This window comes from Paraburkholderia sp. GAS348 (assembly GCF_050434205.1).
Lineage (GTDB): Bacteria > Pseudomonadota > Gammaproteobacteria > Burkholderiales > Burkholderiaceae > Paraburkholderia.
In genome coordinates, this window is record NZ_JBNPVT010000004.1 from 457065 (window position 1) to 514735 (window position 57671).

The 57671-nt window shown below is 61.8% G+C and carries 46 protein-coding genes and 1 pseudogene (2 of these 47 cut by a window edge); 32 read left to right on the top strand and 15 right to left on the bottom strand.

Annotated features, from left to right (window positions below):
* Both P3T22_RS10145 and purN read right to left on the bottom strand, forming a co-directional pair.
* Nucleotides 1-689, bottom strand: partial view of an RsmB/NOP family class I SAM-dependent RNA methyltransferase gene (locus P3T22_RS10145; protein WP_063497124.1) — the 5' portion only. The gene continues 571 nt to the left of window position 1, outside the view; the window shows 689 of its 1260 coding nt (coding positions 1-689); it begins with the start codon at nucleotides 687-689; the stop codon falls past the left edge of the window.
* Entirely contained in the window at nucleotides 686-1339 is a 654-nt protein-coding gene (purN, locus tag P3T22_RS10150; RefSeq protein ID WP_063497125.1) for a phosphoribosylglycinamide formyltransferase, read from the bottom strand. Before purN ends, P3T22_RS10145 begins: the two co-directional genes overlap by 4 nt.
* Nucleotides 1340-1457: 118 nt before the next feature.
* Between purN and P3T22_RS10155 the strand changes: the two genes are divergently transcribed.
* The 7 genes from P3T22_RS10155 (at nucleotide 1458) to P3T22_RS10185 (ending at nucleotide 12070) form a co-directional block, all read left to right on the top strand.
* On the top strand, nucleotides 1458-2453 hold the full coding sequence (locus P3T22_RS10155) for a bifunctional riboflavin kinase/FAD synthetase (protein WP_063497126.1): 996 nt from the start codon (nucleotides 1458-1460) through the stop codon (nucleotides 2451-2453).
* Between the two features lie 169 nt (nucleotides 2454-2622).
* On the top strand, nucleotides 2623-5463 hold the full coding sequence (gene ileS, locus P3T22_RS10160) for an isoleucine--tRNA ligase (protein ID WP_429324874.1): 2841 nt from the start codon (nucleotides 2623-2625) through the stop codon (nucleotides 5461-5463).
* Nucleotides 5463-5969, top strand: coding sequence for a signal peptidase II (gene lspA, locus P3T22_RS10165; protein ID WP_429324875.1), 507 nt, complete (start codon nucleotides 5463-5465; stop codon nucleotides 5967-5969). Before ileS ends, lspA begins: the two co-directional genes overlap by 1 nt.
* A 202-nt stretch (nucleotides 5970-6171) precedes the next feature.
* Entirely contained in the window at nucleotides 6172-7386 is a 1215-nt protein-coding gene (gene coaBC / locus P3T22_RS10170) for a bifunctional phosphopantothenoylcysteine decarboxylase/phosphopantothenate--cysteine ligase CoaBC (protein ID WP_429324876.1), read from the top strand.
* Between the two features lie 75 nt (nucleotides 7387-7461).
* On the top strand, nucleotides 7462-8481 hold the full coding sequence (locus P3T22_RS10175) for an LLM class flavin-dependent oxidoreductase (RefSeq protein WP_429324877.1): 1020 nt from the start codon (nucleotides 7462-7464) through the stop codon (nucleotides 8479-8481).
* Between the two features lie 14 nt (nucleotides 8482-8495).
* Nucleotides 8496-8942 (top strand): dUTP diphosphatase, encoded by a 447-nt coding sequence (gene dut / locus P3T22_RS10180; protein WP_063497129.1) that lies wholly within the window; start codon nucleotides 8496-8498, stop codon nucleotides 8940-8942.
* A 569-nt stretch (nucleotides 8943-9511) separates the two neighbouring features.
* A complete protein-coding gene (locus P3T22_RS10185; protein ID WP_429324878.1) occupies nucleotides 9512-12070 on the top strand; it encodes a hypothetical protein in 2559 nt (852 codons plus the stop codon).
* 105 nt (nucleotides 12071-12175) lie between these two features.
* Here P3T22_RS10185 and clpA read toward each other — a convergent pair whose 3' ends face one another.
* Both clpA and clpS read right to left on the bottom strand, forming a co-directional pair.
* Nucleotides 12176-14473: an ATP-dependent Clp protease ATP-binding subunit ClpA gene (gene clpA, locus P3T22_RS10190; RefSeq protein WP_063497131.1), complete on the bottom strand. Its 2298-nt coding sequence runs from the start codon at nucleotides 14471-14473 to the stop codon at nucleotides 12176-12178.
* Nucleotides 14470-14784 carry an ATP-dependent Clp protease adapter ClpS gene (gene clpS, locus P3T22_RS10195; RefSeq protein WP_006050100.1) on the bottom strand — a complete coding sequence of 105 codons (315 nt, stop codon included), beginning with the start codon at nucleotides 14782-14784 and terminating at the stop codon, nucleotides 14470-14472. The genes clpA and clpS overlap by 4 nt, the downstream gene beginning before the upstream one ends.
* A gap of 554 nt (nucleotides 14785-15338) precedes the next feature.
* Between clpS and P3T22_RS10200 the strand changes: the two genes are divergently transcribed.
* A complete protein-coding gene (locus tag P3T22_RS10200; RefSeq protein WP_007180614.1) occupies nucleotides 15339-15545 on the top strand; it encodes a cold-shock protein in 207 nt (68 codons plus the stop codon).
* 609 nt (nucleotides 15546-16154) lie between these two features.
* Here the strand turns inward: P3T22_RS10200 and icd are convergent.
* On the bottom strand, nucleotides 16155-17411 hold the full coding sequence (gene icd, locus P3T22_RS10205) for an NADP-dependent isocitrate dehydrogenase (protein ID WP_063497142.1): 1257 nt from the start codon (nucleotides 17409-17411) through the stop codon (nucleotides 16155-16157).
* A 338-nt stretch (nucleotides 17412-17749) separates the two neighbouring features.
* On the opposite strand from icd, the gene P3T22_RS10210 reads away from it, so the two are divergent.
* From P3T22_RS10210 to P3T22_RS10255, 10 genes are all read left to right on the top strand, one after another.
* Nucleotides 17750-18319: a pseudouridine synthase gene (locus P3T22_RS10210; RefSeq protein ID WP_063497143.1), complete on the top strand. Its 570-nt coding sequence runs from the start codon at nucleotides 17750-17752 to the stop codon at nucleotides 18317-18319.
* 455 nt (nucleotides 18320-18774) lie between these two features.
* Nucleotides 18775-18969: a hypothetical protein gene (locus tag P3T22_RS10215; protein ID WP_063497144.1), complete on the top strand. Its 195-nt coding sequence runs from the start codon at nucleotides 18775-18777 to the stop codon at nucleotides 18967-18969.
* A 145-nt stretch (nucleotides 18970-19114) separates the two neighbouring features.
* Nucleotides 19115-19621 carry a DUF192 domain-containing protein gene (locus tag P3T22_RS10220; RefSeq protein ID WP_429324879.1) on the top strand — a complete coding sequence of 169 codons (507 nt, stop codon included), beginning with the start codon at nucleotides 19115-19117 and terminating at the stop codon, nucleotides 19619-19621.
* Between the two features lie 314 nt (nucleotides 19622-19935).
* Entirely contained in the window at nucleotides 19936-22041 is a 2106-nt protein-coding gene (fusA, locus tag P3T22_RS10225; RefSeq protein WP_063497146.1) for an elongation factor G, read from the top strand.
* A 205-nt stretch (nucleotides 22042-22246) separates the two neighbouring features.
* Nucleotides 22247-22762, top strand: coding sequence for a cupin domain-containing protein (locus tag P3T22_RS10230; RefSeq protein ID WP_429324880.1), 516 nt, complete (start codon nucleotides 22247-22249; stop codon nucleotides 22760-22762).
* A 406-nt stretch (nucleotides 22763-23168) separates the two neighbouring features.
* Nucleotides 23169-24833, top strand: a complete 1665-nt coding sequence (locus P3T22_RS10235; protein ID WP_429324881.1) for an ABC transporter substrate-binding protein — start codon at nucleotides 23169-23171, stop codon at nucleotides 24831-24833.
* A gap of 109 nt (nucleotides 24834-24942) precedes the next feature.
* The gene (locus P3T22_RS10240) at nucleotides 24943-25953 is read left to right on the top strand and encodes an ABC transporter permease (RefSeq protein WP_063497149.1); all 1011 of its coding nucleotides are present in this window, start codon (nucleotides 24943-24945) and stop codon (nucleotides 25951-25953) included.
* Nucleotides 25950-26828, top strand: coding sequence for an ABC transporter permease (locus tag P3T22_RS10245; RefSeq protein WP_429324882.1), 879 nt, complete (start codon nucleotides 25950-25952; stop codon nucleotides 26826-26828). The genes P3T22_RS10240 and P3T22_RS10245 overlap by 4 nt, the downstream gene beginning before the upstream one ends.
* Nucleotides 26825-28996, top strand: a complete 2172-nt coding sequence (locus P3T22_RS10250; protein ID WP_429324883.1) for an ABC transporter ATP-binding protein — start codon at nucleotides 26825-26827, stop codon at nucleotides 28994-28996. The genes P3T22_RS10245 and P3T22_RS10250 overlap by 4 nt, the downstream gene beginning before the upstream one ends.
* Before the next feature lie 458 nt (nucleotides 28997-29454).
* On the top strand, nucleotides 29455-29949 hold the full coding sequence (locus tag P3T22_RS10255) for a hypothetical protein (RefSeq protein WP_063497152.1): 495 nt from the start codon (nucleotides 29455-29457) through the stop codon (nucleotides 29947-29949).
* An 82-nt stretch (nucleotides 29950-30031) separates the two neighbouring features.
* On the opposite strand, the gene P3T22_RS10260 is transcribed toward P3T22_RS10255, so the two are convergent.
* Nucleotides 30032-30877, bottom strand: coding sequence for an aldo/keto reductase (locus P3T22_RS10260; RefSeq protein ID WP_063497153.1), 846 nt, complete (start codon nucleotides 30875-30877; stop codon nucleotides 30032-30034).
* A 217-nt stretch (nucleotides 30878-31094) separates the two neighbouring features.
* Between P3T22_RS10260 and P3T22_RS10265 the strand changes: the two genes are divergently transcribed.
* Nucleotides 31095-31841 (top strand): GntR family transcriptional regulator, encoded by a 747-nt coding sequence (locus tag P3T22_RS10265; RefSeq protein ID WP_429324884.1) that lies wholly within the window; start codon nucleotides 31095-31097, stop codon nucleotides 31839-31841.
* Nucleotides 31842-32084: 243 nt separating this feature from the next.
* Here the strand turns inward: P3T22_RS10265 and P3T22_RS10270 are convergent.
* Nucleotides 32085-32942 (bottom strand): annotated as a pseudogene (locus P3T22_RS10270) (CoA transferase); the annotation flags it as partial.
* Here P3T22_RS10270 and P3T22_RS10275 point away from each other — a divergent pair.
* Nucleotides 32911-34002, top strand: coding sequence for a citrate synthase (locus P3T22_RS10275; RefSeq protein ID WP_429324885.1), 1092 nt, complete (start codon nucleotides 32911-32913; stop codon nucleotides 34000-34002). The pseudogene P3T22_RS10270 and the gene P3T22_RS10275 overlap by 32 nt on opposite strands.
* Nucleotides 34003-34124: 122 nt before the next feature.
* On the opposite strand, the gene P3T22_RS10280 is transcribed toward P3T22_RS10275, so the two are convergent.
* Nucleotides 34125-34430, bottom strand: a complete 306-nt coding sequence (locus tag P3T22_RS10280) for a DUF2917 domain-containing protein (RefSeq protein WP_063497156.1) — start codon at nucleotides 34428-34430, stop codon at nucleotides 34125-34127.
* A 207-nt stretch (nucleotides 34431-34637) separates the two neighbouring features.
* Here P3T22_RS10280 and P3T22_RS10285 point away from each other — a divergent pair, with 207 nt between their 5' ends.
* The 3 genes from P3T22_RS10285 (at nucleotide 34638) to P3T22_RS10295 (ending at nucleotide 39166) form a co-directional block, all read left to right on the top strand.
* Complete coding sequence (locus tag P3T22_RS10285) at nucleotides 34638-36056, top strand: PLP-dependent aminotransferase family protein (RefSeq protein WP_063498071.1); 1419 nt, start codon at nucleotides 34638-34640, stop codon at nucleotides 36054-36056.
* A gap of 301 nt (nucleotides 36057-36357) precedes the next feature.
* Nucleotides 36358-37632: an EAL domain-containing protein gene (locus tag P3T22_RS10290; protein ID WP_063498072.1), complete on the top strand. Its 1275-nt coding sequence runs from the start codon at nucleotides 36358-36360 to the stop codon at nucleotides 37630-37632.
* Between the two features lie 103 nt (nucleotides 37633-37735).
* On the top strand, nucleotides 37736-39166 hold the full coding sequence (locus tag P3T22_RS10295; RefSeq protein WP_429324886.1) for an NYN domain-containing protein: 1431 nt from the start codon (nucleotides 37736-37738) through the stop codon (nucleotides 39164-39166).
* A 411-nt stretch (nucleotides 39167-39577) separates the two neighbouring features.
* Here the strand turns inward: P3T22_RS10295 and P3T22_RS10300 are convergent, their stop codons facing one another.
* The 3 genes from P3T22_RS10300 to P3T22_RS10310 form a co-directional block, all read right to left on the bottom strand.
* Nucleotides 39578-40156 (bottom strand): glycine zipper family protein, encoded by a 579-nt coding sequence (locus P3T22_RS10300; RefSeq protein WP_429324900.1) that lies wholly within the window; start codon nucleotides 40154-40156, stop codon nucleotides 39578-39580.
* Nucleotides 40157-40765: 609 nt separating this feature from the next.
* Nucleotides 40766-40933 carry a hypothetical protein gene (locus P3T22_RS10305; protein ID WP_420488452.1) on the bottom strand — a complete coding sequence of 56 codons (168 nt, stop codon included), beginning with the start codon at nucleotides 40931-40933 and terminating at the stop codon, nucleotides 40766-40768.
* 279 nt (nucleotides 40934-41212) lie between these two features.
* Nucleotides 41213-43447 (bottom strand): N,N-dimethylformamidase beta subunit family domain-containing protein, encoded by a 2235-nt coding sequence (locus P3T22_RS10310; protein WP_236720857.1) that lies wholly within the window; start codon nucleotides 43445-43447, stop codon nucleotides 41213-41215.
* A gap of 143 nt (nucleotides 43448-43590) precedes the next feature.
* On the opposite strand from P3T22_RS10310, the gene P3T22_RS10315 reads away from it, so the two are divergent.
* The 4 genes from P3T22_RS10315 to P3T22_RS10330 all read left to right on the top strand — a co-directional run bounded on the left by P3T22_RS10315 (nucleotide 43591) and on the right by P3T22_RS10330 (nucleotide 47944).
* Nucleotides 43591-44712 carry a branched-chain amino acid ABC transporter substrate-binding protein gene (locus tag P3T22_RS10315; protein WP_063497157.1) on the top strand — a complete coding sequence of 374 codons (1122 nt, stop codon included), beginning with the start codon at nucleotides 43591-43593 and terminating at the stop codon, nucleotides 44710-44712.
* A gap of 36 nt (nucleotides 44713-44748) precedes the next feature.
* Nucleotides 44749-45756: a trans-3-hydroxy-L-proline dehydratase gene (gene lhpH, locus P3T22_RS10320; protein ID WP_063497158.1), complete on the top strand. Its 1008-nt coding sequence runs from the start codon at nucleotides 44749-44751 to the stop codon at nucleotides 45754-45756.
* A 282-nt stretch (nucleotides 45757-46038) separates the two neighbouring features.
* Nucleotides 46039-46779 (top strand): FadR/GntR family transcriptional regulator, encoded by a 741-nt coding sequence (locus P3T22_RS10325; RefSeq protein ID WP_063497159.1) that lies wholly within the window; start codon nucleotides 46039-46041, stop codon nucleotides 46777-46779.
* A gap of 154 nt (nucleotides 46780-46933) precedes the next feature.
* Nucleotides 46934-47944, top strand: coding sequence for an Ldh family oxidoreductase (locus P3T22_RS10330; protein WP_063497160.1), 1011 nt, complete (start codon nucleotides 46934-46936; stop codon nucleotides 47942-47944).
* 622 nt (nucleotides 47945-48566) lie between these two features.
* Here P3T22_RS10330 and sodB read toward each other — a convergent pair.
* Together sodB and xseA are read right to left on the bottom strand one after the other, a co-directional pair.
* The gene (gene sodB, locus P3T22_RS10335) at nucleotides 48567-49145 is read right to left on the bottom strand and encodes a superoxide dismutase [Fe] (protein ID WP_063497161.1); all 579 of its coding nucleotides are present in this window, start codon (nucleotides 49143-49145) and stop codon (nucleotides 48567-48569) included.
* A gap of 220 nt (nucleotides 49146-49365) precedes the next feature.
* On the bottom strand, nucleotides 49366-50745 hold the full coding sequence (xseA, locus tag P3T22_RS10340) for an exodeoxyribonuclease VII large subunit (RefSeq protein WP_063497162.1): 1380 nt from the start codon (nucleotides 50743-50745) through the stop codon (nucleotides 49366-49368).
* A 580-nt stretch (nucleotides 50746-51325) separates the two neighbouring features.
* Between xseA and lpxK the strand changes: the two genes are divergently transcribed.
* The 5 genes from lpxK to P3T22_RS10365 all read left to right on the top strand — a co-directional run bounded on the left by lpxK (nucleotide 51326) and on the right by P3T22_RS10365 (nucleotide 55422).
* Complete coding sequence (gene lpxK, locus P3T22_RS10345; protein ID WP_429324887.1) at nucleotides 51326-52342, top strand: tetraacyldisaccharide 4'-kinase; 1017 nt, start codon at nucleotides 51326-51328, stop codon at nucleotides 52340-52342.
* Nucleotides 52323-52526 (top strand): Trm112 family protein, encoded by a 204-nt coding sequence (locus tag P3T22_RS10350; protein ID WP_063497163.1) that lies wholly within the window; start codon nucleotides 52323-52325, stop codon nucleotides 52524-52526. The genes lpxK and P3T22_RS10350 overlap by 20 nt, the downstream gene beginning before the upstream one ends.
* A 169-nt stretch (nucleotides 52527-52695) precedes the next feature.
* The gene (gene kdsB / locus P3T22_RS10355; RefSeq protein WP_429324888.1) at nucleotides 52696-53496 is read left to right on the top strand and encodes a 3-deoxy-manno-octulosonate cytidylyltransferase; all 801 of its coding nucleotides are present in this window, start codon (nucleotides 52696-52698) and stop codon (nucleotides 53494-53496) included.
* A 214-nt stretch (nucleotides 53497-53710) separates the two neighbouring features.
* Entirely contained in the window at nucleotides 53711-54376 is a 666-nt protein-coding gene (gene adk / locus P3T22_RS10360) for an adenylate kinase (RefSeq protein WP_429324889.1), read from the top strand.
* A gap of 287 nt (nucleotides 54377-54663) precedes the next feature.
* Nucleotides 54664-55422, top strand: a complete 759-nt coding sequence (locus P3T22_RS10365; protein WP_063497166.1) for a 3-hydroxyacyl-CoA dehydrogenase — start codon at nucleotides 54664-54666, stop codon at nucleotides 55420-55422.
* A gap of 113 nt (nucleotides 55423-55535) precedes the next feature.
* Here P3T22_RS10365 and P3T22_RS10370 read toward each other — a convergent pair whose 3' ends face one another.
* Nucleotides 55536-56378 (bottom strand): SirB1 family protein, encoded by an 843-nt coding sequence (locus P3T22_RS10370; RefSeq protein WP_429324901.1) that lies wholly within the window; start codon nucleotides 56376-56378, stop codon nucleotides 55536-55538.
* A gap of 5 nt (nucleotides 56379-56383) precedes the next feature.
* Nucleotides 56384-57671 carry the 3' portion of a murein biosynthesis integral membrane protein MurJ gene (gene murJ / locus P3T22_RS10375; RefSeq protein ID WP_429324890.1) on the bottom strand. Its footprint extends 263 nt past the window's final position, so the window shows 1288 of its 1551 coding nt (coding positions 264-1551); its start codon lies off the right edge, out of view — the gene reads right to left on this strand; the stop codon is at nucleotides 56384-56386.

The following is a 57671-nucleotide window of genomic DNA, read 5'->3' on the forward strand; positions in this document are numbered from 1 at the left end:
AAGTCCACGATCATTTCGCCGCGCTTGGGCGCAACCAGCGAACACAGCAGCTGGCTGCCCTCGTCCTGGACTTCGACCCAGCCATGCTGGAACGCGTCCAGCTTGGTGAGCGGCGGCTTGCCGACCACCCGCACGCCGAACGGTGCGAAAGGCGTTGCACCACCTTCGATACCAGCCTTCGACAGCGCGTTCAGCACGTCGTCGCGACTTGCCTTGATCGGGTTCGCGCGCAGATCCAGCGGCGCCGGATAGTTCAGCGCGGCGGCCAGTTGCGCCAGTTCAGCGGGTTCAAAGCGCTTGGAGAGCGCCTGATAGATCCAGTCGGGCAAATTCAGGCGAATTCGCAGCGGCAGGCTTTCCGGGTCGATCATGGCGACGTGTTCGAGCCAGCGCGACTCGGCTTCCGACACGAATGGCTTGAGCGCGGTACGCCCGGCCGTCTGCATCAGTCCCAGCAAGGCCATGCGGCGGGCCGGGCTGCCCGCTCCGCCTTCGGCCAGGTGGGCGAATTCCATCCGGCGGCGCAGCACCGCGAAGACCGCCTCGGCGATCACGCCGCGCTCGCCGTGCCCGAGCTTCGGATGCGCGCGGAAAAAGCGGCTCGTCGTGGCGTCGGCCGGGCCGTTCAGTCTCAGGACTTCAGCCAGCAAAGTCTCAGTTTGTCCAATCAAAAAACCATGTAATCTCATGCGCCCTCTCCGGCGGTGTGACCGGCAAAGAGCCATTGCGGCTCCGGCGGCGTAAGCGTGACGCGCAAGCCGTCAAGGGCAAGACGCCCTTCGACGAACCAGCGCACTGCGCGTGGATAGATAATGTGTTCGGTTGCCAGCACGCGTTCCGCGAGCGTGGCGGGGGTGTCGCCAGCCTCAACGGGGACGGCCGCCTGCGCGACGATCGGCCCGTGGTCCAGCTGCGACGTGACAAAATGCACCGACGCGCCGTGCAAACGCACGCCAGCGTCAAGGGCCTGTTGATGGGTTTTCAGGCCCGGAAAGCTCGGCAGCAGCGAGGGGTGCACGTTCAGCATGCGCCCAGCGTAATGGTCGACGAAACCGGCCGTAAGCACCCGCATGAAGCCGGCGAGCACGACCAGATCGGGCGCGAAGCTGTCGATTTCTTGTGCCAGCGCGGCGTCGAAGCTGTCGCGATCGGGAAACTGGCGGTGGTCGACCACCGCGGTGGCGATGCCGTGCGACGCTGCGAACGCAAGGCCCGCGGCGTCAGAACGGTTGGCAATCACGGCGGCGACTTGCGCCGCCCAGCCCTCGTCCGCGCAGGCGCGAATGATAGCTTCCATGTTGCTTCCCCGTCCGGAAATCAGGATGACGAGTTTTTTCATCCGTGGATTTTATCATTCGGAGGACACTGAAACGGCGACGCGCCGCCGTCTCGTGCGCTGAGCGTTTATAATCGTTTGTTTTGCGGCACCTCGGCCGCCCTACCTCAAACCCGCTATCGTGAGAGTCTTCCGCGGTCTTCCCAATGCTGAGAGCCGTGCGCCCTGCGCACTGACCATCGGCAATTTCGACGGTGTCCACCGCGGCCATCAGGCTTTGCTCGCCCACGTCCGGGCCGCAGCCGATGCACGCGGCCTGCCCGTCTGCGTGATGACCTTCGAGCCGCACCCGCGCGAGTTCTTCAACCCGGCTGGCGCGCCGCCGCGAATCGCGATGCTGCGCGACAAGCTCGAGGCGCTGCGCACCAACGGCGTCGACCGGGTCGTGGTCGAGCATTTCAATCACACCTTCGCGAGCCAGTCGCCGGATACGTTTGTCGAACGGATCATCGTCAACGGGCTGCATGCGCGCTGGGTGATGATCGGCGACGACTTCCGCTACGGCGCCAAGCGTGTGGGCGATTTCGCGTCGCTCAAGACCGCGGGTCAACAGTACGGTTTCGAAGTCGAGCAGATGGCCACCGTGGCCGATCCGTCCGGCGCGCGCATTTCCAGCTCGGGCGTGCGCACGGCGCTGGTGGCGGGCGATCTCGACTCGGCGCGCGCCGCGCTGGGCCGCGATTACCTGATCAGCGGCCATGTCGTGCATGGCATGAAGCTCGGCCGCGATCTCGGTTTCCCCACCCTAAATCTGCCGATCGCGCACAAGCGTCCGGCGCTTGCCGGCATTTTCGTGGTGCGCGTGCACGGCGTAACGGACCAACCGTTGCCGGGCGTCGCCAGCCTCGGCTTGCGCCCCACTGTGGACGATTCCGGCCGCGTGCTGCTCGAAGTGCACTTGCTCGACTGGCACGGCGATGCGTATGGCAAACTCGTGCGCGTCGAATTCCTGAAAAAGCTGCGCGACGAGGAAAAATACGTCGACCTCGAAACGCTGACCGCCGCCATCGCGCGCGACGTCGCCAATGCGCGCGCGTGGTTCGCAGCCGTCGGCGCCGGCACGCCGGGCAGCCGTTCCACCGGTTTCGCCACCTCGGCCACCGACCGAATTAGATAGCCGCCGCGGTACATGCGAGTGCACTGTGTGCTGCATGTACCCACCGCTGCGCGCATCGAAGGGCGTCCGTGAATCACGCGACATGCCTGCCGGGCGCGCCCAACGCCCTGCGCTTCATGCGCATACCGCAGCCTCGCTGCGCTTAGAAAGAATTCACCGCGACCTCATCATGAGCAACAAGAAAGCCGATTCGAAACCGCAGTCACGCTACCCGGTCAACCTGCTCGACACGCCGTTCCCGATGCGTGGCGACCTGCCCAAGCGCGAGCCGCAATGGGTCAAGGAATGGCAGGAACGCAAGGTCTACGAGACGATCCGCTCTGCTTCCAAAGGCCGCAGGAAGTTCATCCTGCACGACGGCCCGCCGTATGCGAACGGCGACATCCACCTCGGCCACGCGGTGAACAAGATCCTCAAGGACATGATCGTCAAGGCGCGCAATCTGGCGGGCTTCGACGCGGTCTACGTGCCGGGCTGGGATTGCCACGGCATGCCGATCGAAATCCAGATCGAAAAGCAGTTCGGCAAGTCGCTGCCTGCCGCCGAAGTGATGCAGAAGGCGCGCGCCTACGCGACCGAACAGATCGAGAAGCAGAAGGTCGGCTTCCGCCGTCTGGGCGTGCTCGGCGACTGGGACAATCCGTACAAGACCATGAACTTCACGAACGAAGCCGGCGAAATCCGCGCGCTCGCGAAAATCATGGAAAAAGGCTATGTGTATCGCGGCCTGAAGCCGGTCAACTGGTGTTTTGACTGCGGCTCGGCGTTGGCCGAAGCGGAAGTTGAATACGCGGACAAGACCGATCCGACCATCGACGTACTGTTCAGCTTTGCCGAACCGGAAAAGACTGCGCAGGCATTCGGCCTGACTGCACTGCCGCGCAACGAAGGCGGCATCGTGATCTGGACCACCACGCCGTGGACCATCCCCGCCAACCAGGCGCTGAACCTGCATCCGGAAATCGTCTACGCGCTGGTCGACACGCCGCGCGGCTTGCTGATCCTGGCCGAAGAGCGTGTTGAAGCGTGCCTGAAACAGTACGAACTGGAAGGCTCGATCATCGCGACCACGCCGGGTGCGAAGCTCGTCAACCTGCGCTTCAATCATCCGCTCGCAGTCGCGCATCCGGCCTACAAGCGTACGGCGCCGGTTTATCTCGGCGACTACGTCACGACCGAAACGGGTACGGGTGTGGTCCACTCGTCACCGGCGTACGGCGTGGAAGACTTCGTGTCCTGCAAAGCGCACGGCATGGCCGATTCGGACATCATCAATCCGGTGATGGGCGACGGCCGTTACATCGAATCGCTCGCGTTGTTCGGCGGCCTGTCGATCTGGGCGGCCAATCCGCAGATCGTCGAAGCCCTGCAGGCAGCCGGCTCGCTGCTGCGCACCGAGAACTATCGGCACAGCTACATGCACTGCTGGCGCCACAAGACGCCGATCATCTACCGCGCGACCTCGCAGTGGTTCGCCGGTATGGACGTGAAGCCGAACGACTCCGACAAAACGCTGCGCGAAACCGCGCTTGAAGGCATCGAGAACACCGCCTTCTATCCGTCGTGGGGCAAGCAGCGCCTTTTCAGCATGATCGCGAACCGCCCGGACTGGACGCTGTCGCGTCAGCGTCAATGGGGCGTGCCGATGGCGTTCTTCGTGCACAAGGAAACCGGCGAACTGCATCCGCGCACGCTGGAGCTGCTCGAAGAAGTCGCGCAACGCGTCGAGAAGGCCGGCATCGAAGCATGGCAAACGCTCGACCCGCGCGAACTGCTCGGCGACGACGCCAATATGTACGAGAAGAACCGTGACACACTGGACGTCTGGTTCGATTCGGGCACCACGCACTGGCACGTGCTGCGCGGCTCGCATAAAGACGAACTGCAATTCCCGGCTGACCTGTATCTGGAAGGCTCGGACCAGCACCGCGGCTGGTTCCACTCGTCACTGCTGACCGCTTCGATGCTCGACGGCCGCCCGCCCTACAACGCGCTGCTCACGCACGGCTTCACCGTGGACGGCGAAGGCCGCAAGATGAGCAAGTCGCTCGGCAACGGTATCGATCCGCATGAAGTGTCGAACCGCCTCGGCGCGGAAATCATCCGTTTGTGGATCGCCTCGACCGATTACTCGGGCGAACTGGCGATCTCCGAAGAGATCCTGAAGCGCGTGACGGAAGGCTATCGCCGCATCCGCAACACGCTGCGCTTCCTGCTCGCGAACCTGTCGGACTTCGACTTCGCGCAACACGCGCGTCCGCTCGAAGACTGGCTCGAGATCGATCGTTACGCGGTGGCGCTGTCGGCGAACCTGCAGAACGACATCCTCTCGCACTACGACAAGTACGAGTTCCACCCGGTGGTCGCCAAGCTGCAGACGTTCTGCTCGGAAGACCTGGGCGGCTTCTATCTGGATGTGCTGAAAGACCGCCTGTACACCACGGCGGCCGACTCCGTTGCACGCCGTTCGGCTCAGACCGCGCTGTATCACATCGCACACGGCCTGCTGCGCCTGATGGCGCCGTTCCTGTCGTTCACCGCCGAAGAAGCGTGGAAGATCTTCTCGCCGAACAGCGAAACGATCTTCACCGAGACGTATCACGCGTTCCCGGCAGTGCCGCAAGCTGGCGAGCTGCTGCTCGACAAATGGACACTGCTGCGCGCCGCGCGTAGCGACGTAACCAAGGCGCTGGAAGAAGCACGCGTGGCGAACCTGATCGGTTCGTCGCTGCAGGCGGAAGTCGAAATCCGCGCGAGCGGCGCGCGATACGACGCGCTCGCGAGCCTCGACGACGACCTGAAGTTCGTGCTGATCACGTCAGCAGCGAACGTCGTGAAGGTTGATAGCGAAGCGGAAGAAGGCGTCGAAGTGATCGCCTCGAAGTATCTGAAGTGCGAACGCTGCTGGCACTACCGCCCGGACGTCGGCGCCAACGCCGAACACCCCAACCTGTGCGGCCGCTGCTTCAGCAATCTGTTCGGCAACGGAGAAACGAGGAGCGCGGCATAATGGCGAGAACCATGTCGAAAGCGTCGTCTGGAAACCGTTCGCTGGCGCCCTGGCTCGGCGTCGCGCTGATCGTGATTCTGTTCGATCAGCTCACCAAGATCGCGATCCAGAAAGTGTTCGCCTACGGTGTTCCGCATGAGGTCACGCCGTTTTTCAACCTGATCCTCGTGTACAACCGTGGCGCTGCCTTCAGCTTCCTCGCGATGGCGGGCGGCTGGCAGCGCTGGGCGTTCACCGCGCTCGGCGTGGTCGCGGCACTCGTGATCTGCTATCTGCTCAAGCGTCATGGCGGACAGAAGATGTTCTGCACCGCGCTCTCGCTGATTCTCGGCGGTGCGCTCGGCAACGTGATCGACCGGCTCGCGTACGGCCATGTAATCGACTTTCTCGATTTCCACGTGCGCATGTGGCACTGGCCGGCGTTCAATCTCGCCGACAGCGCGATCACGATCGGCGCGATCCTGCTTGTGCTCGACGAGTTGCGGCGCGTGCGCGGTTCGCAGTAACGCGAGTTACTGCCCGCTTTGGCCTGATATATGGGCCGAACCTGGGTCGTGCTCGGTGACTATGCTCCGGGGCCACGCATAGGGGCCATGTTTAAAGACCATGCCGGACCGTCACGAACACGGCCGAGCACATGTCCGGTTTGAAGACCGGTGGCGGTGGCCAGTGCCACCACCGGCCACCACGCTTTGTCGGAGGCTTTCGTTGGCAACCGCAGAACTCGCAGGAAAACACCTCGTCCTCGGTATGACGGGCGGCATTGCCTGCTACAAGATCGCCGAACTCACGCGCCTGTTGACCAAGGCCGGCGCAACCGTGCAGGTCGTGATGACCGAAGCGGCCACGCAATTCATCACCCCAGTCACGATGCAGGCGCTGTCCGGCCGGCCGGTCTATACGAGCCAGTGGGACACGCGCGTGCCGAATAACATGGCGCACATCGATCTATCGCGTGAAGCTGACGCGATCGTCATTGCACCGGCGTCTACCGACTTCCTCGCCAAACTCGCGCACGGCATGGCCGACGATCTGCTCTCGACGCTGTGTGTCGCGCGCGATTGTCCGCTGCTCGTCGTGCCGGCGATGAACCGGCAGATGTGGCAAAACCCCGCTACCCAACGCAACGTCACGCAGCTGCGCGCGGACGGCATTGAAGTGCTCGGCCCCGATTCGGGTCCGCAAGCGTGCGGCGAAACCGGCGACGGGCGCATGTTGGAAGCGGCCGCCACGTTTGAGGCGATCGCGTCGTTCTTCTCGCCCAAGATCCTGTCCGGCCGCCGCGTGCTGATGACCGCCGGCCCGACCTTCGAGCCGCTCGATCCAGTGCGCGGCATCACCAATCGTTCGAGCGGCAAGATGGGTTTTGCGTTGGCACGCGCCGCCCAACAAGCGGGCGCCGAGGTGCATCTGGTCGCCGGCCCTGTCGCGCTGGAAACGCCGTGGGGCGTGTTCCGCGAAGACGTGCAAACCGCCCAGCAAATGCACGACGCGGTGATGCGCTCGGTCGCGGACGCCGACATCTTTATCGGTGTGGCCGCGGTGGCCGACTGGCGCGTCGATCACGCCAGCGAACAGAAGATCAAGAAGACCGCCGACCGTGCGCTGCCCAGCTTCACGTTCGTCGAGAATCCGGACATCCTGGCAGCGGTAGCCAGGTTGCCGCATCCGCCTTTCGCAGTCGGCTTTGCAGCGGAAAGCGGCGATCTTGAAGTGCATGGCGAAGAAAAGCGCGTGCGCAAGAACGTACCGCTCCTGATCGGCAATCTCGGCCCGCAGACTTTCGGTCTCGACGACAACGAGGTCATCCTGTTCGAAGCAGGTGGTGCAACGAAGCTCCCGCGCGCCGACAAGCAGACGCTCGCGCGCGCATTGATCGTAGAAATTGCCAGGCGTCTGCCCGACACAAGTCTGGTCCGCTAAAGCCGCTCGCGGCGGCGCATGCTGCGTTCGCCGCGAGCGCCTCTGGCGCACCGCATCATCTGGAGCAGTACTGACATGACGCTACTTTCCGTGCTCGATCAAACGCCCGTGATCGACGGGCACTCGGTGGCGGACGCAATCGCCGCCACCGTCGAACTTGCGCAGCTTGCTGACGACCTCGGCTACACGCGCTACTGGTGCGCCGAGCATCACGGCTTGCGCGGCGTGTCGAATCCCTGCCCTGAGGTGATGCTGGCGCGCCTCGGCAGCGTGACCAAACGCATTCGACTCGGCTCAGGTGGCGTAATGCTGCCGTACTACAGCCCGTTCAAGGTCGCCGAGCAATTCATGATGCTCGAGGCGCTGTTTCCCAATCGTATCGACCTCGGCGTAGGACGCGCCCCAGGCGGCGACATGCGCACGGCGCAAGCAGTCGCAGCCGGTGCCTACAATCGCGGCGAAATTTTTCCGCAGCAGGTCGCCGATCTGGTCGGCCTGATGCACGGCACACTGCCCGAGGATCACCTTGGGCACGGCGTACTGCTGCAGCCGCAAATCGCCACGCGCCCCCAATTGTGGGTACTCGGGTCGAGTGAATTCGGCGGCCTGCTGGCGGCGCAACTCGGCATCCGCTTTGCATTCGCGCATTTCATCAACGCGCATTTCGGGCATCAGGTGGCGCTGGCTTATCGTGAACGCTTCAAGGCTAGCCTGGAAACAGAACAGCCCTATCTGGCCGCCTCGGTGTTCGTGATTTGCGCCGACACCGAACAGGAAGCCGCCGACCTGGAAAAAGCAGTCGACCTGCGCCGCGTGCAGATGGCCCTTGGCCTGAATGCACCGATTCCGACGATCGAGCAAGGCGCTGCGCAAGAATACGGCGTACGCGAGCAACTGGTGATCGACCGCGAGAAGCCCCGCAGTATCATCGGCACGCCGGAAACCGTCACCGAACGGCTTCATGCTTTGCAGGAGCAGTTCAAGGCCGACGAACTGATCGTGCTCACCGTCGCGGGCAGCTACCGCGCCCGGCTGCGCTCCTATGAACTTCTCGCCGACGCGTTTCAACTCGGACGCCCGGCCTCCACGACCTAACCCTTCGAACCTGCATGAAACTCGACCTGAAGATTCTCGATGCGCGCATGCGCGACCAACTGCCGGCCTACGCGACCACCGGCAGCGCGGGCCTCGACCTGCGCGCCTGCCTCGACGAACCGTTGACGCTGAAACCCGGCGAAACCGCTCTGGTGCCAACGGGTCTGGCGATTCACGTCGCCGATCCCGGCTATGCGGCGCTGATTCTGCCGCGTTCGGGCCTGGGCCATAAGCATGGGATCGTGCTGGGGAACCTGGTCGGCCTGATCGATTCGGATTACCAAGGTCAGCTGATGATCTCGACGTGGAACCGCGGCGAGACCGCGTTCGTGCTGAATCCGATGGAGCGCCTCGCGCAACTCGTGATCGTGCCGGTCGTGCAAGCCGAGTTCAATATCGTCGATGATTTCGAAACCAGCGAGCGTGGCGCTAGCGGGTTCGGCAGTACAGGGAAGCATTGAAGCGAGCATCGGCGCGCCATGTCCGCCCGTGGCGACGGCGCGCCTGGTCGACACATTTCGCGCCGGCTCCCGTTCCGCCGGCCTGGGCGCGGTCCCTTGTTCCGCACATGATTCGTCGCAGGCGTCGCGCAGCGGCCACGACTCTCGACGACACTCAACAGCACCCAATCTTCCGCATCGACACCGGCTTGCCGTTCGCAGGCATGCCCTGTCTTCGCACGCTCGAAATGCGACACATCCAGGCGCATCCTGCGACGCTAAGCTCTTTTGAAGTGCACCCACAAAAAACTACAATCGATCAATAGTTCGTCGTGTGGCGGCTGTCGTGACGTCGGGCGAGACTCAAGGCGATAGTGCATCAAATGTCTTCGCCACGGACATCGAACCCGCTGCCCAACCAACTAACCCGCAGGAGTCAAATCAAGCAAATCACGTCTCGTCGTGATTATTTCGGATGACGAATCAGATCGAATTCACGCAGAAATCCTTTCACCCATTGAGGCGGATAGATTGCTCCCGACTGTCATGAGCCGAAACGTCTCGTTGGTCAGCTTTTGCCTGGAGATAGTATGAAAGTCCTGTATGACGCAGTCGTAGGCGCAGGTGCCGGTCAGTATTACGGCACCATCGTTGTTTCCGGCCTCAAGTACGAAGACGGAACCCCCGTCAACGTCCGTCAGTTCCTTTCGATGAATTTCACGTCGCCGGCCGCCGTGGCCGACACAGACATCAACGGGACGTTTATGTCGTGGGTCCAGGTGACGCCCCATGTTGGTTCGACGCAGATCGATACAACCACCTTTTCAGTCTCGGCTCAACTCGATTTTGCTGAAGCGCACACGATGGATCCGCGCGATCAGTTCACGATCGGGATAAACGGCGATCTGACCCACAATCCGGATGCTTACCTCAACTCATTTGTCATCGCGGCCGACGCGGCGCCCGACGTGAACGGCAGCGTGTCTGTCGATTGTGCAGCCCCTCCCGACTCGGCCTTAGCCGGCTTTCCGCCAGTGCTTACCTTCAGCCTCGGCAGTCAGCGATCCGATCTCACGCTCAGTTATGGCAAGACGACCAGCGTCGCACTGATGCAGGGCGCCTATTCGGTCAGCGGCAATGACATCTGCACCGACGACGAGACCGTCAGCGCACCACTGATCATTGCGCCGACGCAGGTCACCGTAGCGCCCAATCAGACCGCGCCGGTTTCCGTCACTTTCGGCCCCGTACAGCGATACTCCGCCCTGGATATCGCCATCGGCGCGCTGAGCGGCCTTGCGACAGAGACACTTGACGTCGTCGTCATCGACCAGGCAAGCGGCCAAACCCTGGCTTCGTTTGCTGCCGGCATCAACAGTTCTACGCAGTTACGCAAACTTCCGGCATCAGGCACTGCACTGATTCAGATCGGCAACATTGCGCTGAACAATACTAAGTATTCCTTTTCAACACCGGCTGTCGAGTTGAAAAATATGCTTCACGAGGTTCTTATCGACGATTCAATGGTGCAAACCGCGCCTGTCGATACGACCGGCTACGTCAGGGTTCCCGTCAATATCACGGCTGAAAAAACCGTGACCCGGCAAATTACGCTGCGCCTGTCCAGCGAGAGCATGAGCTACACGCAAACGGTGTCTGTCAGTACCCAGAAAACCGCCTTCAGCGCGCCGGTGAAACCGGGCACGTACTCGGTTCGCGCGGACGATTTCGTCTCCGGCGGTACGGTCTTTGCAGTGAGCGTAGCCAATACGCTCGTCGTTGCTGTTGACGGCAGCACGGCACTCGACCTGTCCATCGATGCGTCCGCAAGTCTCAACGTGCCGGGCTTTCCTGCTTTCCTGTCGTTCGGAGGATGCGCCGATCTCACACCGGGTAATCAGGCCGATTTCGTCGCGGCACGTGCGTCGTCTCTGTTCAACTACGCGGGCTTCGACGGCGCCGGCGACGACAACACCTACCTCACCGACGATCAATCCACCAGGCAGGCGATCCAACTCGCGAGGAATGTCGAAGCAGCGCTAGACAACGGACAGACCGTGCTTCCGGTGATGATTTCGTACACGTGCAATCTGTCGCTCGGCAATACGCCGGGGATGCTCGCCAATGCCGATCAGCACGCCCACAGTTTCGCGAATTTCATCCTAGCGCTGAATCTCGCCAACGGTACGATCGATGCCGCCCATCCGGTGCCGGCCGGCTTTATCGTCAACCCCGACTTCCTCGGCGCCTGCCAGCAAGCGGGCTTTGGCGCGAGTTACGGAATGCCGGTGCGCGCGCCGCTGCAAACGGCACTCGACCACTGGTCGGTCAAAGCCGTCATTCCCGCGACCGTGACCGAAGACATACGCGGTTACGTCGAGGCGGTGAACTGGCTGGTCCGTACCGTTGCCCCGAAAGTTGTGTTCGGCTGGCAAATCAACCTTTGGGGCGTCGGCTATTCGGAGTGGATCTATCAAGATAACGATCCGGCCACCTTCGCCCAACAGACGGCAGCGTACGTGCAGGCGCTGGAGGTCTACAGCGGTCCGAACCCGCCCGACTTCCTCGCCATCGACCGCTATGAAGCGGACGACTTCACGCAACGCGCTTATGTGAACGGCTACTGCTACAGTCCGCGTGAATGGGATCGGTTCTTCGACTTTTGCAAGACCGTCAGCCGCGCGCTCAAGGTGCCGGTGATGCCCTGGCAGATTCCCGCGAGCCGCACGCCAGCCACCACGGACGAGGTCTACGCGGATTTCGACAGCCAGCATTGGGGAAGCGGTGGCAGCTATATGCTAGGCGACCCCGCGATCGGATCGGATTATCACAACATCAATCCGACTATCCTCGCGCTCGAATTCCCGACGCCTTTCCAGACCTACATGGGTAAGACCGTCGAAGATCTGTTCGCGCATGCGGAACCGTTCGACATCTCCGGGCCGGCGTATGGCGATTTACCAGTACGCGGCATCTTTGCCGTGCTGCTTGGCGGCGGTTCCACCACCGGCATCATCGCCACAGTCGGCAATCCGGAGCCGTGGGTGCGCGACAAGCTGAACGCGTACATGGCGGCGCCGATTGGCTTCGATAGCGCGTCATCCCGTCCGCGCATCCATACGAAACCGCGCCAGCCGATTAAGAGTTGAGCAAACGTTCCGGGCACGCGGCCGGAACGCAAAAAGCAGAACGGCGCGGGGTTTAACCCGCGCCGTTCTGCTTTCAGAGCAACGACTGAAATTTACCCGCCTGACTTACTCGACCTCAACCGCTTCCGGATTCGGATTGCGCGGCGCCGGATGTTCGTCGAAGGTCAACTGCACCTTGTCTTCCGCATCCACGTCGACCGTCACGCGACCGCCGTTCATCAGCTTGCCGAACAGCAGTTCGTCGGCCAGCGCGCGACGGATCGTGTCCTGGATCAGACGCTGCATCGGCCGCGCACCCATCAACGGATCGAAACCGTGCTTGGCGAGATGCTTGCGCAGCGCGTCGGTGAAGAGCGCATCGACCTTCTTCTCGTGCAACTGATCTTCCAGTTGCATCAGGAACTTGTCGACCACGCGCATGATGATTTCTTCATCCAGCGAGCGGAAGCTGATCGTTGCGTCCAGACGGTTACGGAACTCCGGCGTGAACATGCGCTTGATGTCGACCATTTCGTCGCCGGTTTCCCGACGATTTGTGAAGCCAATCACCGCCTTGCCCATTGCCTCGGCGCCCGCGTTCGTCGTCATGATGATGATGACGTTGCGGAAATCCGCCTTGCGGCCGTTGTTGTCCGTCAGCGTGCCATGGTCCATCACCTGCAGCAGCACGTTGTAGATGTCCGGATGCGCCTTCTCGATTTCGTCGAGCAGCAGCACGCAATGCGGCTTCTTCGTGACGGCTTCAGTCAGCAAACCACCCTGATCGAAACCGACATAGCCCGGTGGCGCGCCGATCAAACGGCTCACCGCATGGCGCTCCATGTATTCCGACATGTCGAAGCGGATCAGCTCGATCCCCAGCGTGAACGCCAGTTGCTTCGCCACTTCCGTCTTGCCGACGCCCGTGGGGCCGGAGAACAGGAACGCACCGATCGGCTTGTCCAGCTTGCCCAAGCCCGCACGCGCCATCTTGATCGCGGCCGACAGTGCGTCGATGGCCGGGTCTTGCCCGAACACCACGCTTTTCAGATCGCGATCCAGCGTTTGCAGCTTGCTGCGATCGTCTTGCGACACGCTTTGCGGCGGGACGCGAGCAATCTTCGAGATGATTTCTTCGATCTCGTTCTTGCCAATGGTTTTCTTCTGCTTCGACTTCGGCAGGATGCGTTGCGCCGCGCCAGCTTCGTCGATCACGTCGATCGCCTTGTCCGGCAGATGACGATCCGTGATGAAGCGTGCCGACAATTCAGCCGCCGCCGACAATGCACCCGACGAATACTTCACGCCGTGATGCTCCTCGAAGCGGGACTTCAGCCCGCGCAGGATCGCCACCGTCTGTTCGACGGTCGGTTCGGTCACGTCGACCTTCTGGAAACGGCGCGACAAAGCCGCGTCTTTTTCGAAGATGCCGCGATATTCCGTGAACGTGGTCGCTCCGATGCACTTCAGCGTGCCCGACGACAACGCCGGTTTCAGCAGATTCGACGCGTCCAGCGTGCCGCCCGACGCGGCGCCCGCGCCGATCAGCGTATGAATTTCGTCGATGAACAGAATCGCGTGCGGACGTTCCTTCAATTCCTTGAGGACCGTTTTCAGGCGTTGCTCGAAGTCGCCACGATACTTGGTGCCGGCGAGCAGCGCGCCCATGTCGAGCGAATACACCTGCGCATCCGCCAGAATGTCCGGCACTTCGCCGCGCGTAATACGCCAGGCGAGCCCTTCGGCGATCGCGGTCTTGCCGACACCGGCCTCACCGACCAGCAGCGGATTGTTTTTGCGCCTGCGGCACAGCACCTGCACCACGCGCTCGACTTCCGACTCGCGCCCGATCAGCGGGTCGATGCGGCCGTCTTTCGCCATCTGGTTCAGGTTCTGCGTGAACTGGGCGAGCGGCGTTTCCTTCTGCGCGGCGGCTTCGTCGGACTCGGCATTCGCGTCGCTCGCTTTCGCGGCGTCCGTGCTGCTCGTCTTGGCGATGCCGTGCGAGATGAAATTCACCACATCCAGACGCGTCACGCCCTGCTGCTGCAGGTAGTACACCGCATGCGAGTCCTTCTCGCCGAAGATCGCCACCAGCACATTCGCGCCGGTCACTTCCTTCTTGCCGTTCGAGGTGGATTGCACATGCATGATCGCGCGCTGGATCACACGCTGGAAACCCAGCGTGGGCTGCGTGTCGACGTCATCCGTGCCAGGCACGGTAGGCGTGTTGTCATGAATGAAGTTGCGCAGGTTCTGGCGCAGATCCTCGATATTGGCCGCGCATGCACGCAACACTTCCGCGGCCGTTGGATTGTCCAACAGTGCCAACAAAAGATGTTCGACCGTGATGAACTCGTGCCGCGCCTGGCGTGCTTCCATGAACGCCATGTGCAGGCTGACTTCCAGTTCCTGGGCAATCATGCTTCCTCCATCACACACTGCAGCGGATGCCCGGCCTGCCGTGCGTGGGTAACGACTTGCTCGACTTTGGTCGACGCGATGTCCCGCGTATAGACCCCACAAACTCCCCTGCCCTCGCGATGCACCTTCAACATGACCTGAGTTGCGGTTTCGCGATCTTTATTGAAATATTCCTGCACGATCATCACGACAAATTCCATTGGCGTGAAGTCGTCATTCAGCAGCACCACTTTGTACATGGAAGGCGGCTTCAGCTTCTTTTCCTGCCGCTCCAGTACGGTGCCGTCCTGCTTGTCCGGGATAATCGCCATACACCCATTCTAAACAACTAGGACAGGCCCGCAATCCTGTCAAAACCCGGCCAACCGGCCGGTAAGCCCGTTCGCTACCGTCTGATGGGTGATTACCCCCAAAAGCGTTGCGTCATTCGACGAGCCGATTGCGGAGCCGGCCCCTATCCAGTGATGCGTCGCAGCCGTGCTGCGCCGCAGTCGGATCGAGTATCGCACAACCTGCCAATGCTGGCTGGGGCACCGGCCCGGCCAGCTGACGGTGCGCGACCCGCAGAACAGCATGTGAGTCGATTATGCGACTTTTCAAGACGGCTCGCTTGGGCAACCGCACATAACAAAACAAAAGCCGGAAAAACCCTGGAAAACGCCTGTTTGCAACGCGACAACGGCATCTCAAAATCTTCTTGACACTCGAATAAAGAGCCCCAACAATCAAGCTGGCACTTTTTTCACTGAGCCATAATTCGAAAAAATGCCGATGGTGAGCTTGTGAGGAGGGAGCGGCTGCATCGCGCGGTCGTCGAGCTTTTCGAGGGCTCGTGGTAGTGACATGAGTTACAGGGGAAGTTGGAATGGCAACTGGTACGGTCAAATGGTTCAATGACGCAAAAGGTTTCGGATTCATCACGCCTGACGAAGGTGGTGAGGATCTGTTTGCACACTTCTCGGCCATCCAGATGAATGGGTTCAAGACCCTCAAGGAAGGTCAAAAAGTAACCTTCGAGGTCGTGCAAGGCCCGAAAGGCAAACAGGCATCGAACATCCAGGCACCTGCCTGAAACAGTTCGTTACCCGTCCTTTGAAACCCGGCTTCATGCCGGGTTTCTTTTTTGGGCGTGTGCCGCTAATTTGCCGCGCGAACGTCGTCGCGCAGTTCACATTGTCCGTGGCCTGAAAGGCCATGATCGACGCACGCCCGCCACGCGATCGACCCACCAGCGATGCCTGACATTCGTCCGGGATCGCACTGGCCAACTCCCCGGGTATTAGCCTCGTTTTTGCCGACCGCGAGTTAGTTCAGAACCGTCGTTTATACATCCGCCTGCCAGTTGATTCAACATAAGTAGCGATCCCCAATTTCGAGTCTCCTTTACTGGAGCCCCTCTACGGCTTGGGAGAATCGGAAGCCAATCTTGAAAAGGCGATGGTATGGATCAACTGCCTTCCATCGGATCGACGGAGCACGCAGCGCGCAATGCTCAGGGCGGCACAATCAGACGGCGCGAGTGCGGTGCGAGGCAGCGCGCCGGTGACAAGAGCGGGGATGGAACGTCAGGCTGCGGCCATGCGCTCCGCGGCGTCGCGGTACGAGGTGAAACAAAAATAACCTCGGCAGGTCGTTGATCTACCGAGGTTATTGATTCGGGCCGAGACGCCCGGAGATTCGCCTACATATTTTCGATCAGCACCTGACCAAACCCTGAACAGGACACTTGCGTCGCGCCTTCCATCAAGCGCGCGAAGTCGTACGTCACCCGCTTTTGCAGAATCGACTTTTCCATCGACTTGATGATCAGGTCGGCCGCTTCAGTCCAGCCCATGTGACGCAGCATCATCTCAGCCGAGAGAATTTCCGAACCCGGGTTCACGTAGTCTTTGCCAGCGTACTTCGGCGCAGTGCCGTGCGTGGCTTCGAACATGGCGACCGAGTCCGACATGTTCGCGCCCGGCGCAATCCCGATGCCGCCGACTTGCGCGGCCAGCGCGTCCGACACATAGTCGCCGTTCAGGTTCAGCGTGGCGATCACGTCATATTCGGCCGGACGCAGCAGGATCTGCTGGAGGAATGCATCGGCGATCACGTCTTTCACCACGATGTCGCCACCCGTTTTCGGGTTCTTGATCTTCATCCACGGACCGCCGTCGATCAGCTCCGCGGCGAATTCCTTCTGCGCCAGCCCATAACCGTAATCGCGGAATGCGCCTTCCGTGAACTTCATGATGTTGCCCTTGTGCACCAGCGTGACCGAGCGGCGCTCGTTGTCGATCGCATACTGGATCGCCTTGCGCACGAGGCGCTCCGTGCCTTCGCGCGACACCGGCTTGATACCGATCCCCGAGGTTTCCGGGAAGCGGATCTTCTTCACACCCATTTCTTCGCGCAGGAACTTGATGACCTTCTTTGCCTGTTCCGACTCGGCTGGCCATTCGATGCCGGCATAGATATCCTCCGAATTCTCGCGGAAGATCACCATGTTGGTCTTCTCAGGCTCACGCACCGGCGAAGGCACGCCCTTGAAGTACTGCACCGGCCGCAGGCAAACATACAGATCGAGTTCCTGGCGGAGCGCGACGTTCAGCGAACGGATGCCGCCGCCAACCGGCGTGGTGAGCGGACCCTTGATCGAGACGACGTATTCCTTCAGCACCTGCAGCGTTTCTTCCGGCAGCCACACGTCCGGGCCGTACACCTTGGTCGACTTCTCGCCGGCGTAGATTTCCATCCAGTGGATTTTCCTCTTGCCGGCATAGGCCTTTTCTACTGCGGCATCCACCACCTTCAACATCACCGGTGTGATGTCGAGGCCCGTACCGTCGCCTTCGATATATGGAATGATCGGCTGGTCGGAAACGTTGAGCGAGAAATCTGCGTTGACAGTGATCTTGTCACCGCCGGTAGGAACCTTGATGTGCTGATACGGCATGATCGGACTCCAGTGAAGACTGTGCTGAAAGCTGATGGGAGACTGCGGAAACTGGGTGCTCCTCGCTACGCGCAATGCCGGACGCCCGCGAGCGGCCTGGTCGCCTATTCTAGCCCACGCCGGCGCAGCAACGAGGCCGTAACGGCTCGGGGTTTTCCAACATTGTCTAAAATCAACAACCAGCAAGCCGCTTATTCTTATGTCTTATACAAGACATAAGAATTGCAGCGACTCGTTATGCCTTATTATTTCGCCATTTACTATCGGGCCAACGCCTCCCCGCCCTGCGTGCCACGTCCCCGCCGCAACGGCGCCGCTCGACCTTCATCGATTCCCTTATGCGACTTCTCGCCCTGAACAAACCGTTCGGCACCATCTGTCAGTTCTCGCCGCACGAAACGCGGGCGTCGCTGGCCGACTGGGTGAAAGTGCCCGGCGTCTATCCGGCGGGCCGGCTCGATTCCGATAGCGAAGGGCTGCTACTCCTCACTGACGACGGTGCCCTGCAAGCGCGCATCGCGGAACCGCGCCACAAACTTGTCAAACGTTACTGGGCGCAAGTGGAAGGCGCGGTCGATGATGCCACGCTGAAGAAGCTCGCGCGCGGCGTCGATCTCGGCGATTACGTGACGCGCCCCTGCCGCGCTGACTACGTCGAGCCGAGCGACTCGCTATGGGCCCGCACACCGCCGATCCGCTATCGCGCCGCGATTCCGACCACGTGGATCGAATTGTCGATCACCGAAGGCAAGAACCGTCAGGTGCGACGCATGACCGCTGCGGTCGGTTTTCCGACGTTGCGCCTCGTGCGCGCCGGCATCGGCGCACTCGATATTTTTTCTCTCGGACTTCAACCGGGAGAGTGGGTTGAATTGCCGCTGAAGGCGCCATGGGAAGGCATCATCTGAACCTGTTAGCCTGCGCGCCATGCCCGAACTGAACCTGCATCAAAACAGTATTCTGAACCGTGGCAAAAAAGCTAACTCGTTGTATCCGCAAACAAATTAGCGCGTGAAACCAATATAAAAAACGCGTGAAACAATTACGCCCGCGATCGCCGCACAGCCACTCATTTGCATCAGCACCCCGGCATATAAATTTTCCGCAAAAATCACGTCAACCGGTGCGCGAGCTCACGCGTTATTCGACGCAGATGCCGCCCGAAGCTATCCGGCATTCAGCCTTAAGGGCCTTTGCACAAGCCGCATGCGCGGTAAGTACGGGGAGTCTGAGCGCTAAGCAGACGCGTCGAAAAATTTGTTCGATGCGGCTGTCAACCGAAAGGTGGATGGCACGTTTACCGACATGACTCTACATATAACCGGGTCATTTGGTTAATTAACTCAAGCTGAGGATTCACAAAATGAACAAACTGATCGCCGCTCTGGTCGCTGGCCTCTTCGCAACGGCAGCATTCGCACAAGCTTCGGCTCCGGCAGCAGCTTCGGCAGCTCCGGCAGCAGCAGCTTCGTCGGCAAAGAAGACCACGAAGCACGCTCACAAGAAGGCGCACAAGAAGGCAGCAGCAGCTGCTGCAGCTTCGGGCGCTTCGGAGTAAGTTTGTTGTAAAAACGCAGTCAAGAACTAGCTTCATTGCCGTTCTTACGGCGTTGAAAGGCAGATCACCGCAAGGCGATCTGCCTTTTTGTTTTTGACGCGCTCGCGTAACATTCGCGGGTTAATTTCCAGCAAGGAGTCATGCCGTGCGATTTCCCATGCGCTCGTTGGTTGCGCGTTTCGCTGTTGCCGTTGTATTGCCGCTCGCCGCGATGTCGTTCGCCGCGACCACCGCCGCCCCCGCTCATGCACAACAGATGCCGGCCGGCGCAAAGCAGCCCGGCGACTTTCCGCGCGCGAAGCTGACGGCGGGCATGTTCGTGATCGACGCAGCCGTCGCCGGTAACGACGCCGACCGCGAACAAGGTCTGATGTATCGCACGACTCTCGCGCCGAATGAGGGCATGTTGTTCGTCTTCAACGAAAACGCCGTGCATTGCTTCTGGATGAAGAACACGTTGATCCCGCTGTCGATCGCTTTCATGCGCGCCGACGGCACAGTCACCGACATCGACGAAATGCAGGCCGAGACCACCAACAATCACTGCCCGAAGAACAACGGCGTGTATGCATTGGAAATGAGCAAGGGTTGGTTCTCGTCGAAAGGCATCAAACCGGGGATGAAAATCCAGGGGTTGCCGGCCGCGCAATAAAAGCACGCCGACCACCGCAACGCCCGCCGCTCCTTCAGCGGCCGCTTTTCAGAAAAGCCGGCGCCCATCACCAGGGCACCGGCTTTTTTTTGTGTTCCGCGTGGTGCGGGCCATCCACGGAACCGCGCAGCAGAGGTCCGCGCCGCGCCGTGAGCCCATACCAGCAGGCCGTCACGCGCGGCTGGCAAGATTCCTGCAAAAGACAGGCCGACGCGCTATCCTAGTATTCTTAGCACAGCAGCACCCAGGCTCCCCGGGCAGCACAGGCTGCCGCCCGGCAAGCGTTTCAGGCGCGCCATTTCAAGGAGGTTCACGTGCCCCGCAAGACTCCCATCGAGCGCTACCGGAATATCGGCATTAGCGCCCACATCGACGCCGGCAAAACCACCACCACCGAACGCATCCTGTTCTACACAGGCGTGACCCACAAGATCGGCGAGGTTCACGACGGTGCTGCGACGATGGACTGGATGGAACAGGAGCAGGAGCGCGGCATTACCATCACGTCGGCGGCGACCACCGCCTTCTGGAAGGGCATGGCCGGCAACTATCCTGAACACCGGATCAACATCATCGACACCCCGGGCCACGTCGACTTCACGATTGAAGTGGAACGCTCGATGCGCGTGCTCGACGGCGCATGCATGGTGTACGACTCGGTCGGCGGCGTGCAGCCGCAGTCCGAAACCGTGTGGCGCCAGGCGAACAAGTACAAGGTGCCGCGCATTGCGTTCGTCAACAAGATGGACCGTGTCGGCGCGGACTTTTTCCGCGTGCAGCGGCAGATCGGCGATCGCCTGAAGGGCGTCGCGGTACCGATCCAGATTCCGGTCGGCGCGGAAGATCATTTCCAGGGCGTGGTCGACCTCGTCAAGATGAAGGCGATCTACTGGGACGAAGAGAACCAGGGGATCAAATTCGAGTACCGCGACGTCCCGGCGGAACTCGCGGCTACCGCGAAGGAATGGCACGACAAGATGGTCGAGGCCGCCGCTGAAGCCAGCGAAGAGCTACTCGACAAGTACCTGCATGGCGGTACGCTGACCGAAGAGGAAATCAAGCACGGCATTCGTGTGCGCACCATCGCCAACGAGATCGTGCCGATGCTGTGCGGCAGCGCGTTCAAGAACAAGGGCGTGCAGGCCATGCTCGACGCGGTGATCGACTATCTGCCGTCGCCGGTCGACATTCCCGCCATCACGGGCCACGACGAACACGACAAGGAAATCGAGCGTCATCCGCGCGACGACGATCCGTTCTCGGCACTCGCCTTCAAGATCATGACCGACCCGTTCGTCGGCCAGCTGATCTTCTTCCGCGTGTATTCGGGCGTGGTGAATTCGGGCGACACCGTCTACAACGCGGTCAAGGAAAAGAAGGAACGCCTCGGCCGGATTCTGCAGATGCATGCGAACGAGCGCAAGGAAATCAAGGAAGTCTACGCGGGCGACATCGCCGCGGCAGTCGGCCTGAAGGAAGCGACCACCGGCGACACGCTGTGCGATCCGCAGCACGTGATCATTCTCGAACGGATGATCTTCCCGGAACCGGTGATTTCGCAGGCCGTCGAGCCGAAAACCAAGGTCGACCAGGAGAAGATGGGTATCGCGCTCAATCGTCTGGCGCAGGAAGACCCGTCGTTCCGCGTGCAGACGGACGAAGAATCTGGCCAGACCATCATCTCCGGAATGGGCGAGTTGCACCTGGAAATTCTGGTCGACCGGATGAAGCGCGAGTTCGGCGTCGAGGCGACCGTCGGCAAGCCGCAGGTTGCTTACCGCGAAACGGTGCGCAACAAGATCGAAGATGTCGAAGGCAAGTTCGTCAAACAGTCGGGCGGCCGCGGCCAGTACGGCCACGCGGTGATCACGCTCGAGCCGGCGCCGCAAGGCAAAGGCTACGAGTTCGTCGACGCAATCAAAGGCGGCGTGATTCCGCGCGAATACATTCCGGCCGTCGACAAGGGCATTCAGGAAACGCTGAAGGCTGGCGTGCTGGCGGGCTATCCGGTGGTCGACGTGAAAGTGACGCTGACCTTCGGTTCGTACCACGACGTCGACTCGAACGAAAACGCATTCCGCATGGCCGGTTCGATGGCGTTCAAGGACGCGATGCGCAAGGCCAAGCCGGTGCTGCTCGAACCGATGATGGCCGTCGAAGTGGAAACGCCCGAAGACTTCATGGGCAACGTGATGGGCGACCTGTCGAGCCGTCGCGGCATGGTGCAAGGCATGGAGGACATCGCCGGCGGCGGCGGCAAGCTGGTGCGCGCCGAAGTGCCGCTCGCGGAGATGTTCGGCTATTCGACGTCATTGCGCTCGGCAACACAAGGCCGCGCGACGTACACGATGGAGTTCAAGCACTACGCTGAAACGCCGAACAACGTCGCGGAAGCCGTGATCAACGCAAAGCATAAGTAAGCACCACGGGTTGCAACAGCCCATCTGCTGCGACCCGCACTGCAACGAAGGCAGACAGCAAAAGGCCCGTCCCCTGTGTGATGGGCCTTTTTTTCGTGCGTGACGCGGCTTACGGCGGCAGGCAACACGCGCGCTTTTGAACGTGCAAAAATGCCAGACGGCGCCGTGCCCAGCACCCGGACGGCCGCCCACGAGGAGACACATCATGAGCCAGGATCACGAACACCCGCATTACAAGGATGAGCATCCCTCAGCGCCGATCGACTGGCGCGAGCACGGCGTCAAGGTGATCAAGGGCGACCAGCTCGACAGCAATACCGCGCAAACGCCGGGCATGAACCGTGCAGCGGCGATCAACGCGGCGCGCGTCGGCGCGCAGAAAATCTGGGCCGGCACTGTGACGATTCATCCGAATGCAAAGACCGGCGCGCATCATCACGGCGCGCTCGAAAGCGTGATCTACGTCGTGCGTGGCCAGGCACGCATGCGCTGGGGCGAGCGTCTGGAGTTCACGGCCGAAGCCGGCCCGGGCGACTTCATCTTCGTGCCACCCTACGTGCCGCATCAGGAGATCAACGCGAGCACCGACGATCCGCTCGAATGCGTGCTGGTGCGCAGCGACAATGAAGCGGTGGTGGTGAATCTGAACATCGACGCGGTGGAAGCACCGGAAACGGTGTTCTGGGTCGATCCGATTCACAAGCATCCGCACGATCACTAAATCCCGCTTTGCCGTGCCCTCGCCAGCCGGCTACGGTTGCCAGGTCAATCCAACTTGCCTGGCTAGGCGAATCGATAAGGTTTCCGCGGCTTCAGCGGCGCATCGGCTTCAGCAGCGCATCGGCGCACCGGCGATTCCCGCGCTGCGGCATCGTGCACATTGCGTGGACCATGCGAGACAAGCCGCCGGCCGTTGTCGTGACGACACACACCGGCCCTTTTATGCACCAAACCGGAACCGGACCGCGCCGCAGGCGCTCCGAACCGGCAGGCAATCGCTTACACTGAAACCGCTTTTCAGCACCGCAGCTCACTGCAGCTTTTCGTCATTGCAATAAGCCGCCCTGTCGCGCACATCCGGCGCGGCCCTTCAGAACCGACAGCAGAACGGACTGGACACTCCATCAATGAAGACTCCCGCGGACCGATCTCCCGAACTCGACCTAGCCCGCCATACCGCCGACGCCTACGGCAACCACGCCATCGACGAATTCATCGCCGGCCGCGTCACGCGCCGCGATCTGCTGCGCTATGCGAGCGTGATCGGTTTGTCGCTGGTTGGCGGCGGCGTGCTGAATGCGCCGCGAGTCCGCGCGCAAGGCGCACCGGGCCCGTCTAACCAGACAATCCGCGTGGCCCATCTGACGCCGGCCGGCGCGGTCGATCCGCTCACCGTGACCGATGCCGCGAGTCTCGCGCTGCTGAATCAGACCGGCGAATTCCTGATCGACGACGACGGCGAAAAGCTCCTGCTGAAGCCGGCGCTTGCCTTGTCGTGGAAGCCGAACGACAAGGGCGACGTGTGGACCTTCACGCTGCGCCCGAACGTCAAATTCCACGACGGCCAGACCTTTACCGCCAAAGACGTCGTCGCCACCTTTGATCGTCTCGCCGATCCGGCGAGCGGTTCGGCTGCGCTCTCGGTACTCAAGGGCGTGCTGTCGAAAGGCGGTGCGAGGGCGGTCGACGAGCACACGGTCGCCTTCCATCTCGATGCACCGAACGGCAACTTCCCGTACTACGTTTCTTCGGACAATTACAACGCCGTGATCCTGCCCGCGAACTATGCGGGTGGTTATGAAAAGAGCTTCATTGGCACCGGTCCGTTCAAGCTCGAAAAGTATCAGGCCAAGGTCGGCGCATCGTTCGTGCGCAATCCCGACTACTGGGGCGACAAAGCGTTACCGCAACGCGTACAGTTCTCGTTCTATGCCGACGAACAGGCGCAGATGCTCGCGCTGCAGGGCCATCAAGCCGACGTGATGGGCACCTTCACCGTGCAGGGCGGCGCCGGCATTCTGAACAATCCGGACTACAAGGCAATCGGCGTGAAGTCGAGCGCGCATCGCCAGATTCATATGCGCAACGACAATCCATTGTTCAAGGACAAGCGCGTGCGCCAGGCGCTAGCGTTATCGCTCGATCGCGACGTGCTGGTGCGTGGGCTGTTCAAAGGCCGCGCGCAACTCGGCAACGACAGCCCGTTCGCACCGGTATTTCCGTCTTCCGATGCGGGTGTCCCGCAACGCAAGATCGGCATCGCGAAGGCGAAGCAACTGCTTGCGCAAGCGGGCATGCCGAACGGTTTCGACGTCACGCTGACCACCGAAAAGTACATGGAGATCCCCGATCTCGCGGTGGTCGTGCAGAACGCGGCGAAGGCGATCGGCGTGCGGATCAACCTGAAGGTGGAAAGCCAGTCGCTGTACTACGGCGCGGGTACGCCGGGCAAATCGGATTGGCTCGACTCGCCGCTCGGCATCACCGATTACGGTCATCGCGGCGTGCCGAACGTGTTCCTGAACGCGCCGCTCACCAGCACCGGCACGTGGAACGCCGCGCACTTCAGGAACCCGCAATACGATCAACTGGTCGCGCAGTTCGTCGCGGCGGTCGACCTGGGCACGCAGAGGAAAATCGCCGGACAGATCCAGACGCTGCTGCTCGACGAAACGCCCGTGATCATCCCGTTCTTCTACGATCAACTGATCGCCATGCGCAAAGGCGTGAACGGCGTGCGCTTCACGGCGCTCGCGCAACTCTATTTCGACCGCGCAGTGTTGAGCGCGTAATGTTGAACGCAAAAGCCGTTGAACGAAAATGCCGTTGAACGCCAAAGCCGGCGAATGCAAAGGCCATTGAACGCATGAGCGCACGGCGCTTCTTCGGCAGGAGCTCACGATGTCGACCACGGTGAACCCTTCCACGTCCCCGGTCTCGAGCGGCAACGCGGGCCGCATCGCGCGATTTCTGGCGACGCGGGTCGGTTTGTCGTTGATTACACTGTGGCTGCTGTCAGTGATCGTGTTCGCGGGCGGCCAGTTGCTGCCTGGCGATATCGGCCGCGCGGTGCTCGGGCCGCTCGCCGATGCGCGCGCGGTCGCCGCGCTCAATCATCAGCTCGGCGCGGACCGGCCGCTCATGACGCAATACGTCGAGTGGATCTCGCATTTCGTGCGCGGCGATATGGGGCTTTCCTATGCGTACCGTGAACCGGTCGGGCCGTTTATCGCCGACGCACTGGTGCATTCGGCCAAGCTCGGTCTGCTCGCGTTTGTCGTCGTTGTGCCGCTCGGCATTGCGGGCGGTGTGTGGTCGGCCATGCACGCGGGACGCTGGCTCGATCGCACCATCAGCATCGCCGGCTTGTCGGCGACCGTGGTGCCGGAGTTCGTCTCGTCGATCGTGCTGATTCTGGTGTTCGGCGTGTGGCTTCGTTGGCTGCCGACCGAAGCCTCGTATCCGCCCGAAGCAGGCGCGCTCGAACAACTGCGGCATCTGATTTTGCCGGTGCTGCCGCTGGTGCTGGTGTTCTTCGGCTATATCGCGAGGATGGCACGCGCGGGCACCGTCGAAGCGCTCGATGCGGACTACACCCGCACGGCGATCCTCAAAGGCTTGCCGCGCCGTACCGTGATCTGTCGGCACGTATTGCGCAATGCGCTGCTGCCGACCATCACCGTCGCCGCGACGCAGCTCGGCTATATGATCGGCGGTCTCGTGGTGGTCGAGACACTGTTCCACTATCAAGGTATCGGTTCGTTGATCTACAACGCCGCCAAGGCGAAGGATTTTCCGATGCTCGAAGCGGGCGTGCTGACGATCGGCGTGGTCTACACCGTCGCCAATCTCCTCGCCGATGCGCTGCATGTCCTGCTCAATCCACGGTTGCGAGTGAGGAGCGCCGAATGAACACCATCGTTCCGCCCGCCGCGCCGCCTACGCCACGTCCGGCTACCGAGCCGCGCTTCGGCCCGTTGCGCATGCTGCTGCGCTCGCCCACATTTTTGGTCGGCGCGTTGATCGTGGGATGGTGGATCGTCTGCGCGATCGCCGGGCAATGGATCGTGCGGATCGACCCGTATGCATCCGATCCGCTCAACTCGCTGATGCCGCCCGACAGCACGCATTGGTTCGGCACCGATCAGCTCGGCCGTGACGTGTTCTCTCGGGTAATCGTCGGCGCGCGCGACATCCTGACCATCGCGCCTTTGGCGACCCTGCTCGGCACGGTCGCGGGAACGGCCCTTGGGTTGATCGTCGGCTACTTCGAAGGCTGGGTCGACAACGTCGTGGGCCGCGCGATCGACGCCGTACTCGCGCTGCCGCTCGTGATTGTCGCGTTGCTCGCGCTGGCCGCGGTCGGCGCATCGAACTTCACCGTGATCTTCGTGATCGGCATCACCTTCACGCCGATCACCGCACGTACGGTACGCGCCGCCGTATTCGCCGAACGGCATCTGGACTACGTCGCCGCTGCGCAACTGCGCGGCGAACGCGCGCCGTACATCATGTTCGCGGAGATCCTGCCGAATGTGCTGCCGCCGATCATCGTCGAGGCGACCGTGCGGCTCGGGTATGCGATTTTCGCGGTCGCGACGCTGTCGTTTCTCGGCTTCGGTATTCAGCCGCCTTCCGCCGACTGGGGGCTCGCGCTGTCCGAGTCGTACACGCTGATGGCGGGCGGTGCGTGGTGGACGGTCGTATTCGCGGCCGGCGCGATCGCCTCGCTTGTGGTCGGCGTGAATTTGATCGCCGATAGCGTGCAAGGAGTGCTCGACCGATGAACGGCCCGCCGCCCGCCTCGTTCCCTGCCTTCGACGTCTCGAAGAGCGATCGCATGGATGCGCTGTCTGTGGTGGGTCTGACGGTCACGTACCGGATGCGCGGACGCGATCGTGAAGTGCTGCAGGACGTATCGTTTCGCGTGCGGCGCGGCGAAGCGTACGGCCTCGTCGGCGAATCGGGCTGCGGTAAATCGACGGTCGCGATGGCCGCGCTGCGTTATCTGCCGCGCAACGGCAAGGTAAAGGCAGGCAAGATCATCATTGCCGGCCAGGACGTGCAGAAGCTCGACGCCGACGCGTTGCGCACGATGCGTGCGAACGCGATTTCGATGGTCTATCAGGACCCTGGGCGGGCGTTGAATCCTTCATTGACGATCGCGCGGCAAGTCACGGAAGCATTCGAAGCGGCCGGTGTCCCACGTGACGAAGCAGTGCGGCGCACGGTCGAAATACTGCAGCGTGTGCGCATCGCTTCACCCGAGCGCGTGATGGGCAGCTATCCACATCAGTTGTCGGGCGGCATGCAGCAGCGCGTGGTCATCGCGATGGCGCTTGCCTCGAACCCGGCCTTGCTGATTCTCGACGAACCGACCACCGGGCTCGACGCCACCGTCGAAGCCGAAGTGCTCGACCTTGTGGCGCAACTGCGCAAAGAACTCGGCACGGCCGTGCTGTTCATCAGCCACAACCTCGCGGTGATCGGGCGGATGTGCGAGCGCGTCGGCGTGCTGTATGCCGGCAAGCTGGTCGAGGAAGGCGCAACCCAGGACGTGTTCGCGCGGCCGCGTCATCCCTATACGGTTGGACTGCTGCGCTGCTTGCCGAGCGCGGGGCGCAGCAAGGACACCGAGCGGCTCGACACCATCGCGGGTCATCTGCCCTTGCCGGGCTCGGTCACCCAGGGCTGCATTTACGCTGACCGTTGCCGTCTCGCCGATGACCGCTGCCGCCGTGAAGCGCCGCCGCCTTATCGCGTGAGCGCCGCGCATGGCGATCAGATGTCGCGCTGCCATTATCACGAACGCGCAATCGAACTGCCGCGTGCGGCTGCTGACGCATTGCCCCAGGACGACGATGGGTTGCGTGACAGCGAGCGCCCTGCTCTCGTGCTGCGTGCGGAAAAACTCTCGAAGACATTCCACGTATCCGGCGCCCCGCTGCGCGCAGTCGACGACGTATCGATCGAACTCGCCAGTGGCGAAACGCTTGGCCTCGTCGGCGAATCCGGCAGCGGCAAAACGACGCTCGCGAAACTGATGCTAGGCCTGCTCACGCCGGACGCGGGCAGCGTGCTCGAACTCGACGGCACGCCGCTCGCCGCGCGCGTCACGCGACGCAACGACGAGCAGGTCAAGTCGCTGCAGATCGTGTTCCAGAATCCGGACTCGGCGCTCAATCGCGCGCATTCGGTGAGGCGGCTGATCGGTCGTGCGTTGTTGCGCCTCACCGCGCTGCGAGGCGCCGCAATCGACGAACGGCTCGCCACACTGACGGCGGCGGTGCGTTTGCCCGAGCGCTATCTCGGCTCGCGCACACGTCAATTGTCCGGCGGACTCAAGCAGCGCGTGGCGATCGCGCGCGCGTTTGCCGGTGAGCCGCGCGTGGTGGTCTGCGACGAACCCACTTCCGCGCTCGACGTCTCCGTGCAGGCCGCGATTCTCAACCTGCTCGCCGATCTGCAGCGCGAGCGCGGCGTGAGCTACGTGTTCATCTCGCACGATCTGCACGTGGTGCGCTATCTGTCGGATCGCATCGCGGTGCTGTACCTCGGCCGGCTGCTGGAGATCGGACCGGCAGCTGCAGTCTTTGGCGGACCGCACCATCCCTACACCGAAGCGCTTTTGTCTTCAGTGCCGACGCTGGGCGCCCACGACAGCCGTGCCCGCATACGCCTGTCCGGCGATCTGCCGAGCGCCGCATCGCCGCCGTCCGGGTGCGTGTTCCATACGCGCTGCCCGCGCAAACTGGGAGCGATCTGCGAACAGCAAGACCCGCCCTTCCTCGAAGCCAACATCGGCAGCGCTGGCCAGCCGTCGGTACATCGTATCCGCTGCCATATCCCCTTCGACGAACTGCGCGCGCTGCAATCGGCCTCGCGCGACAACACCGGCGAGGCCTCCGGCAACGGTTCTGAAAACACACCGGAAAACGCTGCGCGCAACGAATAACGCGCAATAACGCGGCTTTCCGGCCATGCGTTTCATCGTCGAAACGTTTTCATGCGTTTTTCGCTCGCGGGCATTGCAACCCTCTACTCGACACCGCCGCCGCAAGGTTTTGCGGGCAATGGCATGGATATCGCTGGCTAGCAGTTGCCTGCTTCCCGGGTAGGGGGCCCCCGAACCCTACCCGTCACTAACGACATCATTCTGTATCCCGTCCGCAGTCCCCCGGCAACGGCGGTGATGTCTCGATCCCCCGGTCGAGCGTCACCGCCCGAGGCCGGTCGAAGTCGGCAGCACTCGCAGGCGGTCCGGCAAAACGGCACGCACCGCCGCGAACCGCTGACGAACGGTTCTTGCGCACGTTTAAAACCAGAACAATCGATCGCGTCGCGCGTGACCGGAACCAAACCGAAGCGATTGCCTCATATCAGATTCAACGTTCGATATGAGGGCATCACAACATGCAACGAAACGTCCCCCACGCCATGGCGCGCACGGCCACCGGCCTGTTGATGGTCACCGCTCTGGGCCTCGCATCGCTCGCTCATGCGCAAACCCCGGCGCAAACCCCGGCGCAAACATCGGCTACGTCGGCCCAGCCGCAGCCGCCAACCCTGTCGCAAGCCGCCCCGCCGGTCGATCCCACCTTCTCTGCCTATTCACTCGCGCAAACCTGCAAACAGAAAAACGACAACGTCGCGCAAGGTCAATGCGTCGGCGCGATCCGAGGCATCATCCACGGCTATCAGTACGGTGTGCTGTTCCTCGGTCAGCGCGCGTCGTTGCCGCCCAACGAAACGCAGCGGGTGTCGCTGTGTTTGCGCAATACGCAGGTCTCGTCGATCGTCGACGAATTCGTCACCGACGCCGCCCAGGTCAACGAAGATTCGCTCAGGCACACGCCCGCTGAAGTCGCCGTCCTGGGATCTGTGCACATGCACCACGGTTGTAACTAATGACGCTGGCGCAGCGAGCCGCAGCGGCGCAGGTGCGCCGCCGCCACCGCCGGCTGCAATTCGCTAACGGCCGCCACCGCGCTTACAGCATTTCGAGTGGCCGCTTGCTGCGTGGCGGTTTGAAATAAGTGTCGATGGCAGCGAGTTCATGAGCGCCGAGTTGCAGTTGCAACGCCCCATGGTTGTCGCGCACATGCTCGACGCGGCCCGCTTTCGGAATCGCAAACACGCCGGGCTTTTGCAACACCCACGCTAGCGCCACCTGAAACACCGAAACGCCGTGTGCGTCGGCGATGTCATCGAGCGGTGAGCGCTTCGGCAGGCGCGCGTGATCGACCGGGCTGTATGCCATCGCCGGCATCTTGCGCGCGGCGAGCCATGGCAACAGGTCGAATTCCGGTCCGCGGCGCGCGACGTTGTAGAGAATCTGATTGGTCGCGCATGCCTCGCCGCCGGGCGTGGCGACGAGTTCGTCCATATCGTCCGTATCGAAGTTGCTGACGCCCCAGTGGCGAAGCTTGCCTGCCGTGCGCAATGCCTCGAACGCCGCGACGGTTTCCGCAAGCGGCACCGAGCCGCGCCAGTGCAGCAAGTACAGATCGAGCCGATCCGTTTTCAGGCGCTTGAGGCTCTGCTCGCAGGCAGCGATGACACCGCGCCGGCTTGCGTTATGCGGGTACACCTTGCTGACGAGAAATACCTGATCGCGCAGCCCCGCCAGCGCTTCACCCACGAGCGATTCGGTGGTGCCGTCGCCGTACATTTCCGCCGTGTCGATCAGTGTCATGCCCAGTTCGATGCCGGAACGCAGCGCGGCGATTTCCGAGGCGCGGCGCGCCGGCTGCTCGCCCATCTCCCAAGTACCCTGCCCCAGTTTCGGAATGCGCTCGCCGTCGGGCAGACTTACGCTTGCGATATCGGTCGTCATGCTTTCTCCTCGAAGTGGCTAAACGGATGGCCGCGCGCATGAGGCAACGCGTGCATGTCGATGCGCGGCGCGGGCGGATGCGCGGCGCAGGCGACGGAAATCATAGCGGCGAGTTTAGCGGTTGCGCGGGCAACCGATCGGGCTCCAGACAAAAGCCCGCTATAACGGAGCGCGCCAATGTCTTAGAATTGCCGCTTGCCCTTCTCGCGTGAGCCCCATGACCTCAGCCTCGGAAGACCGCTGGCGCGACCTGCGCCCGGACCCGGAAAACGACACGCCGTTGTACCTGCAACTCGCACGCAAGCTCGGCACCGCGATTCACGAAAACCGCTGGAACGCGGGCGAGGCGCTGCCCTCCGAGCGCGTGCTGTCCGAAGCGCTCGGCGTATCGCGGATCACCTCGCGCAAGGCGATTGCCCTACTGGTCGAACAGGGATTGATCCGCCGCACCCAAGGCGCAGGCAGCTTCATCACGCCGCGCTATGAAGATCCGCTGTCGCGTCTTTCGAGTTTCAGCGAAATGCTGCGGCGACGCGGTTTTACGCCGAGTTCGAAGTGGTTGTCGCGAGAAATTTCGCCGGCCAACCGCGATGAGGTGATTCAACTGGGTTTGTCGCCGGCGGCGGCCGTGACCCGGCTGCGCCGCTTGCGCCTCGCCGACGGCATCGTGATGGCCGTGGAGAATTCCACCTTTCCTGCCGCGGTGATTCCCGATCCACAGGCAATTGGCGATTCGTTGTACACCTACCTGGAAAATCGCGGACTGACGATTGTGCGCGCGCTGCAGCATTTTCGCGCGGTCAATGCGAGCGACGAAATCGCGCTGCAGATGAGCATCGCACCGAACGAGGCGCTGCTGTTGATCACCCGCGTGGGCTACACCGCCGACCAGCGGGCGATCGAGTTGACGGACACGTACTGCCGCAACGACTACTACGACTTCGTGGCGGAGTTGCGGAAGTAACGGGCGGATTGGCCCGCGCCCGCGAAGCGGGCCGCGAGCTATCGCGTACGGCTCGCACGCTGCTGGCCGCCGCTGCCAGGCGGGGCTCCGATGCCGGGACATAGCCTCCATTTGAGCCACCCGTCCCGGTTCCCCTGCTTCCGTAGCCGGCAAACCAGACGATGTTGCAGCGCTCCCCGTTTCCCTCGTACAACTCGAAAAGGGAACGGAGATGCAGCCACGCCACTCACAGTGGCAAACGCATCACTTCCAGCTAGCGCTGTCAGCGCCCACTTCCACAGGCGGCAACGCATAAAAAGCCGGCGTCAGATCAAGCATCTCGGCGGGCAACACGCCACGCACGCGGCCGAATGTCGAATCGACGGTGCCGAGGCAATCCGACACATCGTCGCTCGACACATCCGGCGCACGCCAGCCATCCTGCACAAGTCCGAAAGACTGCAGCCACCGGCCCGTTTGCGCCAGCGAGAGGCGCACGTGCCAGCTTCCGCCTTCGGTGGCGCGCCGTGCCAACGCGACCATCGCGCCGAACGCGGCGAGATAGCCGGTCGCGTGATCCAGCGCCTGACAAGGCAGATGCTTAGGCTCGTCCCAGCCCGCCGCCTGCCGTTCGGTCCACGCGATGCCACTCGCCGACTGCACCAGACTATCGAAGCCGCGCCGCTGAGCCCAAGGCCCCTCGTGTCCATAAGCGGACACCGACACGTACACGATCCCAGGCCGCACGCGCGCCAGTTCTTCGGGACCGAACCCACGCGCCGCCAGCGCGCCGGGGCGATAGGCCTGCAGAAACACATCGGCGCCACCGGCAAGGCCGCGCAAGGTCTCACGTCCGGGCGCATCGCGCAGATCGACCACGGCCGAGCGCTTGCCACGCCCGTTGTCGATCACCAGCGGCGCGATATTCGGCAAATGCGGACCGTTGATCATCAGCACGTCCGCGCCGTGGTGCGCGAGCGCTCGCCCGGCCACCGGCCCCGCGATGATGCGCGACAGATCCAGCACCCGCACGCCCGCCAGCGGCCGGTTCGCGTCGCCGCGGCGCGGCGGCTCAACCGGCGCGTCGCCGATGCGCTCGATCTCGAACAACGGCAAGCGCGCCGGCAAGGTCGCGCAAAAGGTGTTGGACTGGGGCGTGCCGGTGCTCGAATCGTCGATCACGCTGGTGGCCGGCGGCCGCCTGTTGTATCGCGGGCATGACGCCATGGAACTGGCGCGCACGGCATCACTGGAGGGTGTCGCGGCGTTGTTGTGGGAATGCAGCGCGAGGCGCATCGCCGAGGCACCGGCAGTCCCTTTCGCCGCCGCCCAGTGGGCGGCGTGGCTCAAGCTCTGGAGCGACAGCACGCCACTCGACCGCGCGCTCGTGCTGCTGCCGGCCGCCGCGGCGCAAATGCCGCGGGTATGGGCGCTCGGGCGCGATGCGCAGCTGGATACCGCCTGCGCGGTCATGCGCTTGCTGGCCGCCGCGATGGTCTCGGCGGCGCCGTCGAACGAACCGCTGCACAAGCAGTTGGCTTCGGCGTGGAACGTGCGCAACCGTCAGCAAGCAGGGCTGCTGCGCGCGGCGCTGGTGGCATGCGCAGATCATGAACTGAACGCGTCGACCTTCACGGTTCGTTGCATCACGTCAACGGGGACGCATCTGTTTGGCGCAGTAGCGGGCGGTCTGGCTGCGTTGGCCGGCCCGCGGCATGGTGGCGAGACGGTACGGATTGCCGCGCTCCTCGATGAAGCGTCGCGCGCACCCGATCTCGATCGCTATCTGGCAAACCGGCTCGCGCGCCACGAACACGGCGCGCATGGGCCAGTGCTGTCGGGCTTCGGCCATCCGCTTTATCCGGACGGCGACCCGCGCGCGCGTCTGCTGCTCAGGATGCTCGCCGACTGTGCGCCGGCCCGCTCGCCACTAGGCGAAGTGCAGGCGCTCGCGCGCACAGTGCGCGATACGACCGGGGCGGAGCCGACCGTCGACTTTGCGCTCGTGGCCATCGAACGGGTACTCGCCCTGCCGGCCGGCGCCGCATTCACGCTATTCGCGGTCGGCCGGGTGGTTGGCTGGATCGCCCATGCAATGGAACAGACGCGCGACGGCCGGTTGATCCGGCCACGCGCGCGCTATATCGGGGAGGTTGAGGTGGCCGCTGAGGTGGCCCGTTAAGGTGGCCCGATGAGGTGGCCCGTTGAGGCGCGGCCTTGACCGGCTGCGAAGCAAACGCGGTACGCATCGGTGCCTGCATCAGCCGCATCAGTTACGGCGGTTGCAGCAGCCGCAACTCCCCGTCACGCCACGCCTAACCAGCGCGGCAGCCAGTTCAGTACCGGCAAGCTGCGCAGTGGCCGCATTGCAGCGTGTTCTGACCCGCTGGCCAGCGCGAAACGCGCACCGGCCCGCCCCGCGCTGACCCACGCCATCGCACCGCGCGGCAACTCGATCGATTGCCCCGTTGCCAGCCAATGATCGCCATTCTCGCCTTCGACGGTCAGCCAGATCTCGCCCGAGATCACCTTGAAGACCGACGGACGCGCGACACGCCAGGCCGCCGCGGGCTCGTCATGTTCCATTTCGAAAATACGGACTTCACGCATCGCTCTCTCCTTCGAAGAACTTTCCTGTTGTACTGATTATTGACGTGCGATCATCGAATACCCATGCACAGTTCCGAACACTTCCATCGGAACTGTTCAGTCGAAAAAACGGACAGTTGGCAGCAATCGCGCTCGATGAGTGCGTGTGCAGCACACGCCGCACCGACAGTTCGGCGCTCCGGCTGCCCGGCGAAGGAAATGATCCGCATGAAACTCGACATCCAACTCGATCGGGATAACGGCGTCCCACTCACCGAACAGATCGTCACGGGCATCACCGCCTGGATTCGTTCGCGCATCGCTCACCCCGGCTCAAAGCTGCCGTCGATCCGCCAGTTCGCCGCCGACTACGGCGTGAGCCGTTTTCCCGTGATCGAGGCTTACGACCGGCTGGTGTCGCTCGGCTATGTGAACTCGCGCCACGGTTCGGGTTTCTACGTCGCCGACCGCCAGCCCACAGGCACCCATTGCGCGGGCTCCTCGGACCCGCGCCGCGCCGAGGACGAATCGGGGCACATCCTCCAGCAGTTCAACCACCAAGGTGAGACGCTCAAGCTCGGCAGCGGCTTCATTCCCGATGCGTGGCGCGACACGGAGAGCCTCGCGCAGGCGATCCGCCACGTGTCGCGCACCGACATCGCGAGCATGGTCGATTACGCGACTCCGCTCGGCAATCTGACCTTGCGCGAACATCTGCAAAGCCGCATCGGTCAACTGGGGATTCAAGCGGACGCCTCGCAGATTCTGATCACCAACGGCGCGAGTCAGGCGCTCGATCTGCTGATGCGCTACATGCTCAAAGCCGGCGACACGATGTTCGTGGAGGACCCCGGCTACTACAACCTGTATGGCCTGCTGAAGCTGCACGGCGTGAAGCTGATCGGCATTCCGCGCACCCGCAACGGCCCCGATCTCGACGTGCTGCAGGCGCAGTTGCAAGTGCATCGGCCGAAGCTGATGTTCATCAACACGGTGTTCCACAATCCGACCGGCACCACGGTCGCGCCGCCGGTCGCGTTCCGGTTGCTGCAACTGGCGCGCGAACACGGTTTCACGATCATCGAAGACGACATCTACGCCGACTTCCAGACCGACGTCACCGACCGTCTCGCGACCCTCGACCAGCTCGACCATGTGATCTATGTGGGCGGCTTGTCGAAGACGCTGTCGTCCTCGCTGCGAATCGGCTGTGTGGTGGCGAGCCACGCGATCATCAAGGATCTGGTCGACATCAAGATGCTGACCAGCATCGGCGGTTCGCGCTTTGCCGAGGCGGTCGCCGTGTCGCTGCTGGAGCGCGGCGCGTACCGCAAATATCTGGAGCGCCTGCGCCGCCGCATGCGCGACGCGCTCGGCTCGACCATCCTGACACTCGAAGATGCCGGCTGGGAGGTGTTCGAAAAACCCGTCGGCGGCAAGTTCGTATGGGCGCGCGTACCGCACGTCGACAACGCCGAACGGCTGGTTGCATGCGGCGCGCCGCTCGGTGTGACGGTGGTGCCCGGCAGCTATTTCCGGCCCAACATGGAAGTCAGCCCGTGGATCAGGATTCACGCGGCGTTCGGCAACGAGCCGCGCGCGCAGGCATTTTTCCATGCTGCCGCGGCGTTGCCTGCTTCGGTCTGAGCGGCTCATTCTGCGTTCGGGCTGATCGTCAACACGGTGCTGGCGGGGCTGACCATGGCGAGCTTCGCGCTCACCAGCGCCGACCCGCAACGGGGCGCGGGTCGCACCACTGAAGTGCGAATCATCGTATTCGCGCCCGCGCTGGCGCACAATCGCCGTACTAACCGTGGTCACCGAGCGCGCACAGTGTGTTTCCAATCGCGCACAGTTCTTGCTCACCTATCCTGTAAACTCACAATTTACGTGTGCTTGACTCATGTCGAGCATGCGCGCGCACCGCCACCTCCACACGACTGACATGATGAGCATGATCGAACTCGATCCTCCCGGCTTCCAGCCGCCGCGCCCGATGGCCGGCGACGAAGGCTCCCGGCGCACCGTTCTGTACGGCGGCTACACCGTTTTCAGCGTGTTCCAGCCGGTTTTCTCGGTGTCGCACCGGCGCGCGATCGGTTATCACGCTTCACTGCGCGCACACGACGAGCATGCGCTGCAAGTGCCGTCGCACGAGGTTTTCAACCAGGCGGCGCGGCGCGGCGACCTGCTGGAACTCGGGCGGCTCGCCGAATCGCTGCATCTGGGCAATTTCAATGCATTCGACAGCCATGACGAATGGCTTTTCCTGAGCCTGCACCCGGCGGCACTGATGGACACCAGTTACGGCGACGCACTGCTCGCCGGCCTCAAGGCGCTGGGCCTGCCGCCGCAGCGGGTGGTGCTGGAAGTGTCCGAGCAGGCAGGCGGTGAAACCACGCGCTTCGCCGCCATCATCGACGCGTTGCGCAAATCCGGCTTCCTGATCGCGCTAGACGGCTTCGGCGCGAAGCATTCGAACATCGATCGCGTGTGGAATCTGCGTCCGGACATCGTCACGCTCGACCGCTGCATCCTCGCTCAAGCGAGCGAGCACTCGCATATCGAACGCGTGCTGCCGGGCCTTGTCTCGCTGCTGCACGAATCCGGCCAACTCGTGCTGATGGGCGGCCTGAGCACCGAACGCGATGCGCTGATCGCGCTCGAATGCAACGTCGACTTCGTGCAGGGCGCGTTCTTCGCGGGCCCGAGCGTCGAGCCGGTGAAACCGCAAGCGGCGGCCGGCTTGATGGACTCGCTCTCCGCGGCGCTGCGCGAACGGGTCGCTGCGCGCCAACGCGCACAGTCCGCGCGGCTTGCTCCCTATGTCACGGCGCTGGAAACGGCGGCTGCCCAACTCGTGGCCGGGGAGTCGGTGACCCAGGCGACCGCGCCACTCCTTGCGCTCGGCGAAACGGCACGCTGCTTCGTGCTCGACGGTTCGGGCCGGCAGATCGGCGACAACGTGCTGCCACCGGGTCGTACTTCGCAACGCGCCAAGCGCTTCCGGCCGTTGCTGCACTCGCAAGGCGCGAGTTGGGAACGCCGGCCGTACTTCATTCAGGCAATGCGCGTGCCCGGCCAGGTGCACCTCACGCCGCCCTACCTGTCGATCAACGAAGCGCACTTGTGCGTGACGGCCTCGATCGCCGCGCATACGCCGCACGGCACGCAGGTGCTATGCGTCGATATCAACTGGGAAGTCGCTGCGCATCGTAATTGAGGCAAGCGTGTTCTGCTGGAACACAAAAGCTGATCACCTCCGCTGGAATCGCTATCATGGTCGCGATTCGTCGAATTTGACGATCGCTTCAATGGAGATATTCATGGCGTCATCCAACGAAACCGTCAGCATGGCGCTATTCTGCGACTTCGAAAACGTTGCGCTCGGCGTGCGCGACGCGAAGTACGACAAGTTCGACATCAAGCTGGTACTCGAACGTCTGCTGCTCAAGGGCAGCATTGTCGTGAAGAAAGCGTATTGCGACTGGGATCGCTACAAGAGTTTCAAAGGCGCGATGCACGAGGCCAATTTCGAGTTGATCGAGATTCCCCATGTGCGCCAATCGGGCAAGAATTCGGCCGACATCCGGCTCGTGGTCGACGCGCTCGACCTCTGCTACACGAAATCGCACGTCAATACCTTCGTCATTATCAGTGGCGACTCTGACTTCTCGCCGCTGGTGTCGAAGCTGCGCGAGAACGCCAAGCAGGTGATCGGCGTCGGTGTGCAGCAATCCACCTCCGATCTGCTGATCGCAAACTGCGACGAATTCTTCTTCTACGATGACCTCGTGCGCGAAAGTCAGCGCACGGTCGCCAAACGCGAATCGTCGCGTCCGCAACAGGCCGCGCAGCAGACGGCCAAACGTGCGCCCGACGAAGAAAAGTCGCGCAACAAGGAAGACCTCGAAAAACGCCGCACCAAAGCGGTCGAGATCGCCGTGCAGACGTTCGACGCGCTTGCGTCCGAACGTGGCGACAGCGGCAAGATCTGGGCATCGGTACTAAAGAACGCGATCAAGCGCCGCAAGCCGGATTTCAACGAGACGTACTACGGCTTTCGCGCATTCGGGAACCTGCTTGAAGAGGCGCAGGCGCGCGGGCTGCTCGAATTCGGCCGCGACGAGAAGTCAGGCGCATACGTTTACCGGGGCACGGCTGCGAATGTGGGCGTCGAAAACGTGAACGAGCCGGCCGAACCTGGTGAGTCGACAGAACAGATAGTTGAGGCACAGGTTGCCGAAACAGTGGCAGCCGAGTCGGGCGGCAAGCACGAGTCGCGCCGCAGAAGCCGTGGCAATCGCAAACCCGGCCGGGGCCAGCAGGAAGCCGCGCAGGAAGAGCGCGCGGCAATCGAGTCCGGCCGCCACGCGCAAGCTCAAGTGGAAGCAGTGCACACCCATGCGCCATCAGCTAGCGAGCCTGTTTTCGAACAGCCGGAAGCGGCTTGGGAGGAACCGGAGGCTTTTGCGGCTGAACCGGTCGCGGCAGCGGGCGAAGAAGCAGAGGAAGCGAGCGACACTCAACCTAAGCGCCGCAAGGAACGCGCACCTCGCAAGACAGCCGCGAAGAAAACGAAAAAAGCAACACCGCGAAAGATCGATGAGGTACCGGAGATCGCGGCACCTGCTGAAGCACTGGCAGCGCCTGCCAGCGAAGACAACGCGCCTGTGGCCGCCAGGAAAGCGGCGCGCAAAGCCGCCCCACGGAGTCGCCGTCCGCGTAAGACTGCGGCAACGAGCGAGGTGGAATGAGCGTCTCACATCGCGTGACGCGCACCGATGTCCTCCGGTACCGCGCGTAGCAATGTAAGTGCAGCAGTATCCGCAAAGCTGAAACCTAAAAAGCCCCTGTTCGCTGCATGGTCGCCTCGTTTGCCCGATGTCCGGGCAACTCAGTACGTCGGGCTACGTCGAACGACGGGGTCAAAAACGGCGTGTGCCGGCAGGGATGAAGTGGCGTTCGGGGGCTATGCAGAATCGCCAGACAACCGGCGTCCCTAGCCCTCGATCGAAACGCACGCCGTTTGCCGGGCGGCTAGCCGCCGTCGTTTCGTGTGTCTGCGCCAGATATGACAAAAGCTTGACAGCAACAAGCTTGCATGGCATTTGCCTGGTCCGCGCCGCAAACAGTTCGCTCAGGCGTTGCGAGGTTGCCGATCAGCCTCAGTAATACGGATAAGGCGCGTACATCACCGGGGGCGGCGCGACATACCTCGGCGGCGGCGCATAGTAGTACGGCTGCGGCGCGTAATAGGCCGGTTGCGGCGCATAGTAGGCCGGTTGTGGCGGCTGCGAGATCGTGTTGCCTTTCGAGGTCATACACTGCGCGTAGGCGGCGTCGTAGCGCGCTTGCAGGCCTGCGGCGGAATACTGCGCGCCATTCGCGCCGTTCGCACCGCCGATCAACAGCCCACTGCCCGCGCCGATCGCCGCGCCCGCGCCGGCATTGCCCGCCGCCGCGCCGATCAGTGCGCCGACAGCGGCGCCGCCCAGCGTGCCCAGCGCCGCGCTGTTCACGCTGTTCGTGGTCGCCGCCTGGGCTGCCGCGTTCGGGTCGGTTGAGCGGTTCGCATAGTCGCGGCATGCATAGTCGTCCTGCTGGAACTGACCGAGCGGCTCGCCGCTGCGCGGCAGTGCCACCACACTCGGGCCGCTCGGCGGCATCACCGCGCAACCGCCGAGCGCGAGCGCAACGGCGGCGGCAGGTATGGCGATGCTTATCGACTTGGTGCTGGAGATCATGTTGGTACGCTTCAGAGACATTGGAATTCAAACGTTAGGCCAATCAGTATCGCTCTTGGTTACAGGATCGTTACAGAAAGTTTTTCGCTTACATTCGCGCCGCGGCCCGCGCACCGCCTCGCGCACCGCCTCGCAGGAATGGCGCCTCGATCGTCGCCCCCCGGCGTTATATCGGGTAACGCTTGTAAGCGAAGCGGCAATCTGATTTCACGCCTTGCGGCCTAAACTGGCTCCCTCAAGCGTCGCGCGATCTGGCTGCCGAAGCGACAAAGATTGTGCACACGGATCCGGCGTCTGGCGTCGCCAAAATCGGCCGACTAAAAAACAGCAAGCCCTCGCCAAGGAGGGCTTGCTGTTTTACTACAGTTTCCAGACTTCATTGCAGCGATCGGTTCGGATTTTCAATTTTGTTGGAAATCCGAATCATCTTGTCACGCTGCAGCCAGCATGTGTCCCGTGACAAAAAAGATCGGAAGCGAGCGCTCCAAAGGATGGAACGGTCACGCTCACTTTTTTGGCGCCGATCTTGTCAAACGCAACCCATATAACAAATTGCAATATAAAACTAGTCATTCTGCTCTCAAAAGCACTATACATTGAGTTTGTTGCTCAGGATGTAGCGATCGAAAGCATTACGAAAGTCAATTTCCTAACTTTAGCGGCGGCTGCATTCTGGAGATAAATTCGTATTGCCCAGATGTCTTTCAGCTTCAGCGGTGGCTTTTGCCCGACTAGCTTGCCTCTGTTCCACGGCTCCCGAGTTTGTTTGGCTTCCATGTCAGACTCCAATTGGTTCATCGGAGTCTGATTTTGTGCTCATCGCTGAAGGCCGCTTTCCATCTGTGCGCACGTCTGACGCGTGCAACCGGCCATTTAGTGACCTTCGCGACCGATGCCTGGATGTCTGAAGTTCGGCGCAAGACAGCCAATCCGGGCGCGTAGCGTGCTTCCCATTGCACGCTAGCTGCGCTGTCTATGAATCGATGACCCTCAAACTTTGTGCGCGCCCTTGTCACCGATCGGCTTCTTTGCTGACCCCGCCTCCGATCAAACTTGCTATACGGGCAACTTGCGGGAGGTGTGGGAAACGGCTAGAAAGCGGCGCAAGCAGTTCTCGACGATTTGCGAGACGTCGTTGTCGTAACTGGCGTTGTAAAGACTTCCGAGAAACGAGATAGAGCCGACTGCGAATAGTCCGCCGCCGTTCGGGCCGAAGCCGCAGATCATGTGGGCTCGAATACCGCTGTGCACTCTAGGTTTGCCGACCATTCGATTGAAGAGAAGCTCCTCGGGAACGGTCACGAAACTGGCGTCGTGATTGTCGGAGTACGCGACCACACTCACATAGGCGGGCGTACCGAGGTCGGTCGCAGTTTGATCAATTTCGAAGCCCGCAGCGCCGCCGCCAGACAAGCCGAAGTTTCCAAACAGTTCTCCCGCGCCCGCTTTAACCCCCATGAACAGCCAGGCATATTCGGTGGCAAAGGAGGCAGGTGTGCGGCGATAGAATGTGCCCCGAAAATCTCCCTCCGCTGTAAATCCGACTCCCGCAACTTTTTGCGGCGGCAATCCGTTTCGACGCCACATACCCCCGTACTCGCCGTCCAGCTGGTTATAGTACTCACCCGGCTGACTTTCCCATACCCGCATGCCGGCCTCGGCTCGACGAATTTCAAGCAGATGTGGCGCCGATGCGGTGCGCCCGATCTTCCAGTAGAACCCGTTTCCTCCAAGATACATCAGGCTTCCGCCCGCGGACCGGTAGGCCAGGAGCGCGCCCAGCATTCGGCGTGTATGGTATTCCGGGTGCGATCCGGTTAGGACAACGTCGTAGTGCTTCAACGCGTCCACGCCTCGCTTATCAAGATCCTCGTCGGTAACGACGTCAAATTCAAACCCCTTTTCCCTTAACCAGTTGGTCAGATGAGAGTCTGCGGAAAAGTGGCGCAGGCCCGATCCATGCTCGTCAAGGAACGTCAGATAGCCTGGACGCATGGTGAGAATCGGACGCAAGCGGGAGGAGAGGCTTATACCTGAACCATCGCTGTGATAGTTGTACGTTGATGTGCCAAATGAGGTTACGACGTCCGGGTTGTGGGGATACGCCCCCCATGCTTCCACGCGAGCAGCAAGCGCCCCCGAAAAATTTCCTCGGGCGTTGTTGGCGTAGGCGAGGTAAGTCAGTGTGGGCGCGAGGAACGCGATACGCGCATGTTTTCCCTCCGACGCAACCGTGACGTAAAACGGGATTGTGTCGGCTCCTTCTCCATTGTCCACGCGCAATCCATAGACACCCGATGCCATGTCGGCCGGAATCTTCAGATGTACCGACGTTTGCCAGCCACAGTCCGACAGGTCATCAGAGTGGAACCGGATCGCGGCGTATTCCTCTGGCGCATGCTTCCAGTCCATCTCCTGTCCGCTCCACCGCGACGACCGAACTGCCCTCATTGGTGCGTTCACAAGCGTCAATGGCGCGTCGCTATCAAGCCAGTTCGGTACGCTCGTGTGAGCGAGCGTTGGCGTGAAGTCCCAATGCGCCAACAGGGTGCCCTCGTGCCGATCGCCGCTTGCGTCGCTGGTGGCCGCGCGCAATTCCGGGCTTTCGATGAAGCCGTTGAAAGCATCCTCCGGGTGTCCTTTCCATATAGCCGCAAAACACACGGTTGTAGCGCCGAGCGCGATAACGGAGAACGGTGCGTCAAATTCCACCACGTTTCTGAATGCCTCTTCGCGCGAGTTTGTACCTGAGCTGATTGCCTGAATGCGGCCGCCACGATCGAACGATATGTGCAAATTTGTCCACAGATCGGCGGCGACAGCTATGCCTGTGGCGATCTGTTCCCCTGTCGCGAGGCTCTGGAAAACGAGTTCGCCGCAATTGAGAGCAATCGCTACACCATGCTTCCCATCGTGGTTCTGAAGAGCGACCAATGTTTGAAGGGAGGCGTCCTCAAGCGTGGGCTGAACCGTCAGGTCGAGCTTGACGCGCTGAATGTCCTCCAGAAGCGGCATTGCGCCGTAAGCGCAGGAGCCGGGAAACACTGGCTGCTCCTGTCCCGGGTAGGTGCTTTCCAGCTGGACATCGATCGGGACCAGCTTCATCCCGGGCCCGTTCGGGTTTGGGTCACAACAATCTATGCGCTCAACGGTCGCCATAAAAGCGCGACCGCCGCGCGAACTGATTTTGAACGTCAGTTCCTGACCAGCGTGTGCGCTCCACGGGGTTACATAGCCGATGATCGCGGGAGTTTGGGAGTTGGAAGTAGTCATAGTCAAATGATCAATCATTCTTGGTCGTGGTCCCAGGCGCTGCTCTGCGACCGCTTACGGCCAGGGGAAACCCCTGTGAGGTTTTATTTTTCAATGGTTGCAAATAGAACCAAAAGTGGTCACTATCGAGTCCAGTGTACTTTAACCACTGGGGGTGTGCGATGAGAAAATTGGTGTCTTCGGTAATGGCGGTTGCTGCACTTCTCGCCTTCGGCAGCGCGAGCGCTCAAGAGGTTGTTCTTGTTGGCGTTTCTGGGCCGTTGACCGGTCCCCAAGCGTCGGAAGGGAAAGACAACGAAAATGGTGCACGCATGGCGGTTGACGAACTAAATAGCGCCGGAACGATGATTGCCGGTAAAAACGTAACATTCAAATTGGTCTCTCAAGATGACCAGGCGGATCCTCGGATTGGAGTGCAGGTCGCGCAGAAGCTGGTCGACGCCAAGGTGACTGCCGTTCTTGGCCCATACAATTCTGGAGTGGCCATCCCGGCCTCGCGGCTCTACCAGAACGCCGGCATCCCGATGCTTTCGGTTGCGTCGAACCCGGCGCTGACTCTTCAAGGTTTCACCGAAGTCTTTCGTATCGGCGCCAGTGACGGGCAACTCGGCGGAGCGATGGCTAATTTCGCCATCGATACGCTTAAAGCGAAAACAGCGGCAGTCATGGACGACCGGTCGGCCTACGGACAGGGCGTGGCGGAGGAGTTCATGAGCGTGGCCAAGGCACGCGGGCTGAAGATTATCGACCAGCAATACACGAATGGTCAGGCGGTCGATTTCAAGGGCGTTCTCTCTCAGATCAAGGCGACGAATCCCGATGTCATCTTCTACGGTGGTTACGCGTCGCAAAGCGGCCCGCTTGTCAAACAGATGCGTCAGCTCGGATTGCGGGCGAAGCTGCTGGGCGGCGACGGAATCTGTACGTCTGATATGGCCAAAATTGCAGGTCCCGCAGCGACGAATGCGTATTGTTCACAAGGTGGGGTCTCGCTGGACAAGACACCAGCAGGTAGCGCGTTTCTGAAAAAGTACAAGACGACCTTCAACGTCGATACGCAGGTGTATGGCGTGAGTTATTACGACGGCATGAAGCTGTTGGCCGACGCGATGGTGAAGGCTGGCACAACATCCGACCGCGCCAAAATTGGTGCGCAACTCACCAAGTCCGCCTACACCGGCGTGGCCGGCGAGTATTCGTTCGACGCACATCATGATCTGAAAAGCTCGGCGACGACCGTGTACACATTCAAGGATGGCGCTGTCGTAACTTACGGCAACTGAGGTTTCAACGAAAATAGTAAGCAAGACGGAGTATCTATGCGAATAAACAGGACACTTAACACGATTGAAATGCACACCGGTGGTGAGCCGTTTCGCATCATCACCAATGGTTTCCCGCGCCTAGCGGGGAAAACCATCGTGGAGCGGCGGGAGTGGATCCAGAAGCATGCGGATGAGTTACGGAGCGCCATGATGCTGGAACCTCGAGGCCATGCCGATATGTACGGAGGCTTCCTCACTGAGCCGGTCACCGAAGGTGCGGATTTCGGCATCATCTTTACGCAGAATAAAGACTACAGTCCCCATTGTGGTCACGGGACCATCGCGCTGGCCACCGCGGCGGTTGAACTGGGGTGGATTGAGCGCACGTCGCCGGAAACGCGCGTGGGCATCGACGCGCCTTGCGGATTCCTCGAGGCTTTCGTCCAGTGGGACGGCGAAAATGCAGGGAATGTGCGTTTCGTGAATGTGCCGTCATTCGTCTGGAAAAAGGACGTCATCGTCAATACGCCGACGTTCGGCCCCGTGTCAGGTGATATCGCTTACGGAGGCGCGTTCTATTTCTACGTCGATGGTGCGCAGTACGATATGGCGGTAGGCGAAAGCAACGTTGATCGACTGAAGCAGTTCGGCGACGAGATCACACAGGCGACTAATGCAGCGTTTGACATCGTTCATCCAGAGATTCCGGAAATCAGAGGGCTCTACGGCACGATCATTTCGAATGCACCCCGTCATCCGGGATCGACTCAGGCGAACTGCTGCATCTTCGCCGATCGCGAGGTTGACCGATCGCCAACAGGGTCCGGCACCGCAGGGCGCGTCGCCCAGCTCTACCAGCGCGGCACCCTACCCTCGGATGGAACGCTCGTGAATGAGTCGATCATCGGAACGATTTTCAAGGGCCGCGTGCTGAGTGAGACGAAATGCGGTGAGTTCGATGCGGTGATTCCCGAGATCGAAGGGAACGCGTTCATCTGCGGCTACGGGACGTGGTTGATCGACGAACGCGACCCTTTGACCTACGGATTCCTGGTGCGGTAGAGGGTGCAGATTCCAGGCGCTGCTTCCAGGGCAACTGCCACGCTGACGTGACATCTTTTGACCCATCTCCTTGGAGCCTTCGCGGCGCATTCTGAAATGGGATGCAGCCGCGCTTTTTTGCCTTGTACGAGCCATGTGGAACACTTCATGCGCGGTCGAATCGGGCGGTCGAATCGGGCGGTCGAACCGGGAGGTGGCATCATGTTGCCGACGTATGATAATGATTCGTCAACGGCAGGAGAATCCCTCCGCATCGGGCGTCAGGAAATGAAAGGAAGTGAGATGGGTACGACACGGCAGGATCTCGAATCGAATTTCAGACCACTGCAGATTTATGAGCAGGTCGAGGAGAAGATCAAGGAGGAGATCCGCACGGGACGGTTCTCGGCCGAGTCACGACTGCCATCGGAACGCGAACTTGCGGCGCTCTATGGAGTCGGTCGGCCTGCGGTTCGAGAGGCAATAGGGGCACTTCAAAATGAAGGCCTCGTTGTGACGAAACGGAATTCTGGTACCTACGTCTCGTCTGCGGCCTCTGAGCACTTACTCAACGGCGACGGCAATCATGGAGCTCAGAATGCGGAGCCGGATTTCAGCCCAACGGGAACGCTCGAAACACGATTCATCCTCGAGCCAGCAATCGCACGTCGAGCCGCCGCACGGGGCAAGCGCGATCGCCTGGCTGAGCAATACCTTGCTGAGATGGAGACGATCCAGGATATCTCCAATCCTGAGCAGCGTGCGCTTTGGAATAACAGCGACAGAATGTTCCATCGCCAACTGGCGGTAATGACCGGTGACGCTTTGCTCGTCAAGATCGCAGACGAAGTGGCGAAAACGATGGATCAACCATTGTGGAAAAGGCTAAAAGACGACGGGATATTCGATCCCTTACGGATACGCCTGTATGCATCCGAACATCGACTTATTTACGAATCAATTGTGAGTGGCGATGCAGACGCGGCAGCGTTCTACGTGGAGCAGCATATCAAGCGAGTTCGACGGGATATTGCGCCCAGGTAGCGCCGGCGTGATTCATTAGCTGGCTGCGAATCCTCTATTGTCGTCGGCAAAGAGATCGCAGCAGCGATGCCCCTGATGAGCAGCACCAGACGCAGGGGGCAAATCGAACGCGCGTGGCCGCGCGGCTACTCCTAAACGACGGACTTCAGAAGACATGGCAGATATAGTTCTTTCACTTGATCACCTGCACAAGTTGGCCTTTGACGTATTGACATCTAATGGGCTCAGCGCACGTCAATCGGACGCGATGGCGAAGGTCCTCGTCGCGGGCCAACGGGACGATTGTCACTCGCACGGTGTATGGCGCCTTATCGGGTGTGTAAAGACGCTGAAAACCGGCAAAATCAACGCGGATGCCGAGCCGCAGATAAAGGATGTCTCGCCTTCGCTTGTTAAAGTCGACGCCCGCTTCGGATTCTCTCCGCTTGCTTTTGAATTGGGGAGTCGGGTACTTGTTGAGAAGGCGAAGAAATCCGGTATCGCGGCTCTGGCGATCAACAACTGCTTCCACTTCAGCGCTTTGTGGCCGGAGGTTGAGGCAATTGCGGCTGAAGGCGTAGTGGCACTAGCCATGACGCCTACCCATAGCTGTGTAGCACCTGCTGGCGGAAACAAGCCGCTATTTGGAACCAACCCGATCGCGTTCGCCTGGCCACGTCCAGGCCCCTTTCCATTTGTGTTCGACATGGCTACAAGCAGAATCGCCCGTGGCGACATCGAGCTGCACAAGCGGTCCGGCTCCAGGATTCCGAGCGACTGGGCGATCGACGAAAACGGTCAAGCCACCGATGACCCCGATAAAGCATTAAGGGGGGCCATGCTTACATTCGGAGGCTATAAGGGTTCCGCGCTTTCAGCGATGGTTGAATTGCTGGCTGGCCCGTTGATCAGCGATATGCTCAGCCCGGAGTCGCTGGCTTTTGACGAAGGCGTAGGAGCGGCCCCTTGTCACGGTGAAATCGTCATCGCTTTCGACCCTGCAGTCTTCGCTGGCGCGGACTCTACGGAGAACCTGCAGCGCGCTGAGACTCTGTTTGAAGGAATCGTGGGTCAGGGCGCGCGCCTGCCCTCCCAGCGACGATTCGATGCACGACAGCGCAGCATTGAGCACGGCGTGTCGCTCTCAAAGGAACTCCACGAAGAGCTTACCCGCTTGATTTCGTGAGATCCGGTAGGTGACAGGGCCGCATCCTGGCTCTACACCTCAGGTACCGCGACCGGCGCGAACAACCAAGGTATCGGCACGTTACTTGCGGACGTCCTGTCAGCAATTACATGCGGACGTTCGCCGTTTTCTCTCAACCGGCTCCTATGGGTCGCAAGTACGTATCCGCTTGCGGTGCGACCGGTCATTCGCATCCGCCGACATGCGAATGACCGGAAAGTGATCCGTAGCCGCCTGACGAACGCCGATACTCGAATGGCAGCAATGGCCGAATCGCGGACGACCATCTGCGGGAAATCTCGTCGCTCATATCAAATCACATCGGTTCGCAAGGGTCCGGGCCTGTAGGCTCCGATGAGTGTCGGACAGCCCGAGCAACTACCTGAATTGTTGTATGAGCCCAATGACGTGGGCGCCAACTGCTTTGGAGGTGCACACATGAAAACCGGATCACGCTCAACAGACAACCTTGTCGCTCGCCAAGACACCAGAAAGCAGAAAGCCCTCACTCGGGAGGGCTTTCATTCTCACTACCGTTTCCAGACTTTATTGCATTGCCTAGTTCGGATTTTCCAATCTTTATTGCGCTTTCCAAACTATATTGTCACGGAACACAGCAATCTCACGCGAAGTTCTTCGACGCGAATTCCCAGTTGACGATGTTCCAGTACGCTTCAACGAACTTCGGACGCGCATTGCGATAGTCGATGTAGTACGCGTGTTCCCACACGTCGATCGTCAGCAGCGCCTTCGCGTCCGTGGTCAGCGGCGTAGCGGCGTTGCTCGTCGACACGAGGTCGAGCGAACCGTCGGCCTTCTTCACCAGCCATGCCCAGCCCGAGCCGAACGTGCCGACTGCCGTCTTGGCGAATTCTTCCTTGAACTTGTCGAACGAACCCCACTTGGCGTTGATCGCGTCGGCCAGTGCGCCGGTCGGTGCACCGCCACCTTGCGGCGACAGGCTGTTCCAGAAGAACGTGTGGTTCCACACTTGAGCAGCATTGTTGAAGATACCGCCCGATGCCTTCTTGACGATCTCTTCGAGCGACAGGTTCTCGAACTCCGTGCCCTTGATCAGATTGTTCAGGTTAGTCACATAGGTCTGGTGGTGCTTGCCGTAGTGATACTCGAGCGTCTCTTCCGACATGTTTGGAACGAGTGCGTTTTTTGCAAACGGCAGCGGCGGGAGCGTATGTTCCATGGTGCTTTCCTTCTGTCTGTATCTGTTGTGGGGGAGTCTGCGGATAACGCTATTGAGCACTGGATTGTAGGCGAGTTGGAATAACCCCGCAAACCAACGGACTTTATGCCCGGCATCGGCGAACATGCCGCACACATAGCGTAATTAGTGCTTTCGCACGGGTTGTGCCTGCCCCATGCGAAGGTCAAAAGCACGCCTTGGCGCTGCTGTCGGCGAAGTGTCAGAAACCGTCCGTCAGGCGCGGTTGCACATCCGCGAGAGCAATGTCCGCGGCCCCTTCGGCGAGATGCACCGTAAGGCGCCGCCCTGGTTTCAGCGATGACGGCGCACGCACGGCGCGGCCGCTCTGTGCATCGAGCACGGCGGCATAGCCGCGTTCCAGCGTGCGCTGTGGACTCAGTACTTCGAGCCGCGCGGCTAGCGTGTCGATACGCGTGGACTGACGTTCATGCTGGCGCAACAATGCAGCGTCCAGACGCTGCGAGAGGTTGCCGAGCTTCGCCTCATACGCGGCGAGATCAGGGCGCCAGCGCTGCCAACGCATCTGCAGCAGAGAAAACCGCGCTCGGGCGTCGCGCACGGGACGCGCGCCCGCCGATGCCAGCCGCACGCTCAATTGCTGCAGATGCGTGCGCTGCCGCGCGAGCCGCTCAGCCGGCGACACGAGCCGGCGCGCGAGCCAGTCGAGTTGTTGGGCGCGCCGCTCCATCATGCGGCCAAAACCGCGGGCGAGCGTCGCATGGCGATGATCGAGCTCGCGCAGCAACAGCACGCGCTGCGGGCTGACGAGTTCGGCGGCGCCAGTGGGCGTCGGTGCGCGCACGTCGGCGGCAAAATCGGCGATCGTGAAATCGGTTTCGTGGCCCACGCCGCTCACCACCGGGATCGCGCTTTCAGCGATCGCGCGCGCAAGCACTTCTTCGTTGAACGCCCACAGGTCTTCAATCGAGCCACCGCCGCGGCACACGATCAACACATCGACTTCGCGCCGGACGTTGGCCGCGTCGACCATCGCGGCCACCCTGGCGCTGGCGCCCACGCCCTGCACCGGCGCCGGATAGATGATCACAGGAATATGCGGCGCGCGACGCGATAAGGTGGTCAGGACGTCTCGCAATGCAGCGGCGTGGAGCGATGTCACAATGCCGATCGCGCGCGGATGGGCCGGCAAAGCACGTTTGCGTTCGGCGGCAAAAAGGCCCTCGGCTTCGAGTTGGGCCTTCAGCTTGAGAAAAGCTTCGTAAAGACGCCCCTGCCCCGTGCGGCGCACCGCTTCCACATTCAGTTGCAGCTCGCCGCGCGGCTCGTACATCGTCACCAGCGCGCGCACTTCGATGCGGTCGCCTTCGCGCGGCGTGAACTCGGCGTATTGCGCGCGACCGCGGAACATCACGCAGCGCATCTGCGCCTGAGCGTCCTTGATCGAGAAATACCAGTGGCCGCTCGCGGCACGCGTGAAGTTCGACACTTCCCCCGCCACCCAGACGAGCGGAAATGAGCGTTCGAGCATCGTGCCAATCGCACGGTTGAGCGCGGAAACGGGGACGACAACTTCACCGCCGGGCGTAGCCGACGAAGAAAAAGGGCTTTCGGGATTCATGCGAGGAATATCTGTGACTGGCCGGACAGACGATAGACCGAGTGGCCATCGGCGTCTAGCGCGGCAGACGAATTGTTAAAAGTGTCCACATGTCGTGAGCCGTCAGACGAATGCCGCCAGATCGCCCGCCAGACCGTGCGAATTGGAATCATGTTATTGATTTATATGGGATTTGCATCTCATTAAAGAGAACGATTGCCGATACGGAGCGCTCGGCGCGGCCCTCTCAGCCCATCGACGGGCAGGTTCTCCACAAAGTTATCCACAGGCTGTGGGCATCGTTTTACGGAGCGGCCCGCCGCGCCGCCCGAGGCAAGCGACTTGCCGGGCGGGACGCACGCGCGCTAGAGTGGCGAGTTCGGCAGCGCGCCGAACGCCCCGCAGCGCGCGCCATTGCGGCACACTGACAGGCACGCTGCGCGAGCGCATCGGATGCCGCCGCTTCACCTTTTCGCTTCACCTTTTCGATTGCCCGGAGAACTGCGTTGATGCCTGTCCCGCGTATCGCACCTGGCGCTTCCGCGCCGCCGTCCCAGCCCCTTCGGGCGTGCGGCGCATCGCCTGTCCTTGCGGCTCGCCGATGAGCGAACTGAACGACCGTCTCGAAGCACGCCTTGCACGCGAGTGGCAACAGCGTGGCCCGTTTGCGTGGGCGATGACGCCCTTCGCGTGTGTGTTCGGCGCGATTGCCGCCGCGCGCCGCGCCGCTTTCTCGTTCGGCTGGCTGAAATCCGTGCGCATCGGCGTGCCAGTGGTGGTGGTCGGCAACGTGACCGTCGGCGGCACCGGCAAGACGCCGACCGTCATCGCGCTGGTCGAAGCATTGCGCGCCGCCGGCTTTAAGCCCGGCGTGGTGTCGCGTGGCTATGGCGCGCGCGTCAAGGGACCGACGCCGGTCCTCGCAACGTCGGCGGCGAACGTCGGCGGCGACGAACCGCTGCTGATCGCGCGCCGCACCGGCGCACCCGTGTGGGTCTGCCCGGATCGCGTCGCGGCCGCGCAGGCGCTGTGCGCCGCACATCGCGAAGTCGACGTGATCGTTAGCGACGACGGCTTGCAGCACTACCGCCTCGAGCGCGACGCCGAACTGGTGGTCTTCGATCATCGGCTCGGCGGCAACGGTTTTCTGCTGCCGGCCGGTCCGCTGCGCGAGCCGCTATCGCGCCGCCGCGATGCGACGCTGATCAACGATCCTTACGCCCGCACGCTCCCCCCCTGGCCGAACACGTTCGAGCTGCAACTCGCGCCCGCCGACACCTGGCATCTTGACAACCCCGGTCTGCGCCGCCCGCTCGCGCAATTCAGCGGCGATCGCGTGCTGGCCGCGGCCGGCATCGGCGCGCCGGAGCGTTTTTTCGCGACGCTGCGCGCGGCCGGCCTCACGCCCGCCACCCGTGCGTTGCCGGATCACTACGCGTTCGAGCGCAATCCTTTTGCGGACGTCGACGCGGACGCCATCCTGATAACCGAAAAGGATGCGGTAAAATTAGGGTCCTGGCACGACGCGCGCATCTGGGTTGTCCCTGTCGAAGCCGCGCTCGATCATCGCCTCATTGCATTAGTTGTGGAGAAAGTCCGTGGACGCTCGCCTGCTTGAAATTCTCGTCTGCCCGATCTGCAAGGGCCCGCTCAGCTACGACCGTTCCGCGCAGGAGCTGATCTGCCATGCGGACAAGCTTGCCTATCCGATCCGCGACGGCATTCCCGTGATGCTGGTCGACGAAGCGCGGCAGACCGTGGAAGGCACGCCGGTCGATCTGAATCCGGGCTCTGTTGCCTGAGTCAGCTTTTGCCCGACGCGGGGCGGGTGCGGTGCGAGACCATTCAACGCGCCGCGCGTGCCTGATCCGCAATTTCCGCATTTGCCGTGTTGTTTGCCATCTTCCCCATCAGCGCCCGCACTGCACTTGCGAGCGCTTTCTTCCGGTTTCATCGCCGCTCGTCCTTCCGATGACCAACGCTAACGCCACCACTCCTCCGTTCATCGCCGTCGTGCCGGCCCGGCTCGCCTCGACGCGTCTGCCCAACAAGCCGCTCGCCGATATCGGCGGCAAGCCGATGGTGGTGCGGGTCGCCGAACGCGCACGCGAATCGGGCGCGCAGCAGGTGCTGATCGCCTCCGACGCGCAAGCGGTGCTGGACGTAGCCCGCGAGCACGGCTTCGAAGCCGTGCTGACGCGTGCCGATCATCCGTCGGGCACCGACCGTCTCGCGGAAGTGGCGGCGCAGTTCGGCTGGAGCGACGAGACGATCGTGGTGAACGTACAGGGCGACGAGCCGCTGATCGACCCGGTGCTCGTGTGCGGCGTGGCGTCGCACCTGGCTTCGAGCCACGGCTGCGCGATCGCCACCGCCGCGCATCCGATCACCGACCCCGCGGAAATTTTCAATCCGAACATCGTCAAGGTCGTGCTCGACGCGCGCGGCGTCGCACTGTACTTCTCGCGCGCGCCGATTCCATGGGCACGCGACGCGTATCAGCCGCATTGGCCCGACGTGGCCTCGATGCCCGCGCCGCCGGCCCTCGCGGTCGTCCATCGGCATATCGGCCTGTACGCGTATCGTGCCCAATTCCTGCGCACATATCCGAGCCTCGCGATCTCGCCGATCGAGCAGGTCGAAGCGCTCGAACAATTGCGCGCGATGTGGCACGGCGAGCGAATCGCGGTGCTCGTCACACAGAATGCGCCGCTGCCCGGCGTCGACACGCCCGCCGATCTCGCGCGCGTGCAGGCTTTATTCGGGGCTTGAGCTTAAAAACCCATGGCATAATCGGACGGTTGTGCGCGCCTCCCGTTAAATGCGAGAGTCAGGGTTTGCCCCGGTCGCCCCGTTGTCGCCTTGCAGCGCCGTCGTTGTCGACGTGCAGCGCGAGACTCGAAACGGCAGCCGACGCGGGTCCCTCGACGAATCGTGGGATGGCTGCAGCGCCACCAAAGAATTCACATAGATCTGGAGATATCACATGCGTTTGATCCTTTTGGGTGCGCCGGGCGCGGGTAAGGGCACTCAGGCAAACTTCATCAAGGAAAAGTTCGGCATTCCGCAAATTTCCACCGGTGACATGCTGCGTGCGGCCGTTAAGGCAGGCACGCCGCTCGGCCTTGAAGCCAAGCGCTTCATGGATGCCGGTGAACTGGTCACGGACGAGTTGATCATCAACCTGGTGAGGGAACGCCTGCAGCAGCCGGATTGCGCGAACGGTTATCTGTTCGACGGTTTTCCGCGCACCATTCCGCAAGCCGAAGCCATGAAACAGGCGGGCGTCGCGATCGATTACGTGCTGGAAATCGACGTGCCGTTCGACGAGATCATCGTGCGTATGAGCGGCCGCCGCTCGCACGCGGCGTCGGGCCGTACGTACCACGTCAAGTTCAACCCGCCGAAGGTTGAAGGTGTGGATGACGTGACGGGCGAACCGCTGATCCAGCGCGACGACGACAAGGAAGAAACGGTCAAGAAGCGCCTCGACGTGTACGTTGCGCAAACCAAGCCGCTGATCGAGTATTACAACAACTGGGCGCAAAACGGCGACCCGTCGAGTCCGCTGAAGGCGCCGGAATATCGCCGCATCTCGGGCCTCGGCACAGTCGACGAAATTCGCAACCGCGCGTTCGATGCGTTGAAGTAATCTCGCGTCGCCCGTTGTCGGTTGTCGGTTGAAAAACCCGCCCATGCCGGCGGGTTTTTTATTGCGCGCGGCGTGGCATGCGCGCTCCCACGATCTCCGTGGCCCGCCATGCCCAGCATTAATTAGCCATCCGTATCAGTTTGGCGGTGCAATGAGTCGCCGGCAAGGACCCCATGCGGGCGGCGCCCCCCGCCACTTCGCTTTCCGCATTGCAGCACAGCCGTTACAATCGATCATCGAAAAAATATTCGATCGAGACATTACCGAACTGAAGCAAAGGAGAAGACATGGAGATTCGTGACAACGTATTCCTGATCACCGGCGGTGCATCGGGCCTCGGCGCGGCGACAGCGCGCCTTCTCGTCGAGAATGGCGGCAAGGTGGTGCTCGCCGATCTGAATCAGGATGCCGGTGAGGCGCTCGCGAAGGAACTGGGCGGCGTGTTCGTCAAATGCGACGTGAGCCGCGAAGACGACGCCACCCAAGCCGTTGAAGCCGCCACGAAGCTCGGCACGCTGCGCGGCCTCGTCAATTGCGCGGGCGTTGCGCCCGCCATCAAGACGGTCGGCAAAGACGGTCCGCATCCGCTCGAGTCGTTTGCCCGCACCATCTCCATCAATCTCATCGGCACCTTCAACATGATCCGGCTCGCCGCCGCAACCATGTCGAAGAACGAACCGAATACGAATGGCGAGCGTGGCGTGATCATCAATACGGCGTCGGTGGCAGCATATGACGGCCAGATCGGCCAGGCCGCTTATGCGGCATCCAAGAGCGGTGTGGTCGGCATGACGCTGCCGATCGCGCGCGACCTGTCGCGCAACGCGATCCGCGTAATGACGATCGCACCGGGCATCTTCGAAACGCCGATGCTGCTCGGCATGCCGCAGGAAGTGCAGGACGCGCTCGGCGCGATGGTGCCGTTCCCCCCGCGCCTCGGCAAACCGGCAGAGTACGCGATGCTGGCCAAGCAGATCTTCGACAATCCGATGCTCAACGGCGAAGTGATTCGTCTGGACGGCGCGATCCGGATGCAGCCGAAGTAACGAGGTGTCCTGCGTGCCGCTTTACGCGGCCGCGCCAATGAAAAACGCCTGCACGCGACTCAACATGAGTCACGTGCAGGCGTTTTGTTTGACCGGCCGGCCGGCAAGCGTTCTTAGTCGCGGTCGTCGTACTGGGTGCGTTGACGCAGTTCATGCAACTGCGACTCCACCATCGTCGCGTCCTCCGCGTCGGGCCGGTCGCCGAGATATCGTTCGAGGTCCTCGAGTGCCGGACGCAGATAGTCAAGCCGCGCATAGGCGAAACCGCGATCGCGCACCTCCTCGATACTTTCCGGCAACAGAATGACGAGACGCTGCTGCACCGCCAGCAGACGCTGCCAGCGTTCTGTCTGAAGATAAGTCGACTTCAGATTGCGCAGCATGCGAGCGATGATCTCGCGGCGCGTGGCCGGTTGCAGCAACATGCGCAGCGCCCGGCTCACCGACTCGCCCGCCGACGCCACATACGGCTCCAGCATGTCCACCATCTGCGATTCGGACAGCGAATGCCCACTGGTCGGGTCGAGCATCACGTCGCCATCCGGTGTTGTCACGCGTAACAGGAAGTGGCCCGGAAACGACACGCCGCGCGCCGGGATACCGATCTGCTCGGCCATCTCCAGATACAGCACCGCCAGCGAAATCGGAATGCCGCGGCGCCGCTTGAGCACCGCATTCAGATGGCTGTTGTCGGGGTCGTAATAATCGTTGAGGTTGCTGGCGAAACCCAGCTCACGGAAGAAGAAACGGTTCAGAATGCCGACCTTCTGCCTGATGTCGGCGTCGTCCGGCATGCGGCGCTGCAAGCGCACGACCAGCTCGTCGATCTCGGCTAACGTGCCTTGCATATCGAGATCGGGATAAGCGTCCTGCGCGAGCGAGAGCGCCGCCTCGGTCAGCGGCAAGCTGTCGTCCTCGGCAACCAGCGTGCTGAAATAATCGAGAACCCGCGTCATCGTGATCACTTCACTCGCCTTTTGAAATACGCGTACTTGAAGCCCATCAGCCAAAGCATACCGAAATATAGCGCGGCGAACAGAACGAGGCACGCCCCCAGCAACACGATGCGGTCGACCGGCCGATTATGCATGCCGATCCAGTCGAAGCTGATCGCGAGCCAATGCATCGTGCCGGCCAGCACCAGGCAGGCGCCGAACAGCTGTACGAAAAACTTCAGCCAGCCGCTCGACGGCATATAGATGCCGCGCTTGCGCAAGCCAAGGAACAGAAACAAGGCGTTGACACACGCGCCGAGCCCGACGCTAAGCGTGAGACCCGCATGCGCGAAAATCGGCACGAACAGGTAGTTGCTCAACTGCGTGACGATCAGCACGCCAACGCCGATCTTCACCGGCGTCTTGATGTCCTGCTTTGCGTAAAAACCGGGCGCGAGGATCTTGATGAGGATCAGACCGATCAGGCCGATGCCGTAGGCCGACAGCGCGCGGCCGACCATCACCACCGAGTTGCCGTCGAACTTGCCGTAGTGAAACAGTGTCGCGGTGAGAGGCTGGGCGAAGAAGAACAGCGCGACGGCGCTCGGTGCGGCCAGCAGGAAGGTGACGCGCAGCCCCCAGTCGAGCAGCGACGAATACTCGTGCGGATCGGCGTCCACGTGCGCCTTCGAGAGGCTCGGCAGCAGGATCGTGCCGAGCGCGACGCCGAGCAGCGCGGTCGGAAACTCCATCAGCCGGTCGGCGTAGTTGATCCAGGAGACGGCACCCGGGCCGATGCGCGACGCGATGTTGGTGTTGATGATCAGGCTGATCTGCGCGACCGACACGGCGAACATCGCCGGCACCATCTTCGACAGCACCCGCTTGACGCCGCGGTGCGCGAGCGCCTTCAGCGGATTCAGACCGATGCGCGGCAGCATATCGATCTTCTTCAGACCGGGCAGTTGCACGATGAATTGCAGCACGCCGCCAGCGATCACCGCCCAGGCAAGGGCATAAACCGGCGTGTGCAGGCGCGGCGCGACGAACACCGCCGCGACGATGAAAGCGACGTTCAGCAGGACCGGGGCGAAGGCAGGCAGCGAAAAGTTCTTGTACGTATTCAGCACGCCGGACGCCAGCGACGTCAGCGAGATGAAAATGATGTACGGGAACATGATGCGCGTCATCGTGACCGCGAGCGCGTACGCCTGGCCTTCATGCGCAAGCCCTGACGCGACGATGAACACCACGCCCGACGCCCCCACCACGCCGATCAACGAGAGAATCGCGAGCGCCCAGGCAAGCACGGTC

Excerpts from the sequence above, each read along its gene's own strand:
- P3T22_RS10200 (WP_007180614.1), top strand. The coding sequence starts at position 15,339 with ATGGCAACTGGTACGGTCAAATGGTTCAATGACGCAAAAGGTTTCGGA.
- ileS (WP_429324874.1), top strand. The coding sequence starts at position 2,623 with ATGAGCAACAAGAAAGCCGATTCGAAACCGCAGTCACGCTACCCGGTC.
- P3T22_RS10215 (WP_063497144.1), top strand. The coding sequence starts at position 18,775 with ATGAACAAACTGATCGCCGCTCTGGTCGCTGGCCTCTTCGCAACGGCA.
- xseA (WP_063497162.1), bottom strand. The coding sequence starts at position 50,745 with ATGAATCCCGAAAGCCCTTTTTCTTCGTCGGCTACGCCCGGCGGTGAA.
- P3T22_RS10285 (WP_063498071.1), top strand. The coding sequence starts at position 34,638 with ATGAAACTCGACATCCAACTCGATCGGGATAACGGCGTCCCACTCACC.
- P3T22_RS10235 (WP_429324881.1), top strand. The coding sequence starts at position 23,169 with ATGAAGACTCCCGCGGACCGATCTCCCGAACTCGACCTAGCCCGCCAT.
- P3T22_RS10255 (WP_063497152.1), top strand. The coding sequence starts at position 29,455 with ATGCAACGAAACGTCCCCCACGCCATGGCGCGCACGGCCACCGGCCTG.
- P3T22_RS10310 (WP_236720857.1), bottom strand. The coding sequence starts at position 43,447 with ATGATTGATCATTTGACTATGACTACTTCCAACTCCCAAACTCCCGCG.
- P3T22_RS10330 (WP_063497160.1), top strand. The coding sequence starts at position 46,934 with ATGGCAGATATAGTTCTTTCACTTGATCACCTGCACAAGTTGGCCTTT.
- P3T22_RS10175 (WP_429324877.1), top strand. The coding sequence starts at position 7,462 with ATGACGCTACTTTCCGTGCTCGATCAAACGCCCGTGATCGACGGGCAC.
- P3T22_RS10230 (WP_429324880.1), top strand. The coding sequence starts at position 22,247 with ATGAGCCAGGATCACGAACACCCGCATTACAAGGATGAGCATCCCTCA.
- clpS (WP_006050100.1), bottom strand. The coding sequence starts at position 14,784 with ATGGCGATTATCCCGGACAAGCAGGACGGCACCGTACTGGAGCGGCAG.
- P3T22_RS10185 (WP_429324878.1), top strand. The coding sequence starts at position 9,512 with ATGAAAGTCCTGTATGACGCAGTCGTAGGCGCAGGTGCCGGTCAGTAT.
- P3T22_RS10265 (WP_429324884.1), top strand. The coding sequence starts at position 31,095 with ATGACCTCAGCCTCGGAAGACCGCTGGCGCGACCTGCGCCCGGACCCG.
- clpA (WP_063497131.1), bottom strand. The coding sequence starts at position 14,473 with ATGATTGCCCAGGAACTGGAAGTCAGCCTGCACATGGCGTTCATGGAA.
- P3T22_RS10240 (WP_063497149.1), top strand. The coding sequence starts at position 24,943 with ATGTCGACCACGGTGAACCCTTCCACGTCCCCGGTCTCGAGCGGCAAC.
- P3T22_RS10365 (WP_063497166.1), top strand. The coding sequence starts at position 54,664 with ATGGAGATTCGTGACAACGTATTCCTGATCACCGGCGGTGCATCGGGC.
- P3T22_RS10250 (WP_429324883.1), top strand. The coding sequence starts at position 26,825 with ATGAACGGCCCGCCGCCCGCCTCGTTCCCTGCCTTCGACGTCTCGAAG.
- P3T22_RS10300 (WP_429324900.1), bottom strand. The coding sequence starts at position 40,156 with ATGATCTCCAGCACCAAGTCGATAAGCATCGCCATACCTGCCGCCGCC.
- dut (WP_063497129.1), top strand. The coding sequence starts at position 8,496 with ATGAAACTCGACCTGAAGATTCTCGATGCGCGCATGCGCGACCAACTG.
- P3T22_RS10280 (WP_063497156.1), bottom strand. The coding sequence starts at position 34,430 with ATGCGTGAAGTCCGTATTTTCGAAATGGAACATGACGAGCCCGCGGCG.
- P3T22_RS10325 (WP_063497159.1), top strand. The coding sequence starts at position 46,039 with ATGGGTACGACACGGCAGGATCTCGAATCGAATTTCAGACCACTGCAG.
- P3T22_RS10290 (WP_063498072.1), top strand. The coding sequence starts at position 36,358 with ATGAGCATGATCGAACTCGATCCTCCCGGCTTCCAGCCGCCGCGCCCG.
- P3T22_RS10260 (WP_063497153.1), bottom strand. The coding sequence starts at position 30,877 with ATGACGACCGATATCGCAAGCGTAAGTCTGCCCGACGGCGAGCGCATT.
- purN (WP_063497125.1), bottom strand. The coding sequence starts at position 1,339 with ATGAAAAAACTCGTCATCCTGATTTCCGGACGGGGAAGCAACATGGAA.
- lpxK (WP_429324887.1), top strand. The coding sequence starts at position 51,326 with ATGAGCGAACTGAACGACCGTCTCGAAGCACGCCTTGCACGCGAGTGG.
- P3T22_RS10305 (WP_420488452.1), bottom strand. The coding sequence starts at position 40,933 with ATGGAAGCCAAACAAACTCGGGAGCCGTGGAACAGAGGCAAGCTAGTC.
- lhpH (WP_063497158.1), top strand. The coding sequence starts at position 44,749 with ATGCGAATAAACAGGACACTTAACACGATTGAAATGCACACCGGTGGT.
- P3T22_RS10370 (WP_429324901.1), bottom strand. The coding sequence starts at position 56,378 with ATGACGCGGGTTCTCGATTATTTCAGCACGCTGGTTGCCGAGGACGAC.
- P3T22_RS10210 (WP_063497143.1), top strand. The coding sequence starts at position 17,750 with ATGCGACTTCTCGCCCTGAACAAACCGTTCGGCACCATCTGTCAGTTC.
- sodB (WP_063497161.1), bottom strand. The coding sequence starts at position 49,145 with ATGGAACATACGCTCCCGCCGCTGCCGTTTGCAAAAAACGCACTCGTT.
- lspA (WP_429324875.1), top strand. The coding sequence starts at position 5,463 with ATGGCGAGAACCATGTCGAAAGCGTCGTCTGGAAACCGTTCGCTGGCG.
- P3T22_RS10295 (WP_429324886.1), top strand. The coding sequence starts at position 37,736 with ATGGCGTCATCCAACGAAACCGTCAGCATGGCGCTATTCTGCGACTTC.
- icd (WP_063497142.1), bottom strand. The coding sequence starts at position 17,411 with ATGCCGTATCAGCACATCAAGGTTCCTACCGGCGGTGACAAGATCACT.
- kdsB (WP_429324888.1), top strand. The coding sequence starts at position 52,696 with ATGACCAACGCTAACGCCACCACTCCTCCGTTCATCGCCGTCGTGCCG.
- adk (WP_429324889.1), top strand. The coding sequence starts at position 53,711 with ATGCGTTTGATCCTTTTGGGTGCGCCGGGCGCGGGTAAGGGCACTCAG.
- P3T22_RS10275 (WP_429324885.1), top strand. The coding sequence starts at position 32,911 with ATGCGCTCGATCTCGAACAACGGCAAGCGCGCCGGCAAGGTCGCGCAA.
- P3T22_RS10315 (WP_063497157.1), top strand. The coding sequence starts at position 43,591 with ATGAGAAAATTGGTGTCTTCGGTAATGGCGGTTGCTGCACTTCTCGCC.
- P3T22_RS10245 (WP_429324882.1), top strand. The coding sequence starts at position 25,950 with ATGAACACCATCGTTCCGCCCGCCGCGCCGCCTACGCCACGTCCGGCT.